At 54.4% G+C, this 53,107-nt stretch carries 70 protein-coding genes and 1 pseudogene (2 of these 71 running past the window's edge); 53 read left to right on the top strand and 18 right to left on the bottom strand.

Annotation, left to right across the window (positions count from 1 at the left end; all coding sequences use genetic code 11):
- The 22 genes from H7R76_RS18710 to H7R76_RS18610 form a co-directional block, all read left to right on the top strand.
- Positions 1–678, top strand: partial view of a DUF2184 domain-containing protein gene (locus H7R76_RS18710; protein WP_182966093.1) — the 3' portion only. Its footprint begins 264 nt before the window's first position; only the last 678 of its 942 coding nucleotides appear in the window; its start codon lies beyond the left edge, outside the window; it ends in the stop codon at positions 676–678.
- A 41-nt stretch (positions 679–719) separates the two neighbouring features.
- Entirely contained in the window at positions 720–1,109 is a 390-nt protein-coding gene (locus H7R76_RS18705) for an STY1053 family phage-associated protein (RefSeq protein ID WP_182966091.1), read from the top strand.
- Entirely contained in the window at positions 1,075–1,485 is a 411-nt protein-coding gene (locus H7R76_RS18700; RefSeq protein WP_182966089.1) for a DUF4054 domain-containing protein, read from the top strand. Before H7R76_RS18705 ends, H7R76_RS18700 begins: the two co-directional genes overlap by 35 nt.
- Positions 1,482–2,030 (top strand): hypothetical protein, encoded by a 549-nt coding sequence (locus H7R76_RS18695; protein ID WP_182966087.1) that lies wholly within the window; start codon positions 1,482–1,484, stop codon positions 2,028–2,030. The genes H7R76_RS18700 and H7R76_RS18695 overlap by 4 nt, the downstream gene beginning before the upstream one ends.
- Complete coding sequence (locus H7R76_RS18690; protein WP_182966085.1) at positions 2,017–2,403, top strand: head-tail adaptor; 387 nt, start codon at positions 2,017–2,019, stop codon at positions 2,401–2,403. The genes H7R76_RS18695 and H7R76_RS18690 overlap by 14 nt, the downstream gene beginning before the upstream one ends.
- Positions 2,396–2,947 (top strand): phage neck terminator protein, encoded by a 552-nt coding sequence (locus tag H7R76_RS18685; RefSeq protein WP_502711063.1) that lies wholly within the window; start codon positions 2,396–2,398, stop codon positions 2,945–2,947. The genes H7R76_RS18690 and H7R76_RS18685 overlap by 8 nt, the downstream gene beginning before the upstream one ends.
- 2 nt (positions 2,948–2,949) lie before the next feature.
- On the top strand, positions 2,950–4,104 hold the full coding sequence (locus tag H7R76_RS18680; RefSeq protein ID WP_182966081.1) for a DUF3383 family protein: 1,155 nt from the start codon (positions 2,950–2,952) through the stop codon (positions 4,102–4,104).
- Positions 4,105–4,113: 9 nt separating this feature from the next.
- Positions 4,114–4,554 (top strand): DUF3277 family protein, encoded by a 441-nt coding sequence (locus H7R76_RS18675; RefSeq protein WP_182966079.1) that lies wholly within the window; start codon positions 4,114–4,116, stop codon positions 4,552–4,554.
- A 3-nt stretch (positions 4,555–4,557) separates the two neighbouring features.
- Positions 4,558–5,013 (top strand): phage tail assembly chaperone, encoded by a 456-nt coding sequence (locus H7R76_RS18670; protein ID WP_182966077.1) that lies wholly within the window; start codon positions 4,558–4,560, stop codon positions 5,011–5,013.
- A gap of 23 nt (positions 5,014–5,036) precedes the next feature.
- On the top strand, positions 5,037–5,201 hold the full coding sequence (locus H7R76_RS24950; protein WP_502711074.1) for a DUF6889 family protein: 165 nt from the start codon (positions 5,037–5,039) through the stop codon (positions 5,199–5,201).
- Positions 5,191–7,155: a lytic transglycosylase catalytic gene (locus H7R76_RS18665; RefSeq protein WP_182966075.1), complete on the top strand. Its 1,965-nt coding sequence runs from the start codon at positions 5,191–5,193 to the stop codon at positions 7,153–7,155. Before H7R76_RS24950 ends, H7R76_RS18665 begins: the two co-directional genes overlap by 11 nt.
- Positions 7,155–7,739, top strand: a complete 585-nt coding sequence (locus H7R76_RS18660) for a phage baseplate protein (protein WP_182966072.1) — start codon at positions 7,155–7,157, stop codon at positions 7,737–7,739. The genes H7R76_RS18665 and H7R76_RS18660 overlap by 1 nt, the downstream gene beginning before the upstream one ends.
- 1 nt (position 7,740) lies before the next feature.
- Complete coding sequence (locus H7R76_RS18655) at positions 7,741–8,043, top strand: phage baseplate plug family protein (RefSeq protein WP_182966070.1); 303 nt, start codon at positions 7,741–7,743, stop codon at positions 8,041–8,043.
- A 2-nt stretch (positions 8,044–8,045) separates the two neighbouring features.
- Entirely contained in the window at positions 8,046–9,110 is a 1,065-nt protein-coding gene (locus H7R76_RS18650) for a hypothetical protein (RefSeq protein WP_182966068.1), read from the top strand.
- Complete coding sequence (locus tag H7R76_RS18645; RefSeq protein WP_182968035.1) at positions 9,110–9,451, top strand: STY1065/STY2022 family phage-derived protein; 342 nt, start codon at positions 9,110–9,112, stop codon at positions 9,449–9,451. The genes H7R76_RS18650 and H7R76_RS18645 overlap by 1 nt, the downstream gene beginning before the upstream one ends.
- Positions 9,448–9,786 (top strand): hypothetical protein, encoded by a 339-nt coding sequence (locus H7R76_RS18640; RefSeq protein WP_182966066.1) that lies wholly within the window; start codon positions 9,448–9,450, stop codon positions 9,784–9,786. The genes H7R76_RS18645 and H7R76_RS18640 overlap by 4 nt, the downstream gene beginning before the upstream one ends.
- Positions 9,787–9,848: 62 nt before the next feature.
- Entirely contained in the window at positions 9,849–10,601 is a 753-nt protein-coding gene (locus H7R76_RS18635) for a Gp138 family membrane-puncturing spike protein (protein ID WP_182966064.1), read from the top strand.
- Positions 10,601–10,954, top strand: a complete 354-nt coding sequence (locus tag H7R76_RS18630) for a contractile injection system sheath initiator (protein ID WP_182966063.1) — start codon at positions 10,601–10,603, stop codon at positions 10,952–10,954. The genes H7R76_RS18635 and H7R76_RS18630 overlap by 1 nt, the downstream gene beginning before the upstream one ends.
- A complete protein-coding gene (locus H7R76_RS18625) occupies positions 10,954–12,153 on the top strand; it encodes a baseplate J/gp47 family protein (protein WP_182966060.1) in 1,200 nt (399 codons plus the stop codon). The genes H7R76_RS18630 and H7R76_RS18625 overlap by 1 nt, the downstream gene beginning before the upstream one ends.
- Entirely contained in the window at positions 12,150–12,830 is a 681-nt protein-coding gene (locus H7R76_RS18620; RefSeq protein ID WP_182966058.1) for a baseplate wedge 1 family protein, read from the top strand. Before H7R76_RS18625 ends, H7R76_RS18620 begins: the two co-directional genes overlap by 4 nt.
- Positions 12,830–13,726 (top strand): phage tail protein, encoded by an 897-nt coding sequence (locus H7R76_RS18615; RefSeq protein ID WP_182966056.1) that lies wholly within the window; start codon positions 12,830–12,832, stop codon positions 13,724–13,726. The genes H7R76_RS18620 and H7R76_RS18615 overlap by 1 nt, the downstream gene beginning before the upstream one ends.
- On the top strand, positions 13,726–14,301 hold the full coding sequence (locus H7R76_RS18610) for a tail fiber assembly protein (RefSeq protein WP_063930081.1): 576 nt from the start codon (positions 13,726–13,728) through the stop codon (positions 14,299–14,301). Before H7R76_RS18615 ends, H7R76_RS18610 begins: the two co-directional genes overlap by 1 nt.
- 27 nt (positions 14,302–14,328) lie before the next feature.
- Here H7R76_RS18610 and H7R76_RS25285 read toward each other — a convergent pair whose 3' ends face one another.
- Positions 14,329–14,595 (bottom strand): gp53-like domain-containing protein, encoded by a 267-nt coding sequence (locus tag H7R76_RS25285; protein WP_502711073.1) that lies wholly within the window; start codon positions 14,593–14,595, stop codon positions 14,329–14,331.
- A gap of 92 nt (positions 14,596–14,687) precedes the next feature.
- On the opposite strand from H7R76_RS25285, the gene H7R76_RS18605 reads away from it, so the two are divergent.
- Together H7R76_RS18605 and H7R76_RS18600 are read left to right on the top strand one after the other, a co-directional pair.
- On the top strand, positions 14,688–15,233 hold the full coding sequence (locus H7R76_RS18605) for a recombinase family protein (protein ID WP_115074482.1): 546 nt from the start codon (positions 14,688–14,690) through the stop codon (positions 15,231–15,233).
- Positions 15,234–15,630: 397 nt separating this feature from the next.
- Positions 15,631–16,845, top strand: coding sequence for a tyrosine-type recombinase/integrase (locus H7R76_RS18600; RefSeq protein ID WP_174332565.1), 1,215 nt, complete (start codon positions 15,631–15,633; stop codon positions 16,843–16,845).
- A gap of 90 nt (positions 16,846–16,935) precedes the next feature.
- On the opposite strand, the gene H7R76_RS18595 is transcribed toward H7R76_RS18600, so the two are convergent.
- Entirely contained in the window at positions 16,936–17,967 is a 1,032-nt protein-coding gene (locus H7R76_RS18595) for an IS630-like element ISEc33 family transposase (RefSeq protein WP_003033020.1), read from the bottom strand.
- 176 nt (positions 17,968–18,143) lie between these two features.
- On the opposite strand from H7R76_RS18595, the gene H7R76_RS18590 reads away from it, so the two are divergent.
- The 16 genes and pseudogenes from H7R76_RS18590 to H7R76_RS18520 form a co-directional block, all read left to right on the top strand.
- A complete protein-coding gene (locus H7R76_RS18590) occupies positions 18,144–18,863 on the top strand; it encodes a hypothetical protein (protein ID WP_048994680.1) in 720 nt (239 codons plus the stop codon).
- Between the two features lie 215 nt (positions 18,864–19,078).
- Positions 19,079–19,276: a helix-turn-helix transcriptional regulator gene (locus H7R76_RS18585; RefSeq protein ID WP_048241341.1), complete on the top strand. Its 198-nt coding sequence runs from the start codon at positions 19,079–19,081 to the stop codon at positions 19,274–19,276.
- The gene (locus H7R76_RS18580; protein WP_182966054.1) at positions 19,276–19,461 is read left to right on the top strand and encodes a hypothetical protein; all 186 of its coding nucleotides are present in this window, start codon (positions 19,276–19,278) and stop codon (positions 19,459–19,461) included. Before H7R76_RS18585 ends, H7R76_RS18580 begins: the two co-directional genes overlap by 1 nt.
- Before the next feature lie 13 nt (positions 19,462–19,474).
- Entirely contained in the window at positions 19,475–20,062 is a 588-nt protein-coding gene (locus H7R76_RS18575) for a BRO-N domain-containing protein (protein WP_048232220.1), read from the top strand.
- Positions 20,023–20,736: a host cell division inhibitor Icd-like protein gene (locus tag H7R76_RS18570; protein ID WP_227673915.1), complete on the top strand. Its 714-nt coding sequence runs from the start codon at positions 20,023–20,025 to the stop codon at positions 20,734–20,736. The genes H7R76_RS18575 and H7R76_RS18570 overlap by 40 nt, the downstream gene beginning before the upstream one ends.
- Positions 20,729–20,908 (top strand): hypothetical protein, encoded by a 180-nt coding sequence (locus H7R76_RS18565; protein WP_001565828.1) that lies wholly within the window; start codon positions 20,729–20,731, stop codon positions 20,906–20,908. Before H7R76_RS18570 ends, H7R76_RS18565 begins: the two co-directional genes overlap by 8 nt.
- Positions 20,905–21,168, top strand: a complete 264-nt coding sequence (locus tag H7R76_RS18560; protein ID WP_182966052.1) for a nicotinic acetylcholine receptor subunit beta — start codon at positions 20,905–20,907, stop codon at positions 21,166–21,168. Before H7R76_RS18565 ends, H7R76_RS18560 begins: the two co-directional genes overlap by 4 nt.
- Positions 21,165–21,386: a hypothetical protein gene (locus tag H7R76_RS18555; protein WP_001651014.1), complete on the top strand. Its 222-nt coding sequence runs from the start codon at positions 21,165–21,167 to the stop codon at positions 21,384–21,386. The genes H7R76_RS18560 and H7R76_RS18555 overlap by 4 nt, the downstream gene beginning before the upstream one ends.
- Positions 21,383–22,009: a hypothetical protein gene (locus H7R76_RS18550; RefSeq protein ID WP_182966050.1), complete on the top strand. Its 627-nt coding sequence runs from the start codon at positions 21,383–21,385 to the stop codon at positions 22,007–22,009. Before H7R76_RS18555 ends, H7R76_RS18550 begins: the two co-directional genes overlap by 4 nt.
- A gap of 13 nt (positions 22,010–22,022) precedes the next feature.
- A complete protein-coding gene (locus H7R76_RS18545) occupies positions 22,023–24,467 on the top strand; it encodes a phage/plasmid primase, P4 family (protein WP_182966048.1) in 2,445 nt (814 codons plus the stop codon).
- 293 nt (positions 24,468–24,760) lie between these two features.
- Positions 24,761–24,970 (top strand): hypothetical protein, encoded by a 210-nt coding sequence (locus tag H7R76_RS18540; protein WP_048293909.1) that lies wholly within the window; start codon positions 24,761–24,763, stop codon positions 24,968–24,970.
- The gene (locus H7R76_RS18535; RefSeq protein ID WP_182919194.1) at positions 24,970–25,404 is read left to right on the top strand and encodes a single-stranded DNA-binding protein; all 435 of its coding nucleotides are present in this window, start codon (positions 24,970–24,972) and stop codon (positions 25,402–25,404) included. Before H7R76_RS18540 ends, H7R76_RS18535 begins: the two co-directional genes overlap by 1 nt.
- Positions 25,405–25,415: 11 nt before the next feature.
- A complete protein-coding gene (locus tag H7R76_RS18530; protein ID WP_182966046.1) occupies positions 25,416–25,697 on the top strand; it encodes a PerC family transcriptional regulator in 282 nt (93 codons plus the stop codon).
- Positions 25,698–26,102: 405 nt separating this feature from the next.
- On the top strand, positions 26,103–26,480 hold the full coding sequence (locus tag H7R76_RS18525) for a hypothetical protein (protein WP_072205851.1): 378 nt from the start codon (positions 26,103–26,105) through the stop codon (positions 26,478–26,480).
- Between the two features lie 385 nt (positions 26,481–26,865).
- Complete coding sequence (locus H7R76_RS24945; protein WP_227673914.1) at positions 26,866–27,051, top strand: hypothetical protein; 186 nt, start codon at positions 26,866–26,868, stop codon at positions 27,049–27,051.
- A 23-nt stretch (positions 27,052–27,074) separates the two neighbouring features.
- Positions 27,075–27,152 (top strand): annotated as a pseudogene (locus H7R76_RS18520) (plasmid pRiA4b ORF-3 family protein); the annotation flags it as partial.
- Here the strand turns inward: H7R76_RS18520 and H7R76_RS18515 are convergent.
- The 6 genes from H7R76_RS18515 to H7R76_RS18490 form a co-directional block, all read right to left on the bottom strand.
- Entirely contained in the window at positions 27,145–27,504 is a 360-nt protein-coding gene (locus H7R76_RS18515; RefSeq protein WP_182966044.1) for a hypothetical protein, read from the bottom strand. The pseudogene H7R76_RS18520 and the gene H7R76_RS18515 sit on opposite strands and share 8 nt — an antisense overlap.
- 606 nt (positions 27,505–28,110) lie before the next feature.
- Positions 28,111–28,452: a type IV toxin-antitoxin system toxin YkfI gene (ykfI, locus tag H7R76_RS18510; protein ID WP_003031349.1), complete on the bottom strand. Its 342-nt coding sequence runs from the start codon at positions 28,450–28,452 to the stop codon at positions 28,111–28,113.
- A gap of 20 nt (positions 28,453–28,472) precedes the next feature.
- On the bottom strand, positions 28,473–28,790 hold the full coding sequence (locus H7R76_RS18505) for a type IV toxin-antitoxin system YeeU family antitoxin (RefSeq protein ID WP_003031347.1): 318 nt from the start codon (positions 28,788–28,790) through the stop codon (positions 28,473–28,475).
- A gap of 17 nt (positions 28,791–28,807) precedes the next feature.
- Positions 28,808–29,029: a DUF987 domain-containing protein gene (locus H7R76_RS18500; RefSeq protein ID WP_003031346.1), complete on the bottom strand. Its 222-nt coding sequence runs from the start codon at positions 29,027–29,029 to the stop codon at positions 28,808–28,810.
- Positions 29,030–29,037: 8 nt separating this feature from the next.
- A complete protein-coding gene (locus H7R76_RS18495) occupies positions 29,038–29,514 on the bottom strand; it encodes a JAB domain-containing protein (protein ID WP_003031345.1) in 477 nt (158 codons plus the stop codon).
- 15 nt (positions 29,515–29,529) lie between these two features.
- A complete protein-coding gene (locus H7R76_RS18490) occupies positions 29,530–29,988 on the bottom strand; it encodes an antirestriction protein (RefSeq protein WP_159359444.1) in 459 nt (152 codons plus the stop codon).
- Positions 29,989–30,022: 34 nt separating this feature from the next.
- Between H7R76_RS18490 and H7R76_RS18485 the strand changes: the two genes are divergently transcribed.
- On the top strand, positions 30,023–31,003 hold the full coding sequence (locus tag H7R76_RS18485; protein WP_068815383.1) for an IS5-like element ISKpn26 family transposase: 981 nt from the start codon (positions 30,023–30,025) through the stop codon (positions 31,001–31,003).
- On the opposite strand, the gene H7R76_RS18480 is transcribed toward H7R76_RS18485, so the two are convergent.
- From H7R76_RS18480 to H7R76_RS18460, 5 genes are all read right to left on the bottom strand, one after another.
- On the bottom strand, positions 30,942–31,625 hold the full coding sequence (locus tag H7R76_RS18480) for a YagM family protein (RefSeq protein WP_227673913.1): 684 nt from the start codon (positions 31,623–31,625) through the stop codon (positions 30,942–30,944). The genes H7R76_RS18485 and H7R76_RS18480 overlap by 62 nt on opposite strands.
- A gap of 134 nt (positions 31,626–31,759) precedes the next feature.
- Positions 31,760–31,981 (bottom strand): helix-turn-helix domain-containing protein, encoded by a 222-nt coding sequence (locus H7R76_RS18475; RefSeq protein WP_003847740.1) that lies wholly within the window; start codon positions 31,979–31,981, stop codon positions 31,760–31,762.
- Complete coding sequence (locus H7R76_RS18470) at positions 31,978–32,427, bottom strand: hypothetical protein (protein WP_032296090.1); 450 nt, start codon at positions 32,425–32,427, stop codon at positions 31,978–31,980. Before H7R76_RS18470 ends, H7R76_RS18475 begins: the two co-directional genes overlap by 4 nt.
- 115 nt (positions 32,428–32,542) lie before the next feature.
- Positions 32,543–33,663, bottom strand: a protein-coding gene (locus H7R76_RS18465; RefSeq protein WP_096147877.1) for an IS3-like element ISSen4 family transposase whose coding sequence is annotated in 2 segments (ribosomal slippage) — positions 32,543–33,405 and positions 33,405–33,663 — 1,122 coding nt in all. Because the reading frame shifts where the segments join, the coding sequence is not laid out codon by codon here.
- Between the two features lie 49 nt (positions 33,664–33,712).
- Positions 33,713–35,905 (bottom strand): FAD-dependent oxidoreductase, encoded by a 2,193-nt coding sequence (locus H7R76_RS18460; RefSeq protein WP_182966042.1) that lies wholly within the window; start codon positions 35,903–35,905, stop codon positions 33,713–33,715.
- 62 nt (positions 35,906–35,967) lie between these two features.
- On the opposite strand from H7R76_RS18460, the gene H7R76_RS18455 reads away from it, so the two are divergent.
- On the top strand, positions 35,968–36,660 hold the full coding sequence (locus tag H7R76_RS18455) for an IclR family transcriptional regulator (RefSeq protein ID WP_182966040.1): 693 nt from the start codon (positions 35,968–35,970) through the stop codon (positions 36,658–36,660).
- Here the strand turns inward: H7R76_RS18455 and H7R76_RS18450 are convergent.
- The 3 genes from H7R76_RS18450 to H7R76_RS18440 form a co-directional block, all read right to left on the bottom strand.
- The gene (locus H7R76_RS18450; protein ID WP_182966038.1) at positions 36,632–37,963 is read right to left on the bottom strand and encodes an MFS transporter; all 1,332 of its coding nucleotides are present in this window, start codon (positions 37,961–37,963) and stop codon (positions 36,632–36,634) included. The genes H7R76_RS18455 and H7R76_RS18450 overlap by 29 nt on opposite strands.
- 307 nt (positions 37,964–38,270) lie before the next feature.
- The gene (locus H7R76_RS18445; RefSeq protein WP_182966035.1) at positions 38,271–39,161 is read right to left on the bottom strand and encodes a dihydrodipicolinate synthase family protein; all 891 of its coding nucleotides are present in this window, start codon (positions 39,159–39,161) and stop codon (positions 38,271–38,273) included.
- Between the two features lie 122 nt (positions 39,162–39,283).
- Positions 39,284–40,171 (bottom strand): MurR/RpiR family transcriptional regulator, encoded by an 888-nt coding sequence (locus H7R76_RS18440; protein ID WP_106928205.1) that lies wholly within the window; start codon positions 40,169–40,171, stop codon positions 39,284–39,286.
- A 321-nt stretch (positions 40,172–40,492) separates the two neighbouring features.
- Here H7R76_RS18440 and H7R76_RS18435 point away from each other — a divergent pair, with 321 nt between their 5' ends.
- The 4 genes from H7R76_RS18435 to nanQ are packed head-to-tail and all read left to right on the top strand — an operon-like array spanning position 40,493 to position 44,059.
- Complete coding sequence (locus tag H7R76_RS18435) at positions 40,493–41,983, top strand: MFS transporter (protein ID WP_182934657.1); 1,491 nt, start codon at positions 40,493–40,495, stop codon at positions 41,981–41,983.
- 50 nt (positions 41,984–42,033) lie between these two features.
- Positions 42,034–42,723 carry an N-acetylmannosamine-6-phosphate 2-epimerase gene (locus H7R76_RS18430; protein WP_106928155.1) on the top strand — a complete coding sequence of 230 codons (690 nt, stop codon included), beginning with the start codon at positions 42,034–42,036 and terminating at the stop codon, positions 42,721–42,723.
- Complete coding sequence (gene nanK / locus H7R76_RS18425) at positions 42,720–43,592, top strand: N-acetylmannosamine kinase (protein ID WP_182934658.1); 873 nt, start codon at positions 42,720–42,722, stop codon at positions 43,590–43,592. Before H7R76_RS18430 ends, nanK begins: the two co-directional genes overlap by 4 nt.
- Complete coding sequence (nanQ, locus tag H7R76_RS18420; RefSeq protein ID WP_106928151.1) at positions 43,592–44,059, top strand: N-acetylneuraminate anomerase; 468 nt, start codon at positions 43,592–43,594, stop codon at positions 44,057–44,059. The genes nanK and nanQ overlap by 1 nt, the downstream gene beginning before the upstream one ends.
- Before the next feature lie 13 nt (positions 44,060–44,072).
- On the opposite strand, the gene H7R76_RS18415 is transcribed toward nanQ, so the two are convergent.
- Together H7R76_RS18415 and hpaR are read right to left on the bottom strand one after the other, a co-directional pair.
- Positions 44,073–45,341: an MFS transporter gene (locus tag H7R76_RS18415; RefSeq protein WP_106928149.1), complete on the bottom strand. Its 1,269-nt coding sequence runs from the start codon at positions 45,339–45,341 to the stop codon at positions 44,073–44,075.
- Between the two features lie 309 nt (positions 45,342–45,650).
- Entirely contained in the window at positions 45,651–46,064 is a 414-nt protein-coding gene (hpaR, locus tag H7R76_RS18410) for a homoprotocatechuate degradation operon regulator HpaR (protein WP_106928147.1), read from the bottom strand.
- A 264-nt stretch (positions 46,065–46,328) separates the two neighbouring features.
- Between hpaR and hpaG the strand changes: the two genes are divergently transcribed.
- From hpaG to hpaX, 7 genes are all read left to right on the top strand, one after another.
- A complete protein-coding gene (gene hpaG / locus H7R76_RS18405; protein ID WP_182966033.1) occupies positions 46,329–47,606 on the top strand; it encodes a 4-hydroxyphenylacetate degradation bifunctional isomerase/decarboxylase in 1,278 nt (425 codons plus the stop codon).
- Positions 47,603–49,069 carry a 5-carboxymethyl-2-hydroxymuconate semialdehyde dehydrogenase gene (gene hpaE / locus H7R76_RS18400; RefSeq protein ID WP_182966030.1) on the top strand — a complete coding sequence of 489 codons (1,467 nt, stop codon included), beginning with the start codon at positions 47,603–47,605 and terminating at the stop codon, positions 49,067–49,069. Before hpaG ends, hpaE begins: the two co-directional genes overlap by 4 nt.
- Position 49,070: 1 nt before the next feature.
- Positions 49,071–49,922 carry a 3,4-dihydroxyphenylacetate 2,3-dioxygenase gene (gene hpaD / locus H7R76_RS18395; protein ID WP_182934661.1) on the top strand — a complete coding sequence of 284 codons (852 nt, stop codon included), beginning with the start codon at positions 49,071–49,073 and terminating at the stop codon, positions 49,920–49,922.
- Positions 49,923–49,931: 9 nt separating this feature from the next.
- Complete coding sequence (locus H7R76_RS18390) at positions 49,932–50,312, top strand: 5-carboxymethyl-2-hydroxymuconate Delta-isomerase (RefSeq protein WP_182966028.1); 381 nt, start codon at positions 49,932–49,934, stop codon at positions 50,310–50,312.
- Positions 50,313–50,378: 66 nt separating this feature from the next.
- Entirely contained in the window at positions 50,379–51,182 is an 804-nt protein-coding gene (gene hpaH, locus H7R76_RS18385) for a 2-oxo-hept-4-ene-1,7-dioate hydratase (protein WP_106928137.1), read from the top strand.
- Positions 51,183–51,196: 14 nt separating this feature from the next.
- Positions 51,197–51,988, top strand: coding sequence for a 4-hydroxy-2-oxoheptanedioate aldolase (gene hpaI, locus H7R76_RS18380; RefSeq protein ID WP_106928203.1), 792 nt, complete (start codon positions 51,197–51,199; stop codon positions 51,986–51,988).
- 111 nt (positions 51,989–52,099) lie between these two features.
- Positions 52,100–53,107: the 5' portion of a 4-hydroxyphenylacetate permease gene (hpaX, locus tag H7R76_RS18375; protein WP_182934662.1), read on the top strand. The gene runs 369 nt beyond the window's last position; 1,008 of the gene's 1,377 nt are visible here — the first part of the coding sequence; the start codon lies at positions 52,100–52,102; its stop codon lies off the right edge, out of view.

Raw genomic sequence — 53,107 nt, 5'->3', positions numbered from 1 at the left:
ATCGGCAAAGACGGCAATCCGCTGAACCTCTGGGGCATGGAACTGGGCTGGACCGTTGTAGAGCTGGCAGCAGCTCAGCAGGTAGGCCGCCCGATTGATACCCAGAAGTACGACGGGATGCAGCTCAAATGGCAGATGGACAATGACGAGCAGGTTTACATCGGCGATGATGCGCTCGGCCTGAAAGGTCTGGCAAACCTTGTGGGTGTGACGCTGAACAATGCGCCGAAGACCTGGGCGAACTCTACTAACGACGAGATCCTCGATAGCGTGAACAGCATTCTGTCGAATGCCTGGGCAGCATCCGGTTATTCCGTCGTGCCTTCTGATCTGCGCATTCCGCCAGAACAGTATTCACTGCTGGCGAGCCGTAAAGTTTCCGAAGCGGGTAACCAGTCGCTGCTGACCTATCTGGCTGTGAACACTATCGCTTTCCACCAGAACGGCGTTCCGCTGGAAATCAAAGCGGTTAAATGGCTGAAAGGGCGCGGGGTTGGCGGTAAAGACCGTATGGTCGCCTACACCAACGACAAGAAATACGTGCGCTATCCGCTGGTGCCGTTGCAGAGCGTTCCTATCCAGTATCGCGGTCTGTACCAGATTGCGACCTACTACGGCAAGCTCGGTGCGGTTGAGCCAGTGTACAAAGAAACCCTGTCCTACGTGGACGGTATCTGATAACCAGAACGGCCCCGAAAGGGGCCAAAAGGAAACTGAAAATGGCGAAAGAAAAGCTGGTTACCATCCATGTTCACACTCCGTTTACGCTGACGCTCGGCGATCAGTCAAAACAGGAATTTGGCCGGGGGCGGCATAACGTACCGGAAGAAGTCGCGTCGCACTGGTTCACCCAGGCGCATTCTGAGCTTTCCGAAAGCGTGATTAGCGACACCGATGATCTGCAACCCATTATCGACAGCCTGCAAGCGCAGATTGCCGACAAAGATAAGCAGATCGTCGATAAAGATCAGTTGATTGCCGATCTGAAAGAAGCGCTGCTCAAGTTGCAAGAGCAGAACGACAGCCTGCAAGCGCAGATTGCTGCCGCCCAGATTGGCGGTAATGGGGCGAAAGATGCCAAAGAATCAAAGTCTGCCAACAGTAAGTGATTTCCGCCGTGACTTCCCGCAGTTTTCTGACCCAGTCAAATACCCCGAAGCACAAATCCAGTTTCGTCTTAATCTGGCCGACATACAGCTGATTGGTGAAGGAACAACAGGAAAGCAGCTATTCCCGTATTTTGCTGAATTGTATGTGGCGCATTACATGTATCTATGGGCCGCTGATAGTCGGGCAATGCTCGTTGGTGGTCCTGGCGGCTCAACCAATGGCGTACAGTCCTCCAAATCGGTAGATAAGGTCAGCGTCAGTTATGACACGGGTTCGACACTTAACCCAGACGCTGGTTTTTGGAATAACAGCCGCTACGGTGCAGAACTGTATCAGCTGATCACGATGTTCGGTGCGGGCGGTCGCCAGCTATGAAAAGCGGCGTGAAAGTAACCGCTGATAATTCCCAGGCCATTCTTGACTCTCTGAGGGCGCTGACCAGTAAAGAAGTCCTCATCGGAATCCCGGCTGAGGATAGCGACCGCGAGGATGTGCCATTTGGCAATGCGGGGATCGGTTACCTGAACGAATACGGTTCCCCCGCGCAGAATATCCCGCCGCGTCCACATTTACGTCCTGGAGTTAAGTCAGCTGAGCCGCAGACCGTGCCTGAGTTAAAGGCGGCAGCGCAGGCTGCTCTTGATGGACGGGAGACGTCTGCTGTTCAGTCGCTGGAGCGCGCGGGGCAACTGGCAGTGAATGGAGTCCGTGCATTTATCAATGCTGCGGATTTTGTACCGTTGGCGGATTCCACTGTGCAAGCGCGGGCGCGTCGCGGACGTAAAGGCGCAAAAGCAGAGATGGACAGGCGGCAGGCCGGGGATCTCCCCGGTACTGAATTGGCAAAGCCACTAATCGATACCGGGCAGTATGTTCGGGCCATTACTTACGTTGTGAGGGATAAAAATGCCAAGTCTTGACGTAACCGACGTCCTGTTTGACCCCGATTTCTGCGACACCAATCTTTGGGTAACGCGCAGACAGCAGACGGTAGATGCCGACGGTGTGGGAAGTGATGTCGATGTTAAAACCCAGTTTTCGGGCGTAGTGACCGTTGACCGCTCTCTGGAGAACCGGCGTATGCAGTCTGGCCAGGTTATCAGCGGCGCGATACTGGTGGTAACGACAGAGCGTCTCAGCCAAGGGCAGACAGGGCGCGATGCTGACATCGTGACGTATCAGAATCGCGATTACCGTGTGACGTTTGCTGACCCGTACACCGCTTATGGTACTGGCTTTGTGCAGGCGCACTGTGAACTGCTGCCATTCGATGGAGGAAACCCCATTGAGTAATAACAGCAGTAACGAGGCCGGATGGCTCACCCCGGTGAGCGGTAGCCCAGCATACGACGAAGACCTCGACAGGCTGCTTAGCCGCTGGGTGCGAGCCGTATCAGGGTTACCTGATGGCGTCGTTCGTCCTCGCTGGCAAAAGGACCAACCACCATTGATGCCCGTCGATGTCAACTGGTGTGCCTTCGGCATAACTGAATGGCCAATTGACAACAACCCCGCATTCACCATGCAGACCGAAACCGGCTCTGAGTTATGGCGTCATGAAATCTTTATCGCGATGGCGTCTTTTTACGGACCGGCGGGGATGCGATACGCCTCTGTTTTCAGAGACGGAATTTGCGTTGAGCAAAACAACGCTGAACTGAACCGGCTTGGCCTTTCACTTGGTGATTACAGTGAGATCACTCCTTTTCCTGAGCTCATAAACAACCAGTGGGTTCGGCGCTATGACCTGCGCGTGCAGCTGCGGCGCAAGGTTGTTCGGGAATACAACATTAAATCCATCGTTGACGGCCACGTCACGATTTCTACCGGAGATTGACCATGGCGAAGAAAGGTTTGCCGTTAAATCGTGTTGCGAATACGACCGTAACACTGTCGGCCAAAGCTGCGCAGGGGCGTAACTTCGGATCGATGCTAGTACTGGGTAACTCGACAGTTATCCCAATCAGCGAGCGACTGCGCGCGTATTCTGATCCGGATGATATCGGTGATGACTTCGGCGTGGATAGTGAAGAGTACGCTGCGGCCACCATCTGGTTTTCGCAGTCGCCGCAGCCGACGCTGCTCTATGTCGGCCGATGGGTTGACTCCCTGACGTCTGCTGAATCAGGCACCCCCGAGACGCTGCTGGAAGCGGTTAACGCGCTGCTGGATTACAACTCCTGGTACGGTCTGCATCTGGCGGTGCCGGAGGCTGACTATCCACCCGATGCTGACATCCTGCCGGTGTGCGCTGCGATTGAATCTGCGACGGTATCGCGCATTCTGGCGCTGACTTCTGCTAATGCCACTGTCATGGATGCCTCGGTGTCTACCGATCTGGCTTCTAAGATGAAAGTCGCTAAGTACAGCCGTTCGTTTATCCAGTATTCCTCAACCAGCCGCTACGCGGCGCTGTCGGCGTTCGGCCGAGCGTTTACTGTCGACTTCAACGGCAGTAACACCACGATCACCCTGAAATTCAAGCAGGAGCCGGGTGTCACTTACGAGACCATCGGCACCTCTCAGGCCAATGCGCTGGAAGACAAGAACTGTAACGTTTACGTGTACTACGAAAACGACACCGCCATCCTCGAGCAGGGCGTAATGGCAAACGGTGATTTCTTCGACGAACGCCACGGGCTGGACTGGTTGCAGAACACTGTGCAGACGACGGATTACAACACGCTGTACACCAGCACCACCAAAATCCCACAGACCGATGCGGGGACTACGACTCGCATGGCGAACATCGAATTGGTGCTTGATCAGGCTGTCACCAACGGTCTGTTTGCACCGGGTAAGTGGACTGGCGGCCCGATTGGCCAGTTAAACACTGGTGATACGCTGACCAAAGGCTATTACATGTACGCACCGAGCGTAGATGACCAGCTGCAGGCCGACCGCGAAGCGCGCAAAGGCGTGCCGATTCAGGTGGCTGCTAAGCTGGCGGGCGCTGTGCACTATTCCTCTGTAGCAATCACCGTGGTCCGGTAAGGAGAGAAAATGGCTACATATTCTTTTATGGATGTCACGGCTACGTTAACGGGCCCAACTGGCGCAATTGAACTCGGGTATGGCTCTGCCAACTCAGGGGAAGGGATCGTGACCGCTATGGGCGGTCCAAAGAACACCATGACTGTCGGCTCTGACGGTGAGGTGATGCATAGCCTGCATGCGGATAAAAGCGGTACGGTTACCGTGAATCTTCTCAAAACGTCGCCGACCAACAAAAAGCTGTCTCTGATGTACAACGCGCAGAGCCAGTCATCTGCAACCTGGGGGAATAACGTGATCATTATCCGAAATAAGGTGAGTGGTGATTTCGTTACGGCTCGTAGTGTCGCGTTCCAGAAACAGCCTGATTTTTCGAACGCTAAGGATGGCAATACCGTTCCGTGGGTCTTTGACTGCGGCAAAATTGATGAACTGCTTGGGGAGTTTTAACAGATGGAATGTAAAATCAAAGGCGTGAATTACCAGGCTCCTAAGCTGGATGTCTTCGCTCAGTTGCGGGTATCGCGCAAATTGTTGCCGGTGCTCGCTAGCCTGATGGCTGACATGGGGAGTGTGCGCGAACTGCTCCCGGCGGATGGGACATTTGAAGGCGCGAACATGGAAGCGCTGTCTCCGGTGCTGGATAAGGTGCTGCCGCGTATCGCGCAGGAAATATCCAACCTCAGCGAAGAAGACACTAACGCGATCATTCACCCCTGTCTGTCGGTTGTTGTTCGCCAGAATGGCACCGGATGGACACCCATTATGCGTAGCGGCACCCTGATGTTCGATGATATCGACCTGATGATCATGCTGCAGCTGGTGGCGCGGGTGGTCGCCGACAGTCTGGGAAATTTTTTGCCAGAACTTCCTACCAGCGCGACGTCTCCGGGCCTGACTCAGGCCTGACGCTCAACAGCCTGCCTGACGGGCTGTCTTATCTTCTCGACCCGGTAGACGCCGGGTACATCCCTTACTCTGCGCTTAAAGACGGGTCTGTCGACCTGTGCGATATCGCGCTGATGAATGACCAGCTGGCGGTTAAATCTGATAACCAGCGCCGTATCGACAAATGGAGAGCCGACAATGAACGCTGAGACGATCAAGGAGTTTCTGGTTAGCCTCGGCTTCCAGGTTGATTCCTCCGGCGAGAAGAAATTTAACGCCGTTCTGGCGGGGGTTACCGCCAACGCGATAAAAACAGGGCTGGCCGTTGAAGCTGCGGCGCTCTCAGTTGTCGCGTACACCGCGAAGATTGCCAGCGGGCTTGATACGCTTTACTGGGCATCACAACGCACCGGCGCAACGGTGCAGGGTATCAAAGCCATCGGCTATGCAGTCAGTCAGGTGGGCGGCAGCGCTGACGCAGCGCGCGGTTCTCTGGAAAGTCTGGCGCGGTTTGTCCGCAATAATCCAGGTGCGGAAGGTTTTCTTAACCGTCTGGGCGTTCAGACGCGCGACGCCAGCGGCAATATGCGGGATATGTCGGCCATCTTTACTGGTGTCGGGCAAAAGCTCAGTAGCATGCCGTATTACCGCGCTAACCAGTATGCCTCGATGCTCGGTATTGATGAAAATACGCTGATGGCCATGCGCCGCGGTATTGGCGGATTTACCGGGCAGTACAGCGCCATGGCGAAAGCCATCGGCTTTAATGCTGACCAGGCGGCTGCCAGCTCTAATCGTTTCATGACGTCGTTACGTTCGTTCGGCGAAATGGCGAGTATGGCGCGTGACAAAATCGGCTCTAACCTCGCTGGTGGCCTGGCCGGTTCTCTTGATAAATTGCGTCGGCACATCCTGGATAATTTCCCGCGCATTGAGCAAACGCTGACGAAAGCCATTAAGGGAATTCTTTGGCTGGGCGATGTTATCGGTCGGTTGTTCTTCCGGATCATTGAGGGGGCATCCGACCTTATCGACTGGTGGGGGAATCTCGATAAATCGACCAAACAGCTGATTGGCCTGTTTGGCGCGCTGACGCTGGCACTGAAAATCCTCAACAGCACATTCTGGATGTCACCTATTGGACTGATAACGGCGCTGGCCGCCGCTATCGCGTTATTGTGGGAAGACTACAAAACATGGAAAGAGGGCGGTAATAGCCTGATTGATTGGGCAAAATGGGAACCGACGATAGAGCAGCTTAAAAAGGCGATGCTCTGGCTGCGGGATAAATTTCTGGATCTGAAAGATAGTGTGGGTGGCTGGAAATCGGTTCTGGAGATTTTCGCCGGGTATGTCACGGGTGCGTGGGTCGCGAAGGTTTTGGGGGCGTTCGGGAAAATTGCGGGACTGCCTGTCCCTCCGTGGCTTAAGTTGTGGGGGCTGTACGCGGGGTATCTTGTGAGCGATAGAGAGAATATCGCCGCGAGCGCTAATTCCTCCATGAACTATGCAAAACGCAATATTGGCGATGTTATGCGCTGGTTTGGTATCGACACCGACTATGGCCGTCCAGAAGGGACTGTGATGGGCGATAATATCCAGTCGGATATTCCGGGAGCAGAGCCAGATCAGCGGGCTCAGTCTGCAAAGCGCACATTGGCCGATCGTAACAATAACCCTGGCAATATTCGTCCTGTAGGTGGCGGTGGCTTCCGCATGTTCGAATCAGCTCTGCATGGCTGGTCAGCGATGAAAAATCAGTTGATGCGTTATTTCACTGGGAAAACAACCGGGCGCGCGCTGCAAACGGTCCGGGATATCGTGAGTACCTGGGCACCAGCAGGGGATAACAACGATCCGGACCTTTACGCTAAGCAGGTAGCCGGGTGGATGGGGGTAACGCCTGACGCGGTGCTTAACCTGACGAACCCGAACACCATGGCAACGCTGATGCAGTCGATGGCGCGCAAAGAGGGGTATTCCAACTGGAACAGCCCTCTGGCATACCAGGCAGCTGGTGGTAAGAGTGGGGCAAGTATTCAGCAGCAGAATACCTACAACATCTACGGTGGAAACACTCGCGAGATCGGCGATGAAGTCGAGCAGCGCCAGCACTCTTCAAACGCGCGCATCATGCGCACCAACCAGAGCGGGGTCGGCTAATGGATATTCTGTCGACGCTGTTTCACCAGCGATCGAGAAAAATCGGTCTGATAATTCCCGACGTTGTCGTTTCTGAGAAGCACAGCGACACGCTGGAGATTACAGAGCACCCGGTGGAGATAGGCGCAGCGGTGGCGGACCACGCCTATAAGCGGCCTTCTGAGGTGGTGATGGAGGTAGGTTTTGCTGGTGGGGGTTCGCTGCTTGATTTCGTTGATACCTCGTCTATCGGTCTGAGTCTTGGACTTAGTCCGCAGGAGACTTATCAGGAGCTGCTGGACCTGCAGATCAGACGTATACCGTTTGATGTTGTCACGGGGAAGCGACTCTACAGCAACATGCTAATCCGCGCGCTGGAGGTTACCACCGACAAAACCACGGAAAACGTGCTATCGGCGGTCCTGACGTTGCGTGAGGTTCTCATTACTCAGACCCAGCAGATTACCGTCGCGAATAAATCCGACATGAAGGATGGCGCCAGCACATCTGCGGTCGCGAATGCCGGTACAAAAACCACGAAGCCACCGAATGACTCATTGTTGAAAATGGGCGTGGATGGTTTTAGTTCGTTATTTGGGGGATAGCATGGTGGTATCTGAAATCCCGCTTACTGCGGATAACCAGCAGTTCAGTATTGTGTTAGCGGGTGCAACGTACCGAATGAGCATTATCTGGCGTGACCTGTACTGGATCCTCGACCTGCTCGATGAACAGAGTAACGCCATTATTACCGGCATCCCGCTGGTGACTGGCGCTGACCTGCTGGCGCAATACGCATACCTTGGGTTGGGCTTTAAGCTTGCTGTCTTCTGTGATGACGATACCCAGGCATACCCGACAAAAACCAATTTGGGCACCGGTAGCCATTTGCTGGTCTCCACGGAGTAACGATGTCTCAAAACTGGATGCGGCACTTCGAGCTGCAGCTCGTTGACGAAAACGGGAAGGGAATCGACCTCAGCGACTTTAAGGTCACTTTCACCATCGACTGGTTCAATATCAGCAGCGCTTCCCGTGTGGGAACGTTCAAAATATATAACCTGTCATCGGATACAGCCAACCGTATTACGGGGAAGGAATTCGCTAAGCTGCGTTTAATTGCTGGTTATGACGGTATTGCGCCGGAGGTATCGGCCAGCGAGGTTGGTGTGGCGCGCAACGTTGATGCGTCGATCGTTGGCCAGACAGATGGTCGAAACTATGGTCTGTTGTTTACTGGCGATCTGCGCTATGCGGTAACCGGCAAGGACAACCCGGTTGATTCCTACGTCCTGATTCAGGCATGCGATACAGATCTGGCGTTCTCTACGGCAATCACCGTTCAGACGCTGGCGGCCGGTTACACGGTCGCAGACGTTAACCGCGCGCTGATGAAAGATTTCGAGGCGAAAGGAGCGACTGAAGGGATCACCACTGCGATGCCGACAACGGTATACCCACGGGGGCGGGTGTTGTTTGGTTCAACGCGTAAGCTGATGGATAACGTGGCTGATCAGTGCGGTGCCACCTGGCAATTTGTTGATGGCCAGCGGCAGATGGTGGCGAAGAATGAGTATGTTCACGAGGCCATAGTGCTGAACAGCGCCACGGGGCTGATTGGCATGCCCCAGCAGACCATCGGCAACGGCGTTAACGTCCGTGCGCTGATTAACCCGAATATTCGGGTGAACGGTCTGATTCAGCTCGACCAGGCATCGGTATTCCGCACCGCGCTGTCGAACAACGATATCGCCATGGCTGGTGGACAGATCACCGACCAGAACACTGACGGCAATATCACGCTCAGCGGCACCACGGCGCAGCCAGCCAGTATTGCCACAGATGGTGTGTATATTGTGCGCGGCATTATGTACACTGGTGATACAAGGGGCCAGGCGTGGTACATGGATATGATGTGTGAAGCACGTGGTGCCATCGATATTAAAACTCAGGCAGCGTTTAACCGGGGTGGATGATGGGTAAATACGCATTACTTGCTGGATTATTGGTTTCATTACCGTCTTTTGCCGCATTCCAGTGTGGCGGCTATAAGATGACACTATCCGATGCGGAAGGGCTTGTACGGATTAACGGTGAATTAGTGACCAGCCAAAAAGTTAAATATATTGGGGCTCAGGGTGACGAGGCGAACGCCGTATGGAATATGGGTCTGATGCCTGCCCGCGACGGCAATAATTACGGCTTCGAGTTTGTGAAACGCAACGGAAAATCATTCCTGAACGTCCAACTGCTCCAGAACAGCATGGATGCGCCGAAAATTATCGGTTCATTCCCGTGTAAGAAGGTAACTGGATGAAACTGATTGCTGCGCTGTCGCTAATTATTAGCTCTCAGGTTTTTGCGGGAAATATCGGCGATTTCTTTAATCAGCACCCTGATTTAGCTAATAATTTCATTATTAAACGAGAAATCACAAACAGGGCAATATCAAACGCTGCCATGGATGCGGTTTCGGCTGGTCGTGATGTGAATTATGGTGACGAACTGATGAACGAACACGGCGACAGCTACGGTGAAATTGCATTGCGTCAAATTGCATCGGACTGTGGTTTGTCGTTTTCGGATAATGGGCAATCACTTTCCGGTTTAAAGAAAGATGAGTGCCAAATAGTTATATCTGAAAACAGATAGGAATATCACAATTAAAAACAGACCCGCCAAATGGCGGGTTTTTTATTGCCTGGAGTTTACCAATGGTCTTTTCAGAACAGACCCGCAGCGGCGATCAGGCTGAGACATTCAAGTCTGAGGGTAAGGTGCTGGCGCAGAATCTGCGCGTTGCGATGCCTGGCATTATTCAGTCATTTGACGCCGAAGCAGTTACCGCCGTCGTGCAGCCGGCTATCCGCTGCGTTGAAACGGATAACGACGGTAACCGTACGACCAGAGACTATCCGCTGCTGGTGGATGTCCCCGTGGTATTCCCAACTGCTGGCGGCGTGACACTGACTCTTCCGGTTAACCCTGGTGATGAGTGCGAGCTGAAATTCCAGGACCGCTGCATAGATTTCTTCTGGCAAAGCGGTGGTGTTCAGGAACCCGTTGATGACCGCATGCATGATCTCTCGGATGCAACCTGCTCAGTCGGTCAAATATCACAGCCAAATAGGATAAAGAATGTCAGCACCACGTCGGCACAACTGCGGACGATTGACGGCAGCACGTACATCGACCTCAACCCCTCGACAAAGAAAATTAAAATCGTCGCGCCTGGCGGCCTTGATGTACAAACGCCTCAGGCAGACTTCAGCGCCGCCGTGACAATTCACGGATTGCTGACATGGATGGGCGGCATGGTAGGTAGCATCGCCAGCGGCACAGCGGCGAAAATTACAGGTGCGATCGAATTCTTTGGCACGCTCAAATCTAACGGAAAAGACATCGGCGACACGCACACCCACGGCGGTGTTCAGCACGGTACTGATAACACTGATGAGGTGAATTGATGCGATACCGACGCGAAGATGCCGACGGTGATTACACGTTCGGCAGCGGTGATGATACCTGGTTGATTAACTCTCCGGATGCCGTCGCGCAGGCGATTAAAACTCGCTTTAACCTCTGGTATGGGCAGTGGTTCCTCGATACCACCACCGGTACTCCGTGGATCCAGTCTGTACTCGGCAAGCAGAAGCCTGAAACCTACAATCTGGCGATCCGCCAGCACATCCTGCAGACGCAGGGCGTGAAAAGCATCACCGACTTTAACACCGTAGTTAACACCACAACCCGGCGGGTATCGTTCACCGCCACCGTCGATACCATTTACGGAACAACGACAGTCACATCGGAGGCGTGATGGCCTTAAATCTCGACACACTGGGCTTATCGGCAAAGGTAACCGCTCAGGGCATCAGCGCGCCTGATTACCAGACAATCCTAGATACACTGACCAGCTATTTCAGGCAGATTTACGGTAGTGATGCCTACCTCGAACCAGACAGCAAAGACGGGCAAATGGTCGCGCTGGTGGCTCTTGCCGTACATGACGCTAACAATACTGCTATCGAGATCTACAACTCGTTTTCACCAACGACAGCGAAGGCAGCAGCACTTAGCAGCAATGTGAAAATTAACGGAATCACGCAAAAAGTAGCGACAAACTCTACCGCTGATCTTCTGTTAACCGGTACGGCAGGCACGACTATCATGAATGGCTCCGCACGGGATAAAAACGGCATTATCTGGAATTTTCCCTCGAGTGTAACGATCGGCGTTGACGGTACTGTGTTGGTGACAGCCACATGTGCGAATAGCGGTTCGGTTGCGGCGCTGGCCGGGACTATTACCACTATCAACACCCCGACCCGTGGTTGGGTGTCGGTAACCAATCCAGCTGCGGCTACTGTCGGTTCACCAGCCGAAACCGACGCAGAGCTGCGCATTCGGCAGGGGCAAAGCGTCGCGCTACCATCGATCACACCGTTTGAAGGTGTCGACGGTGCTATCGCTAATGTTGCTGGCGTGACACGTCACAAACTATATGAGAACGACACGGGGGCAACCGACAGCAACGGGCTGCCGCCACACTCAATTTCCGCCATTGTTGATGGGGGAGATGTTACTGAAATAGCCCAGACCATCAGGGGGAATAAAGGGCAGGGAACAGCAACCTACGGGACAACTTCTGTCACGGTTCCGGATACTTACGGTAATCCTCACGTCATTCGTTTTTCACGCTCTACCGATGTGCCAATTTTCGTAGCCATTACACTGAAAGTTTTTACCGGGTATACCTCGCAAATCGGCGAGCAGATTAAACAGGCTGTTGCCGATTATATAAATGGCCTGACAATTGGCGACGACGTTCTGCTGAGCCGTATTTATTCCCCGGCAAACCTTGGCGTTGTGAGCGGTGGTAATGCCCGCTATTACGATATTACCGACCTGATGATCGGTGAGTCGTCTGGCAGCGTATCGGCATCAAACATTGATATTGCCTATGATGCTTCGGCGTCCTGTAGCACCGCGAATATCACTATCACGGTGACTTCATGAGCAAATACACCGAACTTATCACTAACTACCACGCTACCAAGCCACTCTTTTTTGACCATATAGATCTGAGCACCCGCCCGCTCATTGACGTGTCCAGCACTATGTCAGGACTTGTAACAGCCTTTGATATAGATACGGCGGTCGGCGTGCAGCTAGATATCCTCGGTCTGTGGATTGGTCGTAGTCGCATAGTCAGCGAGCCAATTAGCGGTGTTTATTTTAGTTGGGACACTGACGGGCTTGGATATGACCAGGGCGTATGGCAGGGACCGTATGATCCGGATTCGGGCTATACGTCACTGAGCAATGACACCTACCGCATCATTCTGAAAGCGAAAATTGCGATTAACAATTGGGACGGTCGGAACGACTCGCTGCCACCCATTCTGGACGCTGCAACTGCTGGTTCTGGCCTGAAGATGCAGATTGTCGACAACCAGGACATGACGATATCGGTCTGGGTATTCCCTGAGACTGATATTTCAGATGTGTCGCTCGAACTGATCGCCGCTATTAAACAGGGCTATCTCACCGTTAAAGCTGCTGGCGTATGGGCTGGTGATGTTGAAACTCCAGCGGTAGAAACACCGTCAGAAGGTTCTAAATTCTTTGGGTTTGATATGGATAACGAATACATCGGCGGGTTCGATGTTGGAGCATGGGGGACTTTACTCTAATGGCAACAAATAACTTTAAACCGTTCGCGACAGCAGCAAATGCTAACGTGACGGCCCAGGCTGACTGGGAATCGCTTCCGGCTTTGCTCTCTGGTTTCACGGCTGGCAAAGCGTCAAGCGCGCAGATAAATAAAGCACTTCGACAGGCCAGCTTTATTGCGGCAGCGCTGGCGCAGTACACTTCCGATAATACTGGTGACGATGTACTGGATGATGGCGATCAGGCTGCGTTCATCGCCAAAATGGCAGCTGCATTCGGGAAGGACTTCCAGCCTCTCGACGGCACGCTAACGGCGCTTGCTGCGTTAACCGGTGCCGCTGATAAGCTGCCGTACTTCAACGGCGACGACACCGCAGCGTTAACTGTGCTTACCGCTTTCGCCCGCGAAATTCTGGCGCAAACTGACGCAGCTGGCGTCCTCTCAAAGCTTCGTTTGGGAGCGGGAGCACCTGCGATAGGAATTCCGTTCTTCTGGCCGTCTGCGGCGATGCCCAATACGGTGATGGATGAATGGTCAGGTATGGTATTTCTGAAATGGAACGGCGCGACGTTTTCTGCAAAGGAATACCCCAAATTAGCCCTCGTTATTCCCGGCCTGAGACTGAACGATGTACGGGGGGAATTTATCAGGGTATGGGATGACGGGCGCGGCGTGGATATTGGGCGAGCGCTGCTGAGTGCGCAGGAAAGCAGTAAGCTTCACGAGCATCTGGGGCAGAATGGCTCAGCGCCGAACTACGGATATATGACTGTAGCAAGTCCAGACTCTGTGGCATGGGACAATGGCTGGTCAGTCGGAAAGATACCCAACTTCTCATCCGGTTCAGCCGGTTCTAACCTGATGGGCATGCGCCCACGAAACGTCGCATTTAATTTCCTTGTGAGGGCTAAATAATGGCAGTTATCTTTGATAAGAACGGCCTGGCGACGCAGGCGGGTGATATTCGCTGCTTTTATTACGATGCAGTGACCGGGGAATATAACGGCTGGTCTGACGAACATATTTACGTCGGCGTGAGTATGCCTGGTAATTCCACAAGCGTTAATCCGGGTGACGAGCAGGCGGGATTTGTCGCCGTATTCAACGGTACGGTATGGGAGCAGCAGCCGGACCATCGCGGCGAAACCGTCTGGTCAACGGCTGACGGCACCGCCTCGATAGTTGGCTATATCGGGGAGATAAAAGCGGGGTTCACAGGGGTTGCGCCATCGACACCGTATGATGTGTGGAACGGCGATAAATGGGTGACGGATGCAGCCGCGCAACACGCGGCAGACGTGGCAGCAGCGGAACAGCAGAAAGCGGCGCTGCGTACGCAGGCCGATAATGAGATAGCCTGGCGACAGGATGCGGTAGACGCCGGAATAGCGACGGCAGAAGAAGCCGCTGCGCTGGCTGAATGGAAAAAATACCGGGTGCTGCTGATGCGCGTAGATACTGCCAATCCCGTCTGGCCTCCGCTGCCCTGACAAAAAGCCGCTTTACGCGGCTTTCCCTTACATCCCAAGCGCAAGATACGTATAGCTGTCAATGTAGGCCGCCACTCCACTCCCATTCCATCCATAAAGACTAAAGCCAGTTTTGGTGTAATTAACAGATGTTACATACCGATTATCAGCTGTGATTTTATGCGGCAGTACGATGAACGGAGTAACGTTAAACGGCTTTTTAAACCGTACAGTAGCGTTAGTTGCCTGAACAGAACCGCTCCCCCATTGCAGCAGTAATCCCCCTGGTAATTCAAAGTATCCGCTAGCCTCCAGTAGCCGTTCTCCGAACCCAACCTTTTTTATAACACCTGATAACCAGGCGACATTTCGCCGTTTCTCCTGTTTTCACAACAGGAGAAATACCCATGATTTACGGATATGCCCGAGTATCAACAAACCACCAGGACACCGAATTGCAACGTCTGGCTCTAGAATCCGCTGACTGCGAGATAATTTTTGAGGAACACGCCAGCGGGCGTAAAGCTAATCGCCCGGTGTTGAAACAGCTGATCGGTATCATGAAGGCCGGTGATGAATTGGTGGTCTGGAAGCTGGACAGGATTGGTCGAAATGTCCTGCATGCGTTGTTGATGTTCCAGCAGCTACAGGAAAACGGTGTGAATTTCCGTAGCATTACTGATGGTGTGGATCTGCGAACTGCCAGCGGCCGCTACAATTTCCGCAATATCCTTTCGGCGGCACAGTACGAATCCGACCTGAACAGTGAGCGTACGCTAGCCGGGTTAGCCGTTGCGCGGTCGAAGGGAAGGGTAGGCGGCCGCCGACCAAAATTTACTAATGAGCAGTGGCAGGAGATGGGATCGCGGATCGCCGCTGGTGAATCACGACAGCAGATCGCCAAGACGTGTGGCGTGGGTGTTTCGACGCTGTACAAAAAATTCCCTGCGTGAGGCTAATGCCGTGTTTCCACAGTGCGTGCCGCCGAAATACGTGCTGTGGATGCTTTATATGGTGTGCCATTTTTGTGTCACACGTGGTAAATCGTCATTCAATTTCTTACATCATGTGCCATTAAGTTGAGTAATGTGAATACGGTAATGTACATGTAAAACAGTTAGTTAAATGTGATTCTACTAATTCGTAATGCGAAGGTCGTAGGTTCGACTCCTATTATCGGCACCATTCAAACATCTTCTAACGTCTACTAAAGTTCACTCAAACCCCTTATACTCTGCATTGTGTCGCTCCTGATAGTATTTTTACGTCTACTGACATACCCCAAAATCTACATGCTTCTGGGGGTACATTCGGGGGTATGTGCTGTTCGGTCTTGTGGAGATACCCCCAATGAAGCTCAACGCCCGCCAGGTTGATACCGCTAAACCAAAAGATAAACCCTATAAACTTGCTGATGGTGGTGGGCTTTATCTTCTGGTTAACCCAAATGGTGCACGATACTGGCGGCTTAAGTATCGTGTAGCAGGCAAAGAAAAGCTGCTGGCTCTGGGGGTATATCCAGACGTTACCCTCGCAGATGCGCGGGCTAAACGTGATGAGGCAAAAAGGGGGATCGCCGGGGGCATTGACCCTAGCGAAGCAAAGCGGGAAGAAAAGATAGCCCGAGAGTTAAATGTCAGGAATACATTTCAGGAAATAGCCTGCGAATGGCATTCCAGCAAGCTCTATAAATGGTCTGAGGGGTACGCCTCGGACATTATGGAAGCATTCAATAAGGATGTTTTTCCGTACATTGGTAAAAAACCGATCTCGGAAATCAAACCGCTAGAATTGCTTAATGTGCTTCGCCGAATGGAGGGGAGAGGGGCAACGGAGAAGGCTAAGAAGGTTAGGCAGCGCTGCGGTGAAGTCTTCCGCTATGCCATTGTTACCGGCCGGGCAGAATACAACCCAGCGCCAGATCTCACCAGTGCTATGCAGGGGCATGAATCCAAGCACTATCCTTTCCTGAATACGTCTGAGCTACCGACGTTCTTTGAGGCTCTTTCTGGGTATTCCGGCAGTATGCTGGTGGTATTGGCAGCACGTTTGCTAATCATTACCGGTTTAAGAACTGGCGAACTGCGTGGGGCTACATGGCAGGAAATCGATGCTGATGCTGCGGTGTGGGAAATCCCAGCAGAGCGAATGAAGATGCGCCGCCCACACATCGTGCCATTGTCATTACAGGCCCAAGCCATAATCATGCGTATCCGGGAAATGACAGGCCGCTATCCCTATATATTCCCTGGGCGTAATGATCCGCGTAAAACCATGAGTGAAGCCAGCATTAACCAGGTTTTTAAACGCATCGGGTATGCCGGGAGAGTGACAGGCCACGGTTTCCGCCACACCATGAGTACCATTCTCCACGAACAGGGCTATAACACCGCATGGATTGAAACGCAGCTCGCCCACGTCGATAAAAACTCTATTCGAGGCACATACAATCACGCTCAATATCTCGATGGCCGCCGGGAAATGCTTCAATGGTATGCCGACTATATGGATGCGCTGGAACACCGTGAAAACGTGGTTCACGGGCGTTTTGGTAAATCCTCATGACTGGACGAATAGACAGTTATTCTATACCGGGGTAGACTTCTGTAGACGAACAAAGAATAGGCTATGTCTAAATAGCTGCGCCTAATACCGCTACACTTTTGCCTGACCATGTTTTCCTCCGGGGAATGGGCTGGCGGTTTCCATAAAATGGCGGACCTTTTTCAGTAACTGCCACATTGAGCGGCACTGATGATTACGGGTTATCGTGTCATGAAGTGCCTGCCATAGCCGTTCCACATGATTCACCCACGGCGAGTAAACCGGCTGGTAAATTACCCTGAACTTGGGATTTGCTTTCAACCAGCGCTGTGTTTCGCGGCTTTTATGGATAATGTAGTTATCAACGATCAGCGTGATTGTTTTCGCCCGCCGGTAAGTGGCTTTCAGGTGCTTCAGCAGAGCGATAAACAGCGCTGAACTTTTGCTGTTGCCGCCCACGTAGCTGACTTTACCCGTGCCACTGTGCAGTGCGCCGGCCAGATAGTATTTTTCGTTCTGCCCCGGCGTCACTACCCGTTTCTGCTGTCCGCGCAACTGCCAGTCCGCACCGATTTTAGGATTAAGGTGAATATCCACTTCATCTTCATAAAATACCGGATGCTCTGCGTTGCATTCATCCAGCGCTTTGTGGATTACCGCCATCTTTTCATCTTTATGTGGGTCACGGATGCGCAGAGTTGGCGCGGCCCTGCGCCATACAAGCCCCGCAGATGGCAACCAGCGGCGAACGGTTCCTGCATGTAACTGGCAACCGGTTATCTCATTGATTTTTATTGCCAGTAATTCGGTGCTCCAGCGTGAACGTTGATAACCAAAATCGCCGGGAGAATGCTTTATCAGCTCACGTAACAGGGTGCAGATATGTTCAAAAGGCCAGCGTCGGGAGCGCCCTGCGGGTAAGGATTTCAGGCCTTCAATACCTGAGTGCGTAAACCAGTTAATCCAGCGACCAACGGATGAACGGGCACAACAGAGAGTTCTGGCAACATCGCTGACCCGTTCACCCCGATGAAGCATCAGCATGGCCGTGAGTCTGCGGGCATGATTTTTATCGCGCGTTTTATGAATAGCTTTCTGCATCAGGCGTCGTTCGCCACGGGGTATTGGTGCTATGATCGGCATCGCTCAGTCCGGTTGGTGGTTTTGGTTGGTTTGGCGAATGATCAGATCGCGCAATCCGGGCTGAGTTCCCTTTCAGTGATCTACTATTCCGCGCAGCTATTTAGGCTGATCACCGAAAACCCGTATACCTCTGCGGGGAGGCATAGCCGCCAAAATTAGAGGGCGCGAGGTAGCATATGCCTGTTGTTGAAAACCTTCCTGATCTATCTCATTGGAAAACAGTACAGGAGTTTAGTATTACCCAGGCTGCGTTATTGCTTGCGGGAATTGACCCCTATGATTATGCAAATGGTCTTGAGGGAGTTAGAAGTACTCGTCATGAACGCTGGAAAATGGCTTGGGGAATATCCGAAGGGATCATAAGCGCTATCCGTCGTGGGGTGTTAACTCCAGTTCAATGTCTTTCGGTTAGATGGATCGGTGATGAATGGAATGGCTGTGAAGAATTTTATGAAATTAAGCCAACTGATCGTAAAAATGACATATCAAAAGATAAAACAATAATTACTCGTGATTCACTATTTATGTGGGTTGAAAATGAGCGCGTTGATTTTGTACGTAAGCCATCCCCAGATAAAATAATTTCTTTCGGTTGTGAAACTATCTCCGATCAAAATGTTATTGATGTTGTTCCGGAGAAAAATGATGGTGGCATTCTATTACTTCCCAAATATGAACATCAAAGTGAAGGTTTGGAATTCGTTCAGGATGCTATAAAGGAACTTTGGTCAACTTATGATGAAGACGACCCCCAGACAGCTCCAACAAAAAAAGAAGTAATTGATTACTTGACGGAACGGGGGGCAGGTAAAAATATGGCGGAGGCGGTGAACCTTGTTTTACGCCCATCCTGTCTGCAAGGTATAGGAAGAAGGATAAAAAAATCAAAAGGATAGTGTGTGCCTACCATTCATGAGTAATGGTGGGTGCTCTACATGATTTTTCGTGGCATTAGTCATCATAAGTGTGTTTTACCTACCCATTATTAGTACCCCCCAATATTTTTGATTCATCGGCAAGGGTGGGTACACAACAAAATCATGCCTACCTATATTACTATGGTTTTTAGTGTAACTATCTCGTAAACCGCAATGGACGTTACGAGGTAAATATGTCTCAGTCATTAATTAGATTTGCCGAGGTACAAAAGCGTACTGGCTATAGTAAGGCGTGGTTATACCGTCTTATGAGCGAGAAACGTTTTCCCGCAGCAATTAAAATTGGTTCCCGCTCTATCGCTTTTATTGAAAGTGAAATTGACGAGTGGATTAATCAGCGTATCGCTGAGTCGCGTGGCGAGGTGGCGTAATGGAAAAGAAAAACCGCCCCGTACAGCAGGCGGCTAACTCAGATATTCGCACGTCTGATATTACGCCACCAGCGCCCACCACACAAGTGAACCATAACGCCGACGCTGGTGGCTATCAGGGACTTTCTCAGCCTGAAATTGCCGACATTCTCAATCTATACCCGGACAGCTTCACCGCCGCATAACGGAGCCGAAAATATGACTATCGAAAAAAGCCGATTCAGTTCGGAGGCCGCCCCACAATCCAACGCCTGCCAGAAGGATATTCTTGCCGTTACTGAAAGCGATATTTCCGTTATCCGGTTTGAGGGTAAGAAAGTCCGCATTGTGAATTGTGACGGTAATCCGTGGTTTATTGCCAAAGACGTTTGCGAGGCGCTGGAGCTATCTAATCACAGCATGGCAATTGCCGCGCTTGATGACGATGAAAAGGGGGTAAGTTTAACTTATACCCCCGGAGGTAATCAGAACATGCGGACAGTTTCAGAGTCTGGCTTCTACAAACTGATCGCCCGCAGCCGCAAGGCCACCACTGCCGGAACGTTCGCACATCGTTTCACTAACTGGGTATTCCGCGAGGTTATCCCGTCTATTCGTAAAACTGGCTCCTATGGTGTGCCGTTCGCCTTCCTGAACGACCACAGCAAACGCAAAGCAGCTTACGACAAGAAGGCCAGCAAGCGCGGTAAAGACCTGCAAGCCTGTAAAGGTGAGAAGTCCCGCCTGATCGCCGAAGAAGCGGAGCTATGGCGCAAATATCAGCCTCAATTGCCGGAGGTTCACTAATGCCCGCCGTCCAGAAAAGAGCCTTTCCCCTGGCTGGCCTGATGTGTACCTTGCGCGGGATCGCGCACGCGCATGAGGGTAAAGCTGGCATAACAGTGCCAGCTAATGCCAGCTCCTCATTTTCTCGTCGTGGTGACGAGGAGAGTTTCGAGACCAGTACGCGCGTGCGCGAAGGTGAGTTTCTGGAGTCCATAAAAAAGGGCTTGCCGACTATCGCCAACCCGGTTTATGGTTATAGCGCACCAGCAAAATCTGGTGCCGGGATTGGCGTCCTGCAATTATCCACAGCGCACAACCGCGCTAAATGCGGTTTTTTTGTGTGCGTCGCACGGCTACATCCTTCAATGGTGGGCTGGGCGAGGGCATCGAAAGATGCGCCGGTATCTGTGGAAGCCGGTACGCCAACCTCGTTCAGTTCACCACCAGTGATTGGCGTCTTTGGTGGTGATTTCAAACATCATTCCACAGAGGCTGCCGCTATGCTGGCTACTATCCCTACCCAAAATCCGCAATTCATCTGGTTAATCGCAGCCGTTCGCCGCGATATGCCGACAATTACCGCCAAAATTCACCATATCGCCGCAGAGACTGAGCAGGAAGCCCGCCGTTCACTGGCGCGGGATCACGTTTGCTTTTTCGCCGGACGTATTCGCACAGGGGGCGCACATGCTTAATTACTTCCGTGTTGCAGGATGCGCCACCGCCCGGAGCGGCGAATTAGTCGAGTTCGTTTATATCGTTGACGCCCGCAGCGCGATCAGCGCCAAAGCTGAGGCGCTAAATCAGGCCAGAAATGAACGCCTTTCCCACATCCAGATTACCCGCGTTCGTGAGGTGGCAGCATGAACATTAACGCTTTATACCGCCATCCGTCCGAGCTTGAAGCCGAAGCGATGTTATCCCGCGAGCAGGATTACCCGGATGATTTTACGCTTGCAGACCGTACAGCAGAGCGGATGACCCGCGCCCGCGATGGACTGGCTCACGTTATGACCGATTTAGTCACTCAACTCGACGATGAACAGGCCGCTATCGTGTATTGCTGGTTGAGTAAAGTCCTGACGATTGTCGATATAGCCAGAATTGATGCGGAGGCCAGCGCATGAGCCAGTTACAACTGATTGATGCTGCCTGCCAGATTGAACAGGCACAGGCTGTTTTATCCATGTGGCTGGAGAGCACTACCAATAAAACAGATCCCGATTTACCGCGCCTGATTGGTTCCATTCTGACGCTGTTACACGGTGTACCCGAAGCAATGAGCGAGGCTGAAAGCAAGCTGGCTGACCATGTAATGCGTGAATATCGGGAGGGCAAAGCATGAGCAACGTACTGACCATTAAACCGGGAAATCCCGACCTGTTCCACGCAGAAGCCACACCGCACGGCGTAAACATCATGACCCGCAATGATGCCGGGATGTATGAGCATGTTGCTCTTATCAACTACGAAAAAGTCGTAGTACGTCTGGATGCGGGTGAGTATGACAATAAGCCTGATGAAGGATTTGCCTTGCATTTTGCAGTGGCTGACGGCGGGGCGCGTGGCTGGTTCGACTTTACCGCGCAGCATAACGTCACTATGTGGCGCTGGCTGATTGCGGCCTGTTTCGTTGCTGAAATGAAGCGCGAGAACGGCACAACCTCCGTTACTGAGTCTGACGGCACATCATCGCAGGTAGCGATTTACTCCAATGGCAAAGCGGCACTTCCGGTTTATCCGTTCGCGGAACGTCTTGCGATGGCGAGCAACATCGAGGGCGCAATGATTGAGCGATACGGCGTCGAACAGGGTACGGAAAAAGCCATTGTGTTTTATCAGGCCATGCTGGATACGGAGCGCGGCGAGCTGACCCCGTTCGGACGTGAAACGCTGGCAGAGCTACACGATCACTTCATTGCCGATCTGAATGAAAACGGCTGGCCTGAAATGCCGCTGGCGCACTGAGGGAGGTACACGAATGCGTAATATCGACCTTATCCGCGAAGTGACCACCGCCGCCGCTGGCAACTGGCCTTATGTGCTGGCTGGCCTGTCTATCGACGTGCCTGATTCATCACGCCGCCATGCCCCCTGCCCTGCATGTGGCGGCACGGATCGCTTCCGGTTCGACGACAACGGGCGCGGCAGCTTTATCTGCAACCAGTGCGGCGCTGGCGACGGCTTAGACCTGATTAAGAAAGTGAACAACTGCGACACCACGGAGGCGGCACAGCTTGCCGCTGATGTGCTGGGTATTGATTACCGGGAGACAGAAACCGACCCGACGGCAGCGAGCCAGAGAAGGGAGCAACTGGAAGCTGACCGCCAGCGGCATGAGCAGGAGCGCCAGAAAAAGGCCGCAGAGGACGCAGAGCAGCGCCGGGCTACGTTTTCCCGTCTGTATGCCGGAATGCGCCAGAGAGCCATACAGGGCGAAGCTGAGTACCTGCAATCAAAAGGGCTGACCGGGTTTAAATACCCGCTTATGCCTGATGGTTCGTTATTGCTGGAGCTGGTGGACGAATCCGGCGCAGTGGCAGCAGCGCAGACTATTACACCGCATGGAGAAAAGCGACTTCTGACGGGTTCGGCAAAGCGCGGGGCATATCACGCCGTAAACGCGCCAGAATCGCCGCAGAGCGTTTTAATTGCCGAGGGGCTGGCGACGGCCCTTTCAGTTCACCTGATGCGCCCGGACGCGCTGGCAGTGGCAGCAATTGACGCTGGCAACCTGCTACCCGTTGCCGAAGTGATGCGCCGTAAACACCCGAAGGCGCAAATTATTATCGCCGCAGACAACGACCACCACCAAAACGGAGAAGCCAATACAGGCAGGGAGGCCGCAGAGAAAGCCGCCTTATCCGTGGCTGGCTGGGTATCAATGCCACCGACAGACTACAAAGCCGACTGGAACGACTATCACCAGCAGCACGGGCTGGAAACCGCTACAGCAGCATTTAACGATTCAATGTACCAACCGCAGGGGGAAGATGTGAAACCGCAGCTACAGGCCATTGAGGGCGGTAAAAAACGCCGGAGCGCAGAGGCCGGGGATATTTCACAGATGGCCGCGAGCCAGAAGGCGCGGCTACTGTCTGCCCGGTGGGAGCGTCTGGCAGTAAACACCGACAGTCAGGCGGTTTATCGGTACGCTTGCGGGGTTTGGGAGAGGCTGCCAGAGGCAGAGCTTGAACGGGAGATGGTGGCAATATTCGACGAACACGAGGCGCATTACACGGAGAAAGGCGTTAAGTCGGTTGTAGCCACCATGAAGCTACAGATCCCGCCCACCGGAGAGCAGCCAGCGGATTGTATCGGATTCAGTAACGGAATTTATGACCTGAAAGCGCAGGAGTTCAGACCGCACGCGCCTGATAACTGGCTGATGAATCACAACGGCATTGAATACACGCCAGCGGAGCGCGGGGAGACCCTTGCAACCCATGCGCCGAATTTCACCCGCTGGATTAATCACGCCACCGGAGGGAATGGCGACAGAGCCGCGCGGATTAAGGCGGCGTTGTTTATGGTTCTGGCTCGCCGTCATGACTGGCAGCTATTTATAGAAGTAACCGGGGAAGGCGGCAGCGGGAAATCTGTATTTAGCAGCATAGCCGTATCACTGGCAGGTGAGCACAACACAGCCAGCGCCAGCATGGGAACGCTAGACACAGCCAGAGGGCGGGCGCAGCTTGTGGGAAAAAGCCTGATTATCATGCCAGACCAGACCCGCTATGTTGGCGAAGGCGCAGGGATAAAGGCCATTACAGGCGGCGACCCGGTAGAGATTGATGGTAAGTATGAAAAGCAGTTCACCGCCGTGCTGAATGCCGTTGTTCTCGCAACCAACAACGAACCAATGACCTTTACCGAGCGCAGCGGGGGCATTGCCCGCCGCCGTGTGATATTCCCGTTCGATAATCCGGTATCAGAAGCGGAGAAAGACCCCGACCTGACAGCGAAGATCCGCCGTGAAATGCCGGTAATTATTCGTCACTTGCTGGCAATGTTTGCCGACCAGAACAAAGCTAAAACGCTTTTAATCGAGCAGCGCGATTCCGCAGAGGCGTTGGGCGTTAAGCGCGGGACAGATCCGGTTATAGACATGTGCGCGGCCTTGTATTTTATGAACGAGCCGAGGGGCCTGATGATGGGCGGCGGAACGTGGGCGGGCCAGCCAGAGCCGAGGGTGTATCTCTATCATCTGTATCTGGCATTCATGGAATATCACGGGCTGGGTAAGCCGCTTTCCGTCAACAAGTTCTCACGCGCCATTAAATCAGCCGCCAGAGAATACCGGGCCAGCTACCTGACACGCAGCATTAACGGCAGAGCGCAGACGAACGTCGGGATCAATGAGCTGGCGGAGGAGTTTATACCGCGAGCATATGGCAGCAGCACCGCCGAAGGGGGCGAGGAATAGTTTACCCCTGATTTATCCCTACCTATCCCTACAAAGTCATTTAAGGCCAGTAATGACGGGGTTTGTAGACTGGTAGGGATATATATATTTATCCCTACTTATCCCTACATATGCCTACTAAACAAGAAGCCACACATAACCGTTTTTTGGTATTTGGTAGGGATAAGTAGGGTTAAGTAGGGTAAGAAAAACAATTCCCTACTAGCCTGAAAGCCGCGCCATATCTGGGTTTTCCCGATTAGTAGGGTTTGGTAGGGATATTACACCCCAAAAAAGATTTACAGGGGGGGGGTATGATTCAGCTAAAGGGCGAAAAAATGAACGAACATCATAAAAAGCAGATAGAAGTTATTAGAGAGATTGAAGCGCTGGGGTTCACCGCGCAGGAGGCGGCGGCCTTGTTACTGGCTGGCGAATTATCCCGGCTAAATGACAGCATGGACTACCTGAAACGAGCCGCCGGGAATATTGACAACACGTTATCAAGAATGGAGGGCGCTTAATGACAGCACAACTATCAGCATACGGGCGGCTGGTGGCAGATCCCCAGACCCGCACCACAACGAACGGTAACAACATGGCGATGGCGCGGCTGGCGGTGTCGCTCCCCTGTAATGCGGCAGAGGCGGGAGAGTCAACCTTCTGGCTGGGCGTTATTGCTTTTGGGAAGCAGGCCGATGCGCTGGCAAAGCACCAGAAAGGCGACCTTGTGAGCGTGGCAGGCAATATGCAACTCAACCAGTGGACAGGGCAGGACGGCGGTACACAGCAGGGGTATCAGGTAGTAGCCGACAGTGTGATCAGCGCCAGAACGGTACGCCCCGGCGGGAAGGCAGGACAGCAGGGACAGGCAACGGACGCGCTGAGACGTGCGCAGCAGCCATCCCGTGATGAATACGACCAGCGCCCACCATTCGACGATGAAACGCCATTCTGAGGGAGATAAGCATGGTCAACGATAGTAAAGCAGAGGCTCTGGAAGCAAAGGGGCTGTATCGCAGGGCTGCGACGCGCTGGCAGGAAGTCATGATGCTTTGTGCTGAGGACGATGATCGGGAATGGATAAAGCGCCGCCGTGAAACGTGTCTGGATAACGTGAAGCGCCCGCCCGTGAAGGCTGAGAACTTTTGCGACCTGCATAACGCTGTCACCGAAACTCAGCACCGCATGGGGATAGCGCAACCGAACGGTAACGCCTTCCGGTTAAATGGCGGCAAGAGGCAACGGTAGACCACCAGCGGGGCGATGGTTTGCAGTCAGGTACGCACCCAAACGGCGGAAAATTTAGGACTGGTTAGGACGGATTTAAAACCCTAGCAGCGCCAGACCCGCGCCAGTAGTGGGCTGGAAGCCAAATCCTGATTCAGGACGTCCTAAATATCTGGCTCGTTCCACTGGTACGCAGTCAGGTACGCAGCAAAACCGCGCATTCAACGTGCGTACTACCTGACGAATGCTAACTGCGAATTAGCAGTAATTTCTAAGCGCGAATTGCTCATTCGAAAAATAGCGGAGATGCCTGTTATTGCTGGCTTGGGCGCTATCCGTTCGCAATAGATGGCGGAAGTTAGATATACAGTTTTATTAAGGTATTGTTAGGGTTTGTTAAGGTTTTTGCGCACAGTGAGCCGTTAAATGAAAAAAAATAGCCAACAATCAAGATCGGGATGGGGTGGCAAGCGGAAAGGCGCAGGCGCACCATTGGGCAATACTAATGCCGTCAAGCATGGCGAACGCAGTCGGCGGGCATTCTTCCCATTTGAGGGGGGCGAGGCGCTTTCTCCGCTGGTGCGAAATCGTGCAAGAAACCTCATGCTGGCTGAGAGATACGGGCTATTACTGGCGAATAATCCGACGCCGGGAACAGAAGAATGGCGCGAGATGACATTGATTAACGGATTCATGGGGCTACATGCCGACAGAATCGCACGGCTTGAGCTGAGTTTAGCGAGATCCGTTTCAATGCAAGCAAGGCGGGATCTGCGAAGGGTTAAAAAAAGCGGCGCATGTTAGCAATCCGTATAGTCACCGATGTTGAAATACTGGACTGTTCAGGACAGAACCAAAGCCCATATGAGGCGAGACCCGCGCCAGTAGTGGACAGAATCACGGGCGTGATTGAGCGTAAGACGGGGAAAGCAGCCAGAGGCATTGGCCTGACTCTGTAAAAGCAAAACGCCCGCACGGGCGTCAGGGAACGGGATAGACTTCTGCGACAATTTGCATTCGCCGCCAATATAGCAAGCCGTCCACATCAAGCAATAAACTATCACCGGGAGGGGGAGGCCAAATCTCTGCAACCCTGAGCCTTAAGGACTGCCCGCCTCATCGAATGTTTATACCCGCGAAAAATAAAATTTAATCCGGGCGTGTTTCATCCTTCCAAAGGGTATGGCGTATGACACCACGCGAAATAGCTTTATTGACCGCTGCCAAACTGGAGCACGAAGGCCACCAGCTAACCCCGGCAGATCAACGGGAGATAGAACGCTCAGTTAATGCCGATATAGCCCGGCGTGACAAATTCCGCGAAATGATGCGATCACCTGCCTACCAGTGGAAGAAGCCAGCGCCGCGCAGGTAGATACGGGATTATTCCGCATGTAACATTTCCTGATGCTGGATATTGAACGCCGGGTTTACGACCTGAACAACATTAACGACAGATTGCAGGCTCTTAACTGACCCGCATGTATTCGCCTGATATTGCGTTATCAGCGCCGCCACTATCTCGCACAACGGCACACTGTCCCGGTAAACCGTAGCGCACGACCGTAGCGCTAGTCTCACCGCCGCTTTTTACCTGCCGCGATTCATACACTGTCACACGTTCCAGTAGCCCCCCGGCAACCATGCTTTCAAGAGTTCGCCGGGTGGATTCGAGCGGGTGGCGCTTATCGAACGACACCATGCCATGAAGAAGGTAGGCCACACCCGACACATCGAACGGCGGCGTACCAATTTCACCTGTCACCCATTCGAGGTTATCCGGTTCAAAATAGCTGAGTATCTCTTTTTTGCGGCTGGTCATTCTCATGGCTGGCTGATTCCTTATTGTGGGATAGCACTATCATACAATAAGCGGGTTGAAGGGAGAGCGTTACTGCCTGATGTGCTGTATGAATAATAACCAAATTTCAGGGGCGGAAAAAGATATGGGGGTACTTTTGGGGGTATCTATAAAAACTGAACAATAAAAAATCCAACAAAAACAATGGTCATAACCTTTGTGTACTGTTCCTATTATCGCACCATTAAAATCAAATTCTTACGTAAGATCTTATCATTCTCCCACCAAAAAATTATTTTCATGTAACAGCTGGTGTAAGTAAATTCTATCAACGAAGATCAATCTTATCTACTGACCAAAAAGGCCTGATAGGGCTTCGCTCACTATACATCCGTGGCTGCAGGTTTAGTTGTCCATGTCTACACCACTCCTAAATTTAATGTGTTGGCAATGTGTTCAATAAAGCTCGAACAAATTAGCTCATTATGATCGGTTAATACTTCAACTTCTGGTTGCATGATTGTTTGTCCGTAAAAAGATAACGCGCCCGCCGGGTAGTAGCAGGCGCATTACGCAATAGGTAAACAAGGGAGGAAGTTCAGAAATGTAAATCGGGAAGGTTGTACGCAATGTTCATCGTACTACGTTGTTACGGCTTTGCCGCAACAAGCCAGTTGCCTGCCGCGCTCGCAGAATGTCTACAGCCCGGAGATAAGGAGATTGTTCCTGCCAGCTAAATCCCTTCCTGTCTATACGAACCAGCTCGTATTTTTCTACCAGAAAATTCACGGCATCGGCTAGGGTGATACCGGCATCGATGTGTTCCTTAATCACAGCCTCATTGCAGAATGGCGTGTCGTTTATTGTCAGACCATAGTGCTGTTCCAGCAGACGTGTCAGTAACATTTGCCAGACAGCCACGGGTGACAGGCAGGGCTTCACCGCCCGCTGAGTTGTTGCAGGTAAAGTTTTCATGTTTGCTCTCGTGAAGGTAATTAACGCTGAGTGGGGTAAATGGCGATGTATACGTAGCCGCAACTGCCAAGGGTGTCGGCTTCGCAGGTTAAATCGTTGTGGTACAGGGTAACGCAGTGGGCATGGTGGGTGCTGAGTTCACCAGTGGTCAGCATCGATTCCATCTGGCGGATAAAGTGCGGGAATGTTTCATCCAGCTTCCGGTATTCGATGTCACTGAACTTGCCGGTCATGCTGGCCCGGTCAGCCAGATAATGCAGTCGGTTGCCTTCCTGCACCAGACGGGCTCCCAGACGTGGCGTGATATCACGCTGCAGACCCCATGTGATTTTGCTCATTGATAACCTCTTTATTGTCAGTTCAGGGTGATGCTCATCAGGCAGGCATAAGGCCCCTCGCGGTCCTGGCGGCGTTCGGCGTATACCGCCAGGACTCCTGTGATATCCGGAACGTCCCTGCCGGTGTAATGGCAGACGCTACCGTGCCACTGGTATTTGCCGGTGCAGAAACGAAAGATTCGGGACTCAGGATGCTGGCGGTATATCGTCATTGCCCGGCGTTTACTGATAATTTTCATGTAATACCTCACAGCAGACCGTGTTCTGCGAACGAATAGATTTGCCTGCCGCCGACAATCAGATGGTCAGGGACACGGATATCCACCAGTTGAAGTACCTGAACCAGTCGCTGCGTGAGGGCTTTGTCAGCCTGGCTGGGCGTCGTCTCGCCGGAAGGATGGTTATGCGCCAGTATTACCGCTGCCGCGTTGAAGTACAGAGCGCGCTTGACCACCTCGCGGGGATGTACCTCGGTACTGCTAATAGAACCGGCAAACAGGGTTTCGTGGGCAATCAACTGGTTCTGCTGGTTCAGATACAGCACCCGGAACTCTTCCCGTTCAAGCGCGGCCATATGCAGCCGCAACCACTCCCGGACGGCATGAGTGGAGGTGAAGGCTACCCCAGGCTCATGCAGGTGCCGCTCCAGAGCCCTGAGCGCCCGCTGAATGAGACGCCGGTCCTGTGGCGTTATCTCGCCGGGTAAAAAGGAAAGCTGTTTCATTCGTTGCTCCTCCGGTCAGTCAATGATACGCAAAATGGCGTGGGCTTCAGAATGCTGCAGGGCATAGTCCCGCAGGCGGTAATAGTGCGCGGTCATTGCGTCACACTCTGTACGGCAGGCGTGATGGCTGTATTCAATCAGGCAGACAGCAATGCCTGCGGCTTCAGCACTCATGTCCGCGCCATTGCCGTTCATACCGTTGAACAGATGCCATTTATCGTCAACGTCAGCATCAGGGGCCATAAACGCGCCGCCATTGCTGAGCGTGTAAAAGGACCAGATACCACTGTTGTACTCGTCACAGAAGCGGTCCATCCAGGCGAAAATGCGGGGTTCCAGCGTTATCCATTGTGGGATAGAGCCAAAGTACTGCGGCCAGAAGCAGATACGCTGTTCGTCGGGTATCTGCGTTACGGTCAGTTCAAATTCGGATTCGTTAGGGAAGGTGCGAACAAGTTCCTGATATGAGATCATCATATTCATCCGGAGCGCATCCCAGAGGGACATCATGAGCCATCAACTCACCTTCGCCGATAGTGAATTCAGCACTAAGCGCCGTCAGACCCGAAAAGAGATTTTCCTCTCCCGCATGGAGCATATTCTGCCATGGCAGAATATGACCGCTGTCATCGAGCCGTTTTATCCCAAGGCGGGCAATGGCCGACGGCCCTATCCGCTGGAGACCATGCTGCGTATTCACTGCATGCAGCATTGGTACAACCTGAGCGACGGTGCCATGGAAGATGCCCTGTACGAAATCGCCTCCATGCGCCTGTTTGCCCGATTATCCCTGGATAGCGCCCTGCCGGATCGCACCACCATCATGAATTTCCGCCACCTGCTCGAGCAGCATCAACTGGCCCGTCAATTGTTCAAGACCATCAATCGCTGGCTGGCCGAAGCAGGCGTCATGATGACCCAAGGCACTTTGGTGGATGCCACCATCATTGAGGCACCCAGCTCTACCAAGAACAAAGAGCAGCAACGCGATCCGGAGATGCATCAGACCAAGAAAGGCAATCAGTGGCACTTTGGCATGAAGGCCCACATTGGTGTCGATGCCAAGAGTGGCCTGACCCACAGCCTAGTCACCACCGCGGCCAACGAGCATGACCTCAATCAGCTGGGTAATCTGCTTCATGGAGAGGAGCAATTTGTCTCAGCCGATGCCGGCTACCAAGGAGCGCCACAGCGCGAGGAGCTGGCCGAGGTGGATGTGGACTGGCTGATCGCCGAGCGTCCCGGCAGGGTAAAAACCTTGAAGCAGCATCCGCGCAAGAACAAAACGGCCATCAACATCGAATACATGAAAGCCAGCATCCGTGCCAAGGTGGAGCACCCGTTTCGCATCATCAAGCGGCAGTTCGGCTTCGTGAAAGCCAGATACAAGGGGCTGCTGAAAAACGATAACCAACTGGCGATGTTATTCACCCTGGCCAACCTGTTTCGGGTGGACCAAATGATACGTCAGTGGGAGAGATCTCAGTAAAAACCGGAAATAACGCCAGAAATGGTGGAAAAAATAGCCTAAATAGGCTGATTCGATTGTTTGCGGGAAAAAAATCGGCCCAGATCCGCGAAATTTTAATCAGCGAGTCAGCTTGGGAAGAAATGACCTGCTTATTCGCACCTTCCTTAGATAACCCTCCTGCAATGAGATGTTTGTGGTTCACGCGCCGATCTGTGTAAATAAAAATTGCTTTTTTTACATTGAAACTTTTTATAATGTATGAGAGCTTTTCATGAATTAATTTTTTTTCGCTCTTACCCATCTTATCATGAGGTATTTTGTGCGCATAAAAATCTTGATCGACAACCTCGTTCCGGTGTCGAATGTGAGTGTTCCAGACGGAATAAAAAAACTCTTCGTAAGTTAATTTTGGCTCACCCCGTGCGATTGAGGGGGCCTTCTCTTCAAAAATACAGCCTAATGTTGACTCCAAAGTTTGAGCTATATGATATTGCGATGTTATTTTATTCAATGCTGGGGCTGTGGCGTTTAACAAAAATGATATCACCTCTGACCTAGAATATCCTTTTGCATTGCTATAGTCGTCAATTGCATCAATAGTTGATTTTTTGTTTGCGCTGAAAGTGATGCGTTTTTTCATATGTATCCTTGACTTTCGTTAATGTAAAATGTGATAAACGGTGTGATTTAGTATCTTTTATCGACGGATTGTTTCTGTTAATTAACCCAGCTATTCTTTAGAATAGCTGGGGAGTTATGATTTTGATGCTGCTGTTAATTACAATATACTGAGAAGGTTAATAGGAACCTATCAATGTCTTTGCGTAACCAATAATGTCGGCTGTTAATTTTCTTTGGGCGTGGTAAACCATTAGGCAGCTTGTCTTGGCAAAGCCATTTTCGAATTGTTTGGGCTTTAAGGTTTAATAGATGTGCTAACTCACTTGTGGAAACAAGTTCAGATAGAGATGTTCTGGATTGCTCATATATGCTCATGCTACCACCTCAATGATTGAGATGCAGGCATATACAAAAAGTAATGAAATTAGAAGGGAAAGAAAGGACCAAAAAGAAAACAAAAAAGCCAAGCTTGAATAAGCTTCAGGGTCAGGATCACTACCTTCGCTTGAGCCGGATGAGGTACTTTTAGTTGATTTAGACGCATTACCTTGCGAGTTTTCGGCCTGATTTTTGTGCGAGATGATACGTGCAAAAAAAACGCCCAAAGTTTTATGTCGATTGTTTTTATTGTATAAAGAGTTTTTTTCACTGAGGTGTCCAAGAGCAGCTCGAATCCTGATGTTCACCTGTCTTTCCTGAAATATGGACTCAGCACAGGTTTGTCGCTGCTTACTAGAACGAACAACTTTGATCTTACCCACGACCCGTACTATTCGAGCCTTTGAGCTGGTTTGCGCAGAACTCATCAAAGAATTAGACATAATGCTTTATCTCCTGATTTAAAAGTGGACGATGGAATTTAAACCTTAAAATACACTTATGTCAACGATGGATGTTGTTCTGTAATTGACCTGCCCCCACGATTAGATACAACACTCAGTTAGTAACGTCGGAATCTTCATTCTCAGAATGACCCTTTCTCCAGCCCGCTGCAAATTCAGACGGTGTCTGATAATTCAGCGTGGAGTGCGGGCGGCATTCGTTATAATCCTGCCGCCAGTCATTAATAATTTTCCTGGCATGAACGATATCGCTGAACCAGTGCTCATTCAAACATTCATCGCGAAATCGTCCGTTAAAGCTCTCAATAAATCCGTTCTGCGTTGGCTTGCCCGGCTGGATTAAGCGCAACTCAACACCATGCTCAAAGGCCCATTGATCCAGTGCACGGCAAGTGAACTCCGGCCCCTGGTCAGTTCTTATCGTCGCCGGATAGCCTCGAAACAGTGCAATGCTGTCCAGAATACGCGTGACCTGAACGCCTGAAATCCCAAAGGCAACAGTGACCGTCAGGCATTCCTTTGTGAAATCATCGACGCAGGTAAGACACTTGATCCTGCGACCGGTGGAAAGTGCGTCCATGACGAAATCCATCGACCAGGTCAGATTGGGCGCCGCCGGACGGAGCAGCGGCAGACGTTCTGTTGCCAGCCCTTTACGACGTCTTCTGCGTTTTACGCCCAGGCCACTGAGGTGATAAAGCCGGTACACGCGCTTATGATTAACATGAAGCCCTTCACGGCGCAGCAACTGCCAAATACGACGGTAGCCAAAACGCCTGCGCTCCAGTGCCAGCTCAGTGATGCGCCCTGATAAATGCGCATCAGCAGCCGGACGGTGAGCCTCATAGCGGCAGGTCGACAGGGATAAACCTGTAAGCCTGCAGGCACGACGTTGCGACAGACCGGTCGCATCACACATCAACATCACGGCTTCCCGCTTCTGGTCTGTCGTCAGTACTTTCGCCCAAGAGCCACCTGAAGCGCCTCTTTATCCAGCATGGCTTCGGCAAGCAGCTTCTTGAGTCTGGCGTTCTCTTCCTCAAGCGACTTCAGGCGCTTAACTTCAGGCACCTCCATACCGCCATACTTCTTACGCCAGATGTAAAACGTGGCATCGGAAATGGCATGCTTGCGGCAGAGTTCACGGGCGGGTACCCCAGCTTCGGCTTCGCGGAGAATACTGATGATCTGTTCGTCGGAAAAACGCTTCTTCATGGGGATGTCCTCATGTGGCTTATGAAGACATTACTAACATCGGGGTGTACTAATCAACGGGGAGCAGGTCATCCAGCGTGTGCTGGCACAGCGAATGGTGGTTGTCCTTCACCTCGGCAATCAGCGTATCGTCAGCCCACAGGCGGTAGTGGGTGGTGCAGTGTGGCGTGACCGCTTCCGCGTGGCCCATCTGCACGGTTTCCATCGCGTTATCAAAGTCGTTATCCAGCATCAGCGTCAGCGATTGTAGGGGTTGTGGCGCATCCCACGTCCAGGTCAGACGCGGCGCAGCGTCGTCCAGTGCGGGAGCCCAGCCGTTAATCTGCTGTTCGGGGCGCAGGCGACCGTTGAGCAGGCTCTGTACGTCATAGCAGCGCAGCGGCGCGGCAAACTGAATTGCGGGCATAATCTGATGCGGACGGCGACGCGGTACCCAGAAATCAAACGCGTCGACGCCAAAATCGCCGTCCACCACCTGACGTGGATGTTTCGCCACGCGGGCGTTCTGGCTGTTGAACACCGTCATAATACCCGGCAGCGCCACATCGCTCAGCGCGATTTCGACGTGGCTATTGGGCGTGAAGGCGATAAAGACATAGCGATCGACATCGCTACGCCAGCCAAATTCCACGCTGTAGTCACCGGCTTCCTGCACCGTTAACGTCTGCTCGTCGAGCAGCGTATCGGCGCAGTAATTGGCGACTTTGTCGCTGGCAAGCAGGCTGATGCTGACCGGCTGCGCGCTGGCGGCGCGCAGGGTAAAGCGCATTGCCGGTAAGGATTCACCCTCTTTCACCGGCAGCAGCAGCGCCATGCGCTCATCCAGCGCCATCCAGCGACCGCTGGCGGGCAGGGCCGTCAGCGCCAGTTCGCTGCTGGCGCTCACCCGCGCGCCGCGCGCCGGATCATGCAGCTGCTGGCGTGGAATGTAGCAGCCGGTTTGCTGCAGGTGCTGCTGTAATTTGCCGATGTTCGCGCTTTCTGCCAGCTGCGGCGCACTCAACTGATGCTGATGGCACAGGGCGGCCGCACGGCCCACCACTTCGCCGAGCAGGCCGCAGGTGCACATCACGCGGGCGCTGCCGAAGGCAACGTGAGAAGCGGAAATCAGTCGTCCGGTGAGGAACAGGTTGTCCAGCGAGCGGCTGTAGAGGCTGCGGTACGGAATGGTGTAGGTGCCTTTGCTGTGGAACTGACGGCAGCCGTCGTGCTGGCTGTAAACGCCGTCCGCCGGATGCAGGTCGATGGACCAGCCGCCGTAGCCCACCGCATCGTAGTGGTCACGCTGCTCAATAATGTCCTGCTGGCACAGCAGATGATCGCCAATAAAGCGGCGGCTTTCGCGCTTGCCGGGAATCGAGCCAACCCATTCGATGGTCAGGTTTTCAGCTTCCGGGAATTCGCCGGAGTTCTTAATGTAGTCCCAGACGCCCCAGACGATTTTCCACAGCTCCCATTTGATCTGCTCGCTGTCATGCACGGTGTCGAGACGGCCGCCCCATTCCAGCCACCACAGATCGCAGCCGTTCAGCGTGGAGGTGAGTCGCTTGTAGCGCGGGATGGCTTCAATATCCTGCAACGCGAAAGAGGGCGGTACAAATTTTACCGGCTCGCTGCTTTTGCGGGTGTAGAAATAGATTGAGTGGCCGAGCTTGTGACCGAAGTTATCGCCGGGAGCCATTTTTTCGCCCAGCTCTTCGGCGTCTTCTGCACCAACGCGGTACTCAGCGCCCGCCAGATGCCCGAGCACGCCGTCGCCGGTGGCATCGCAGAACTGCGCAGCCTGAATATGGTAGAAGGTTTCGTTAACCGCGTTAAAGCCGGTGGCTTCGGTGATGCGCAGGCCTTCGCGTTCCACCGCGTAAATGGCGGTGTTGAGCAACAGGGTGAGGTTCTTTTCGCGCTGCGCCAGATCCAGCAGCAGCAGGTCGAACATCATCGGGTTGCCTTCTTTATTGCGCCACAGGTTCTCTTCGAGGATCTCACCCATGATGCCGCCTTCGCGCGACCAGCGATTGTTGTTACCCATGTGCGAGGTGGCACCGTTGGCCCATAAGCGTACTTCGCTGGAGGCGTTGCCGCCTAAGACGGGACGGTCCTGCACCAGCACGACCTGTAAACCGTCGCGGGCGGCGGCCAGCGCGGCGCACAGTCCCGCCAGCCCGCCGCCGGCGACCAGCAGATCGGTACGCAGGGTCTGATGCGGAAAATCACGTTGATGGGTTTGCTGGAAAATTTGCATAAATTGTAATTCCTGCCTTTCTGGCGATAAAATAATAGTCTTTAAAAAAACGGGATCCCGCTATGTCGTCTCAACCTAATCAAAGCCTTATCGACGGCATTCGCTGCCTGCAATATCTGGTTTCCAGCGATCGGGCTATCGGTTGTCGCGAACTGGCGCGGCTGATGGGGATCAACCCCACCCGCGTGAACCGTCTGCTGATGACCATGGCGGCCATTGGCCTGACCACCCAGGACGCGCAGCGCCGCTACCTGCCGGGCCCCGGCATTCACGCGCTGGCCGCCCAGGCGATCCGTGGTTCAACGTTGTTCTCAAAGGCCCTCCCGCTGCTGGAAACCTACGCCCCGAAAGATATCGTGGTGGCGATGGGCGTCCTGTGGGAGGACCAGGTTATCTATATTTTCCACTCACGCCCGGGGAGCCATATCAGCCAGGCGCTGGCGGGTTTTCACATGATGCCGGCCTGTCAGTCGGTCATCGGGATTGCGCTGCTCGCCGCCGAAGAGGACGAGGTACTGGCTCAGCGCCTCAGCGCCGAAGAGATGACGCGCATCGCGCCGTTTCTTCAACAGCAGCGCCAGCTGGGCCATGTGGTCTGGCCACACGAGGACGGCGAACTCTCCCTCGCGCAGCCGATTCAGTTCGGCTCACATAAGGCGGCGCTGGCCTTTGCCGGCATGTATCACGCCACCCCGGAGCAGACCGCCGCGCGGCTGGCCGAGCTCATTACGCTTTGCGACCGGTTGACGGCATAGTTTTGTCGCCGTCGAGGTCAATCTTGCCGACCACGAACAGATAAGAGCCGATCCCCAGACAGGCCAGTACGGCGATGAAGCCGAGCGCTGGCGCGAAGTTGTGGCCGTCGATCAGCGCGCCGATGGCGATTGGCACGACGATGGAAGAGAGCGCGCCGGTAAAGTTGAACACCCCGCCCGCCAGACCAATCAGATGACGCGGTGCCAGTGCGGTCACAAATACCCAGGTAATCGTTGCCAGGCCGTTGCCGAAGAAGGCGATGGACATAAACAGGATGATAAGCGTCGGGTCATCGGTGTAGTTGGCGCCAAGGATAAACAGCGTCAGCGCCATGCCGAGGATCACCGGCGCTTTACGCGCAAAGCTGGTGGAGACGCCGCGACGAATCAGGCGGTCCGATACAAACCCGGCCAGCAATACGCCGACGAAAGCGGCAAGGTAAGGGACAGAGGCGACGTAGCCGGACTTAATAAAATCCATATGGCGGTACTGCACCAGATAGGTCGGGAACCAGGTCAGGAAGAACCAGAAGGTGGCTGAAATCGTGAACTGACCGAAGTAGATGCCAATCAGCTTGCGGCTTTTGAACATCAGCCCCAGATCCTGCCAGCTGAACGGGCGTTTAGCGGCATTCTCGCGGCTCTCCATCACCGCGCCGCCTTTACGCAGATGATCCAGCTCGGCTTTCGATACGGTTTTGTGATCCAGCGGATCGCGATATACGCAGTACCACAGCACGCCCCAAATCATCCCCACCACGCCGGTAATCAAGAACAGCCCGCGCCAGCCGAACAGATCCTGAACGTGGAAAAGTACCGGCGTCATCAGCGCCATGCCGACAAACTGCGCGGACGAGTAGATACCGATTGCCGTTGCGCGCTCCTGCTCCGGGAACCAGCTTGAGATCACGCGGTTGTTTGACGGCATCACCGGTGCTTCAAAGGCCCCCACGCCTAAACGCAGGCCAACCAGCGAGCCAAAGCTGTTGGCGATGGCATGCAGCGCGGTAATCAACGACCAGATAAACAGCCCCACGCCGTACACCAGACGCGAACCGAGTCGGTCAATCAGAAAGCCGCCGGGGATCTGTAAAGCGGCATAGATCCAGCCAAATGCAGAGAAAATCAGCCCCATTTGCAGCGGGGTAAACTGCAGCTCGCCGGACATTTGGGTTGCCGCAACGGACAGGTTTGTTCTATCCATGTAATTGATAATTATATTAATAAACACCAGGCCTAGTACAAAGAAGCGTACTCGTCTGGTCGAGCGGGCGGCAGATCCTGTTATCGGTTGTTCTGACATAGAGGTGTTCTCATGGTTTGAGGGTGTTAAAGGTACGAGACGTCATATCATTGCTGTTAGTGTTTCTTTTATAGAAACAGTTGGCGTGATGCAAAGTGGGATGTGGAGAAGTGTGATCTGCCTTGGATTTGTACAGGAATAAAACCGGTTTCAGGATTTGGGGGAGGGATGTGGGGTGGAGTGTATCCCCCTCACCCCGCAGGGGAGAGGGGACTGAATGTGCGGGTGGAGACTGTGGTACTCAAATGTCCCCTCTCCCTTTCAGGAAGAGGGCCGGGGCGAGGGTGTGCGTGCCGCCCTCTCACATTCAGATAAACTCAGCCGCGCGGAATTTCGCCAGTGCGTCCTGTTTCTGCTCCGCCGTCATAGGGCGCAGCGGACGACGCGGGTCGCCAACATCAATGCCGTGCAGCTGCATAGCCAGCTTGCCGGCCGCCACGCCGCCGTACTGCACCAGGACACGAATAATGGCGATCACTTTGTCCATGCAGGCCGCGACGTCCTGGTGGTTGCCCTGATTAAAGCTGTCGATCAGGCGGTGATACAGCGGCGCGGCGTAGTTGTAGGTGCTGCCAACCGCGCCGATCGCGCCGCAGGCCAGCCCGGCCGGTAAAAACTCATCCACGCCGAAGGGAATATCAAACTGGCCGTTGTTGACGCGCAGGCAGCGCTGAAATTCATACATGTCGCTGGAGTTAAACTTCATACCGGACAGGTTCGGGATTTTATCTGCCGCCGCGATCAGGAACTGCTCCATATCCAGGTTCAGACCCGACATCCCCGAGTGATAGTAGTAGAAGCCTTTTGACGGCGCAGCGGCGGCGTTGAGCCGGCAGTACTCGACTAAATCGTCGACGCTGGACGGTTTGAAGAAACATGGGCCAATGACTGAAGTCGCGAAAATATCTAACGTCTCGGCGTGGCGGCTCAGCTCAAGGGAGTCGGTGATGCTCAGCGCCCCGGTATGCAACGTAATGCTTAGCTTACCGTGGCTGGCTGCCACCCAACGTTCGGCAATTTGTTTACGCTCCGCAACGGAACAATGAATGCCCTCACCGGTGGTGCCAAGCACGTACACGCCCTTTACGCCCTGGCCAATAAGATGCTCGGCAATCTGGTCGATGACCGGATAGTTCACTTCACCGTGGGCGTCGAAAGGGGTATGCGGTGCGGCGATAAGACCTGTTAGCTTTTCCATGTAAACCTCAATTGGTGTTTTTCTTCTTAACTAAAAGTTAAATGAAGCATAACTCCAATTTGCGATGAAATGATACCCACGACGAAAAGCGAGAGTATCAGAGTGTGATCGATAGCACTAAATCAAGCCTGACGGGGAACCGTTAACGCATCCATGGTGCGCAGTTTGTTGGCTTTAGCCTGTTCCGGATCTTTCTGCACCAGCAGGGTGTAGATCAGATCCAGCACAAACAGCTGTGCGGTCTTTGTCCCTATCGAGTCGCCCTGCAATCGCCCCTGTCGATTACCATTAATCAGAGTAAAATCAGCCACTTTACTTAACGGTGAGCCGAGATTGTGGGTGAGAGCAACGGTGGTGGCGCCCGCTTCTTTCGCCAGATGCAGCGCGTGGGTGGTTTCCGGTGAATGGCCGGAATGGCTGATGCCGACCGCCACATCGCCTGGCTTAAGCAGGGAGGCCTGCATATACATAAAGTGATTATTGGTCAGGGCGTCTACCCGCAGACCAATGCGCATCAGCTTGTGCTTCATTTCTTCAGCGGTGATGCCCGAGGCACCCACGCCGAAGATATAGGCGCTGTTACAGGCGTACAGTGCGTCGACGACCTGTTCAACCTGGTGCATGTCCAGCAGGTTGAGCGTCTCAGAGAGCACGTTGGCGATGACGCCCTGTAGCTTCAGGCCAATCGTATGGGCATCGTCATTTTCCACCACTTCAGCGTCCAGCAGCGTGCTGCTGTCGTCGCTATCGACCATCGCCAGCTCAATGGCGAGCTCCATTTTGAAATTCTGAAAACCCTTGTAGCCCAGCTGGCGACAAAAGCGAATGACCGAGGCTTCTCCGGCGTTAATTTCCTGCGAAAGATCGGCGATAGAAAGCTGCGTCACTCGGTGTGGGGAGGTCATGATGTAGTGGGCAATGCGCTGCCCGACGCGGGTCAGACTGCTCTGCATGGCTCCCAGAGTATCAAGTATTTTTCCGGCCTTAACCGGTGAATTCGGACTCTCCATTGCTTCCTGCTCTTCGCGCTGACGGTGGATGTTCATGATGGGGCAGCGTCTGCGGTCAGGCAAGAAAATCGGCGTAAAAACCGCGTAATTGCCGCCATTTTGCGCGTGCGGCTGGCCGTGTGGGCTAATGCTGTGACTCAGATCCCTTTTTTAAACTTCCTGACGCTTACCTCTATGACGTTGTTCACAGATTTCATGCAGGCTTCTTGTGGTGCTTTGCTTCTTGTAAATAAATTAAATGGAGTTTTACTTCATTTGGGGGCGAGACGCCCTCTCCTTAGGCACATAGGTAGTGGAATTTGCTCATCACAGGAGAGCAACATGAGTGGAATTACAAAGGCCATTCCATGGTACAAACACCTTAATAAATCCCAGTGGCGGGCTTTTTCAGCCGCATGGCTTGGCTATTTGCTTGATGGTTTTGACTTTGTCTTAATTGCCCTGGTGTTAACCGAGGTTCAAAGTGAGTTTCAGCTCACTACCGTCCAGGCGGCGAGTATTATTTCCGCCGCCTTTATTTCTCGCTGGTTCGGCGGCCTGCTGTTAGGGGCGATGGGCGATCGCTATGGCCGACGCCTGGCGATGGTGACCAGCATCATTCTCTTCTCGGTGGGGACGCTGGCCTGCGGGTTGGCGCCGGGCTACACCTCCATGTTTATCGCCCGTATGGTGATCGGCATGGGGATGGCGGGCGAGTACGGCTCCAGTGCGACCTACGTGATTGAAAGCTGGCCAAAACAGCTGCGCAATAAGGCCAGCGGTTTCCTGATCTCCGGCTTCTCAGTAGGGGCGGTTGTCGCCGCGCAGGTCTACAGCCTGATTGTCCCCGTGTGGGGCTGGCGTGCGCTGTTTTTCATCGGCATTCTGCCCATCATTTTCGCCCTGTGGTTGCGTAAAAATATTCCTGAAACGCAGGACTGGAAGGAGCGCAAGGCCAATAAGACTCCGGTGCGTACCATGGTCGATATTCTGTATCGCGGCAGGCTGCGGGCGCTGAATGTGCTGATGACCTGCCTGGCCGCTGCGGCGCTGTGGTTCTGCTTTGCCGGAAACCTGCATAACCCGGCCATTATCCTGCTGCTGGCGCTGCTGTGTGCGGCGATCTTTATCAGCTTTATGGTGCAAAGCAGCGGCAAGCGTTGGCCAACGGGCGTCATGCTGATGGTGGTCGTGCTGTTCGCCTTCCTCTATTCGTGGCCTATTCAGGCGCTGCTGCCAACCTATCTGAAAAGCGAACTTGGCTACAACCCGGCGACCGTTGCGCAGGTGCTGTTCTTCAGCGGCTTCGGCGCGGCGGTGGGCTGCATCGTCGGCGGTTTCCTCGGCGACTGGCTGGGGACACGTAAAGCCTATGTGTGCAGCCTGCTGGCGTCTCAGTTACTGATTATTCCCGTATTTGCCATCGGCGGCTCCAGCATCTGGGGGCTGGGGATCCTGCTGTTCTTCCAGCAGATGCTGGGGCAGGGGATTGCCGGGATTCTGCCGAAGCTTATCGGCGGGTATTTCGATACAGACCAGCGAGCGGCAGGTCTGGGCTTTACCTACAACGTGGGGGCGCTGGGCGGCGCGGCGGCACCGGTCATCGGTGCACTGGTTGCGCAGCATCTGAGCCTGGGCAGTGCGCTGGGTTCGCTCTCCTTCGGCCTGACGTTTGTCGTGATTCTGCTCATCGGCCTGGATATGCCCTCCCGCGTACAGCGCTGGATCCGTCCGGAAGCGCTGCGCACCCATGATGCTATCGACGGCAAGCCGTTCAGCGGCGCGTTGACGCGGCATGCAGAGAAATCGGTTCCGGCGTGCGGTAAGCATTAATTAAAGGCGCCCGGACGCGCCGGGCGCACAATGAAGTTAAGGATGTACTTATGTCGTTGTTAGAAAATCTGGATGCAAACATTCAACAGCACGGTGGACTGATCGTCTCCTGCCAGCCGGTGCCCGGTAGCCCGTTAGATAAACCGGAAATCGTTGCCGCCATGGCGCTGGCGGCGGTGCAGGCGGGAGCCGTGGCGGTGCGCATTGAAGGGATCAATAACCTACAGGCCACGCGGCCGCTCATCGACGTCCCCATTATTGGCATTATCAAGCGCGATCTTGCCGATTCCGCGGTGCGTATCACGCCCTACCTTGAGGATGTCGATGCGCTAGCGCAGGCCGGTGCCGACATTATCGCTTTCGATGGCACCGAGCGCCCGCGCCCGGTGGCGGTAGCGGAGCTGATTGCCCGCATTCATCACCATCAGCGTCTGGCCATGGCGGACTGTTCGTCGATCCAGGACGCCGCGGCCTGCCATGAACTGGGCGCGGATATTCTGGGAACGACGCTATCGGGCTATACCACCGACGAGGTGCCGCAGGCGCCGGATCTGGCGCTGGTGGCGGCACTGAGCCACAAAGGCTTCCGGGTGATAGCCGAAGGGCGATACAACTCGCCAGCGCAGGCCGCTCAGGCGATGCAGCACGGTGCCTGGGCTGTCACCGTAGGGTCGGCCATTACCCGCCTTGAGCATATCTGCCAGTGGTATCGCGAGGCGATAACCGGAGAGCGCGTATGACGACGCTGGCGATTGATATCGGCGGCACCAAACTTGCTGCAGGGCTGATTAATGCTCAACGGCAGGTGCTTGCACGCCGAGAACTGCCGACGCCCGCTAGCCAGACGCCTACCGCGCTGCGCGAGGCGCTGCATGCGCTGATTATGCCGCTTATCGGTCGTGCGCAGCGCGTGGCGGTGGCTTCTACGGGCATTATTCGCAGCGGACTGTTAACGGCGCTTAACCCGGATAATCTGGGGGGGCTGGCGCAGTTTCCGCTGGTGGATACCCTCACCGCGCTAACCGGGCTACCGTGTCTGGCGGTGAACGATGCGCAGGCGGCGGCGTGGGCCGAGTATCGCGCGCTGCCGGTTACCGTTCGCGATATGGCGTTTATCACGGTGTCAACCGGCGTCGGCGGCGGCATTATCGGCAACGGTAAGCTGATAACCGGCCATCAGGGGCTCGCCGGGCATATTGGGCATACGCTGGCGGACCCGCACGGGCCGCTGTGTGGTTGTGGCCGACGCGGTTGCGTTGAGGCGATAGCTTCCGGTCGTGGCATTGCCGCTCAGGCCGAGGATGACCTGCTTGGCCTGGATGCGCGGGCGATTTATGCGCAGCATCTGAGCGGGCACCCGCAGGCAACGCGCCTGATTACGGGCTCGGCACGAACCCTGGCCCGTCTGATTGCTGACCTGAAAGCCAGCTATGACTGCCAATGTGTGGTGCTGGGTGGCAGCGTCGGCCTGGCGGAGGGTTACTTATCCCTGGTGACCGGCTTTCTGGCGCAGGAACCGTCCCCCTTTCACACGGCCGTGGTGGCCGCACATCACCGGCATGACGCGGGCCTGCTTGGCGCCGCGCTGTTGGCAGAAGAGGAAGCATAATGATTATTGGTGATAGCCGTTACCCGGATTGCGCCGGGCTACCCTCCGCTCTACACACGGCTCTGACGCTGGCTTTACAGGCGCAGCCACAGCAGCGTGAGCCGGGCCGTTACCCTTTGCAGGGAGACGATATTTATATGAACGTTATGCAGTTTATGACCCAGCCAGCGGCGGAGAAACGGGCCGAGCTGCACGCGGAATTTATCGATATACAAATCCTGCTGGTGGGGGAGGAGCGCATTGATTTTGGCGTGGCCGACAGCGCAAGGGAATGTGATGTGTGGCATACGGACGAGGATTATCAGCTGTGCGACGCCATTGATAACCCGCAGTCGGTAACGTTACGTGCCGGTATGTTCGCCGTGTTTCTCCCCGGCGAGCCGCATAAGCCGGGGATACTCACTGACCACCGCCGCGAGCTGAAAAAAGCGGTCGTGAAGGTCAAAAAAAGTTTGCTGATGCCGTAACCGCGGGCCCGGCTTAGCAGGCCGGGCTTACTTCTTGCTGCGGCTGCGGCGATTTCAGCAGCGCCCACAGAATGACGGCGCCAATGACGTCAAAGGCCGCCAGCACCGCAAACAGCGGGCTAAAGCCCAGAGTATCGGCCAGCGCGCCGACGACCAGCGCGAACAGCGTGCTCGCGGTCCAGGCGGCCATCCCGGTGAAGCCGTTGGCCGTCGCCACTTCGTTGGCGTCGAACAGATCGGCTGAAAGGGTGATCAGCGCGCCGGAAAGCGACTGGTGGGCAAAACCGCCGACGCACAGTAGCGCAATCGCAACGAACGGGCTACTGAACAGTCCGACCATTCCCGGCAGAATCATCAGCGCCGCCCCCATAGTCACCACCAGCTTACGCGACACCACAATATTGACCCCGAAGGCGCGCTGGAAAATCCCCGGTAAGTAGCCACCAATGACGCAGCCCATGTCGGCGAACAGCATGGGGATCCACGCGAACATGGCGATATCCTTCAGATCAAAACCGTAGGTGTGCACCATAAACAACGGGATCCATGCGTTGAAGGTCCCCCATGCCGGCTCGGCAAGAAAGCGGGGAAGCGCAATACCCCAGAATTTGCGCTGGCGTAGCAGCTGGCCGATATGCACTTTATCTACCGTTTTTTTCTCCGGCTGACCGGCGGTGATGTAGTTGTACTCTTCTTTGCTCAGGCTTTTACATTGGCCCGGGCGGTTATACACCAGATACCACCCCAGCGCCCAAATCACGCTGGCAATACCGACGATGATAAAGGCCAGACGCCAGCTGTGAATATAAATAGCCCATGCGACCATCGGCGGCGCAATGATCGCCCCCATTGAGGAGCCGACGTTGAAATAGCCGACGGCGACGGAACGTTCGCCGTCCGGAAACCATTCGGTGACGGATTTCAGCCCGGCGGGGATCATCGCGCTTTCGGCAAAACCGCCCAGACCACGACACAGGGCCAGACCCTGCCAGCTGCTGGTGAAAGCCGCGCCGATGCAGAAAATACCCCACATCGCGCCGAACAGGGTGTAGCCCACTTTGGTGCCAAGTGTATCAAGGACATAGCCAGCAACCGGTTGAGCAATGGTGTAGCAGGCGGAAAAGGTCGCCACAATCCATGAGTACTGTTGGGTGGTGATGTGCAGATTGTCCTGCAACGTGGGCGCGGCGGCCGAAATCGTGTTGCGGGTTAAGTAGCATAAAATGGTGCCAAGGGTGACAAGAGCCACCATAAACCAGCGCGTATGACCAGTAGTGCGCATAAAACTTTCCTCTAATTCTTAGAATGGAAGTGGCCTGCGTAACAGGCGCAACGGCGGTCATACAGAGAGAAGATCAATCGTGCTGCCGGGTGGTGCTGCGGCGGCAAACTGCGGTCCTTTTATGAAATAGAGTGAATCCGTGTCACATTTTTTTCGAATACTAAACCCATGTTTCATAATTTTTTGTGATCTAATTCAAAATTATTAAGATGGTGTACCACTTAAGTGTCATGAAGGTGAGCGCACGGACATGCGCCCTCGAGGCGGGAATGTCTGCCTGAATGGCTGTAAAAACAGGCAGAGAATAGGTTATTTATCGAGCGCGATAAAATCGTGCAGCAGCGCCGTCAACTGTTTCATTTTCTCGGGGGTAAACGTCTGCTCAATTTGCAGGTAGGCCTCTTCCACCTTTGCCTGCGCGCGTTCATACAGCGCATACCCTTCTTTGGTTAACGAGACGTATAGCTTGCGCTGATCGTTAACCGGCTTCAAGCGCAGAACCAGACCATCACGCTCCATGCGGGTCAAAATACCGGTCAGGCTCGGGCGTAAAATGCAGGTCGCAGCGGCCAGATCGTGAAAATCCATCGAGGGGTTATCGACCAGCACGCGGACAATTCGCCACTGCTGCTCCGTCAGGCCGTGCTGCTTCACAATCGGGCGGAAGTAACCCATTGCGACCTCACGCGCCTGCATCAGGGCGATGGTTAAAGAATCGTGCATTATGCCTCCTCGCACACCTCATCATTAATATATGAACAATAAAGCAATGTTGCTTTTATCAGCAGCGCATTTTCTCTGAAAGCCGAGATTAGATCAATGGTGTTTTTGTAATACACTGTTATATAAGGTTTATATTTTTATTTTGTAAAATTATTGTTAATGTCATCACAAAAAAATCACTTGTGTTTGCTAAATGAACAGAGGAGGCATAAAACAGGTCATTAACATATTAATGAAATAAGCACTGTCGCTAAGGAGCTGTAAATGAAAGGTACCGTTTTCGCCGTGGCGCTCAACCACCGTAGCCAGCTGGATGCCTGGCGCGAAGCCTTTGAGCAGGCCCCCTATAACGCACCGCCGAAAACGGCAGTCTGGTTTATTAAGCCGCACAATACCGTCACCTGTAGCGGTGAGCCGATTCCTTTTCCGGCCGGCGAGACGGTGTTAAGCGGCGCGACGGTGGCGCTGGTGGTGGGTAAAGTCGCCAGTAAAGTGTCAGTTGACGACGCGGCGCAGTTCATCGCGGGTTATGCGCTGGCCAACGAAGTCAGTCTGCCAGAGGAGAGCTTCTATCGCCCGGCAATTAAGGCCAAATGCCGCGACGGCTTCTGCCCGCTGGGCGAGGTGGTGAATGTCGACAGCGTTGATAACCTGACCATCGTGACCGAAATTAACGGCCGGCACGCCGACCAGTGGCACACCGCCGATCTCCAGCGCAGCGCCGCCGAACTGCTGAGCGCCCTGAGCGAATTTGCCACGCTCAACCCTGGCGATGCCATTCTGTTGGGAACTACGCACCACCGCGTGGCGCTGCGTCCGGGCGACCGCGCACGCGTGCTGGCGGAGGGCTTCCCACCGCTGGAAAACCCGGTGGTTGAAGATGCGGTGGCCAGGCCGGTAACGCGCCCCCACGAGCACGGCACGCTGTTCGCGCTGGGGCTGAACTACGCCGACCACGCCAGCGAGCTGGACTTTAAGCCGCCGGAAGAGCCGCTGGTATTTATCAAAGCGCCTAACACCGTGACCGGTGATAACCAAACCTCAGTACGTCCAAACAACGTGGAATATATGCACTACGAGTCGGAGCTGGTGGTGGTGATCGGCAAAACGGCGCGCAAGGTAGCCGAGGCCGATGCGATGGACTACGTCGCCGGCTACACCGTGTGTAACGACTATGCTGTGCGCGACTATCTGGAAAACTACTATCGCCCGAACCTGCGGGTGAAAAGCCGCGACGGTCTGACGCCCATTTCGCCCAATGTGGTGCCGAAAGCGGCCATTCCTGATCCGCATAACTTAACGCTGCGCACTTACGTTAACGGTGAACTGCGTCAGCAGGGCACCACGGCGGATCTGATCTTCAGCGTGCCGTTCCTGGTCTCTTATCTCAGCGAATTTATGACCCTGCAGCCGGGCGACATGATCGCCACCGGCACGCCGAAAGGGCTGTCCGACGTGGTGCCAGGCGACGAAGTGGTGGTGGAAGTTGAGGGTGTGGGTCGACTGGTAAACCGAATTGTCAGCGAGGAATCTGCAAAATGAAAAAGATTAACCATTGGATTAACGGCAAGAATGTTGCCAGCAAGGAGACTTTCCAGACCACCAATCCGGCTACCGGTGAGGTACTGGCTGAGGTCGCTTCCGGCGGCGAGTCGGAGATCAATCAGGCGGTGGCGGCAGCAAAAGAGGCGTTTCCGAAATGGGCTAACCTGCCGATGAAAGAGCGCGCGCGTCTGATGCGTCGCCTGGGAGATCTGATCGACCAGAACGTACCGGAAATTGCGGCGATGGAAACCGCCGATACCGGTCTGCCGATTCACCAGACCAAAAACGTGCTGATCCCGCGCGCGTCGCACAACTTTGAGTTCTTTGCCGAAGTGTGCCAGCAGATGAACGGTAAAACCTACCCGGTCGACGACAAGATGCTCAACTACACGCTGGTACAACCGGTGGGCGTGTGCGCGCTGGTGTCGCCGTGGAATGTGCCGTTTATGACCGCCACCTGGAAGGTGGCACCGTGCCTGGCGCTGGGCAATACCGCGGTGCTGAAAATGTCTGAGCTGTCGCCGCTCACGGCTGACCGTCTGGGCGAGCTGGCGCTGGAGGCGGGTATTCCGCCGGGCGTGCTGAACGTGGTGCAGGGCTACGGGGCAACCGCAGGCGATGCGCTGGTGCGCCATCACGATGTGCGTGCGGTGTCGTTTACCGGCGGCACCGCCACCGGGCGCAACATCATGAAAAACGCCGGGCTGAAGAAATACTCGATGGAGCTGGGCGGTAAATCGCCGGTGCTGATTTTTGAAGATGCCGATATTGAACGGGCGCTGGACGCCGCGCTGTTCACTATCTTTTCGATCAACGGCGAACGCTGCACCGCGGGGTCACGCATCTTTATCCAGCAGAGCATCTACCCCGAATTCGTTAAACGCTTTGCCGAGCGCGCCAACCGTCTGCGCGTCGGCGACCCGACCGACCCGAATACTCAGGTCGGCGCGCTGATTAGCAAGGCACACTGGGAAAAAGTCTCCGGCTATATCCGCCTCGGCATCGAAGAGGGCGCGACCCTGCTGGCCGGTGGCCCGGAAAAACCGACCGACCTGCCTGCGCATCTTAAGCACGGCAACTTCCTGCGCCCAACGGTGCTGGCGGACGTCGATAACCGCATGCGGGTGGCGCAGGAAGAGATCTTCGGCCCGGTAGCCTGCCTGCTGCCGTTCAAAGACGAAGCGGAAGGGCTGCGTCTGGCCAACGACATAGAGTACGGCCTGGCCTCGTATATCTGGACCCAGGATGTCAGCAAAGTACTGCGTCTGGCGCGCGGCATTGAGGCGGGAATGGTGTTCGTTAACACCCAGAACGTGCGCGATCTGCGCCAGCCGTTCGGCGGCGTGAAGGCTTCTGGCACCGGGCGTGAAGGCGGTGAGTACAGCTTTGAAGTGTTCGCCGAGATGAAAAACGTCTGCATCTCGATGGGCGACCACCCGATTCCGAAATGGGGAGTGTGATATGGGCAAGTTAGCGTTAGCAGCAAAAATTACCCACGTACCGTCTATGTATCTCTCAGAAATTCCGGGGAAAAATTTTGGCTGCCGCCAGGCGGCGATTGACGGGCACAAAGAGATTGGCAAGCGCTGTCGTGAAATGGGCGTCGATACGATTATCGTGTTTGATACCCATTGGCTGGTGAACAGTGCCTACCACATTAACTGCGCGGATCATTTTAAGGGTGTTTATACCAGCAACGAGCTGCCGCACTTTATCCGTGACATGACCTACGACTATGACGGCAACCCTGAGCTGGGCCGCCTGATCGCCGACGAAGCCGTTGCGCTGGGCGTGCGTGCCAAAGCGCACAACATTCCCAGCCTGAAGCTGGAGTACGGCACGCTGGTGCCGATGCGTTACATGAACGCGGACAAGCACTTCAAGGTGGTGTCGATCTCCGCGTTTTGTACCGTGCACGATTTTGCCGACAGCCGCCGTTTGGGTGAGGCCATTTTAAAGGCCATCGACAAATACGAGGGCACCGTGGCGGTATTTGCCAGCGGTTCACTGTCGCACCGCTTTATCGACGACCAGCGCGCGGAAGAGGGGATGAACAGCTACACCCGCGAGTTCGACCATCAGATGGACGAGCGCGTGGTCAAGCTGTGGCGCGAGGGCAACTTCAAAGCGTTTTGCACCATGCTGCCGGAGTATGCCGACTACTGCTACGGCGAAGGCAACATGCACGACACCGTGATGCTGCTGGGAATGCTGGGCTGGGATCAATATGACGGTAAGGTGGAGTTTATTACCGATCTGTTTGCCAGTTCCGGTACCGGCCAGGTCAACGCCGTCTTCCCGCTGCCAGCCTGAGGAGTAACCATGCCGCACTTTATTGCTGAATGCACCGACAACATCCGCGAACAGGCCGACTTACCGGGTCTGTTTAGCAAGGTTAACGAGGCGCTGGCCGCGACCGGGATTTTCCCGCTCGGCGGCATCCGCAGCCGCGCGATGTGGCTGGATACCTGGCAGATGGCTGACGGCAAGCAGGATTACGCGTTTGTGCATATGACGCTGAAAATCGGCGCCGGCCGCAGTCTCGAGAGCCGCCAGGAAGTGGGGGAGATGCTGTTCGGGCTGATTAAAACCCACTTCGCCGCGTTGATGGACAGCCGCTATCTGGCGCTGTCGTTTGAGATAGACGAACTGCACCCAACGCTCAATTACAAACAGAACAACGTGCACGCGTTGTTTAAATAAAACATTGGCACGGTCAGTCCCCTCGCCCCTTTGGGAGAGGGAGAAAACACAGCCACAGGAATCACTATGCTCGATAAACACACTCATACCCTGATTGCCCAGCGCCTCAATCAGGCCGAAAAACAGCGTGAGCAGATCCGTGCCGTCTCGCTGGATTACCCGGACATCACCCTTGAAGATGCCTATGCCGTCCAGCGCGAATGGGTCGCGATGAAGATTGCCGAAGGCAGGACGCTAAAAGGCCACAAAATCGGCCTGACATCAAAAGCGATGCAGGCCAGCTCGCAGATTAGCGAACCGGACTACGGCGCGCTGCTTGACGACATGTTCTTCCACGACGGCAGCGATATTCCGACCGACCGTTTTATCGTGCCGCGCATTGAAGTGGAACTGGCGTTCGTGCTGGCCAAACCGCTGCGCGGACCAAACTGCACGCTGTTTGATGTGTATAACGCCACCGACTACGTGATCCCGGCGCTGGAGCTGATTGACGCGCGCTGCCACAACGTCGATCCGGAAACCCAGCGCCCGCGTAAGGTGTTCGACACCATCTCCGATAACGCGGCTAACGCCGGGGTGATCCTCGGCGGCCGCCCGATTAAGCCAGATGAACTGGACCTGCGCTGGATCTCCGCGCTGCTGTATCGCAACGGTGTGATAGAAGAAACCGGCGTGGCGGCGGGCGTACTGAACCACCCGGCCAACGGCGTGGCGTGGCTGGCAAATAAGCTGGCGCCGTACGACGTCCAGCTGGAAGCGGGGCAAATCATTCTGGGCGGATCGTTCACCCGCCCGGTGCCGGCGCGTAAGGGCGACACCTTCCACGTCGACTACGGCAACATGGGTGCGATCACCTGCCGGTTTGTATAAGGACAGAGACGATGATGAAAAACAGTTTTAAAGAGGCGCTGAAGGCTGGCCGCCCGCAGATCGGCCTGTGGCTGGGTTTGTCGAGCAGCTATAGCGCTGAACTGCTGGCGGGGGCCGGTTTTGACTGGCTGCTGATTGACGGCGAACATGCGCCGAACAATGTGCAGACGGTGCTGACGCAGCTGCAGGCGATTGCACCCTATCCCAGTCAGCCGGTGGTGCGCCCGTCGTGGAACGATGCGGTGCAGATAAAACAACTGCTGGATGTGGGTACGCAAAATCTGCTGGTGCCGATGGTGCAAAACGCTGAAGAAGCGCGCGCCGCCGTAGCCGCAACGCGTTACCCGCCGCAGGGGATTCGCGGCGTTGGCAGCGCGCTGGCGCGGGCGTCGCGTTGGAACCGTATTCCGGACTATCTCCGGCAGGCCAATGACGCCATGTGCGTGCTGGTGCAAATCGAAACCCGCGAGGCGATGAGCAATCTGGCGCAAATCCTCGACGTTGACGGCGTGGACGGCGTGTTTATCGGCCCGGCGGATCTCAGCGCCGATATGGGCTTTGCCGGAAACCCGCAGCATCCGCAAGTGCAGGAAGCTATCGAGAAAGCCATTGTGCAGATCCGCGCGGCGGGCAAAGCGCCGGGCATTCTGATGGCCAATGAAACGCTGGCGAAACGCTATCTGGAGCTGGGCGCGCTGTTTGTCGCCGTCGGCGTCGATACGACCCTGCTGGCGCGCGGCGCGGAGGCGCTAGCGGCGCGCTTTGGGGCGGAGAAAACCTCGCTGGGTTCGTCCGGCGTGTATTAACCCCTGCCGGAGGGCGCTGCGCCTATCCGGCCTACCCGTAGGCCCGGCAAGCAAAGCGCCCCGGGCAAAACCGGCTTTACCCTACGCAAATTCCCATCAGAGGAAAGGATAATGAGCGATACATCACCTGCCATCCCGCAACAAGATAATCCTGCCGAACAGCACAAGCAGCTGACGGCGGGGCAGCAGACGGTGATCAACAAGCTGTTTCGTCGTCTGGTGCTGTTTCTTTTCGTGCTGTTTATTTTCTCATTTTTAGACCGGATTAATATTGGTTTTGCCGGGCTGACGATGGGGGCGGATCTCGGCCTGAACGCGACCATGTTCGGCCTTGCCACCACGCTGTTTTACGCGACCTATGTGATTTTCGGCATTCCCAGCAACATTATGCTGAGCATTGTCGGGGCCAGGCGCTGGATTGCCACCATCATGGTGCTTTGGGGACTGGCGTCGACCGCCACCCTGTTTGCCGTCGGGCCAAAAAGCCTCTACGTGCTGCGTATGCTGGTCGGGATTACCGAAGCCGGATTTCTGCCGGGCATTCTGCTCTACCTGACCTACTGGTTCCCGGCCTTTTTCCGCGCGCGCGCCAACGCGTTGTTTATGATTGCGATGCCGGTGACAACGGCGCTGGGGTCGATTGTCTCCGGCTATATTCTGTCGATGGACGGCCTGCTGAATTTACACGGCTGGCAGTGGCTGTTCCTGCTGGAGGGATTCCCGTCCGTGCTGCTGGGCATTATGGTCTGGTACTGGCTGGACGACTCCCCGGCGAAGGCCAAATGGCTGACCGACGAGGATAAAAAATGCCTCCAGCAAATGATGGATAACGACCATCTGACGCTGGTGCAGCCGGAGGGGGCCATTAGCCACCATGCCATGCAGCAGCGTAGCCTGTGGCGCGAGGTGTTTACGCCGATTGTGTTGATGTATACCCTGGCTTATTTCTGCCTGACCAATACCCTGAGCGCGATCAGCATCTGGACGCCGCAGATCCTGAAAAGCTTTAACGAGGGCAGCAGCAATATCACCATCGGCCTGCTGGCCGCGGTGCCGCAAATTTGTACTATTCTCGGCATGATCTACTGGAGCCGTCATTCCGACAAGCATCAGGAGCGC

The organism is Klebsiella sp. WP8-S18-ESBL-06, assembly GCF_014169755.1.
Classification (GTDB): domain Bacteria; phylum Pseudomonadota; class Gammaproteobacteria; order Enterobacterales; family Enterobacteriaceae; genus Kluyvera; species Kluyvera ascorbata_B.
This window is presented reverse-complemented; position numbering and strand designations above follow the sequence as displayed.

What these genes read in the sequence shown, in the direction of transcription:
- H7R76_RS18705 (WP_182966091.1), top strand. Translation starts at nt 720, where the DNA reads ATGGCGAAAGAAAAGCTGGTTACCATCCATGTTCACACTCCGTTTACG.
- H7R76_RS18700 (WP_182966089.1), top strand. Translation starts at nt 1,075, where the DNA reads ATGCCAAAGAATCAAAGTCTGCCAACAGTAAGTGATTTCCGCCGTGAC.
- H7R76_RS18695 (WP_182966087.1), top strand. Translation starts at nt 1,482, where the DNA reads ATGAAAAGCGGCGTGAAAGTAACCGCTGATAATTCCCAGGCCATTCTT.
- H7R76_RS18690 (WP_182966085.1), top strand. Translation starts at nt 2,017, where the DNA reads ATGCCAAGTCTTGACGTAACCGACGTCCTGTTTGACCCCGATTTCTGC.
- H7R76_RS18680 (WP_182966081.1), top strand. Translation starts at nt 2,950, where the DNA reads ATGGCGAAGAAAGGTTTGCCGTTAAATCGTGTTGCGAATACGACCGTA.
- H7R76_RS18675 (WP_182966079.1), top strand. Translation starts at nt 4,114, where the DNA reads ATGGCTACATATTCTTTTATGGATGTCACGGCTACGTTAACGGGCCCA.
- H7R76_RS18670 (WP_182966077.1), top strand. Translation starts at nt 4,558, where the DNA reads ATGGAATGTAAAATCAAAGGCGTGAATTACCAGGCTCCTAAGCTGGAT.
- H7R76_RS18665 (WP_182966075.1), top strand. Translation starts at nt 5,191, where the DNA reads ATGAACGCTGAGACGATCAAGGAGTTTCTGGTTAGCCTCGGCTTCCAG.
- H7R76_RS18660 (WP_182966072.1), top strand. Translation starts at nt 7,155, where the DNA reads ATGGATATTCTGTCGACGCTGTTTCACCAGCGATCGAGAAAAATCGGT.
- H7R76_RS18655 (WP_182966070.1), top strand. Translation starts at nt 7,741, where the DNA reads ATGGTGGTATCTGAAATCCCGCTTACTGCGGATAACCAGCAGTTCAGT.
- H7R76_RS18650 (WP_182966068.1), top strand. Translation starts at nt 8,046, where the DNA reads ATGTCTCAAAACTGGATGCGGCACTTCGAGCTGCAGCTCGTTGACGAA.
- H7R76_RS18645 (WP_182968035.1), top strand. Translation starts at nt 9,110, where the DNA reads ATGGGTAAATACGCATTACTTGCTGGATTATTGGTTTCATTACCGTCT.
- H7R76_RS18640 (WP_182966066.1), top strand. Translation starts at nt 9,448, where the DNA reads ATGAAACTGATTGCTGCGCTGTCGCTAATTATTAGCTCTCAGGTTTTT.
- H7R76_RS18635 (WP_182966064.1), top strand. Translation starts at nt 9,849, where the DNA reads ATGGTCTTTTCAGAACAGACCCGCAGCGGCGATCAGGCTGAGACATTC.
- H7R76_RS18630 (WP_182966063.1), top strand. Translation starts at nt 10,601, where the DNA reads ATGCGATACCGACGCGAAGATGCCGACGGTGATTACACGTTCGGCAGC.
- H7R76_RS18625 (WP_182966060.1), top strand. Translation starts at nt 10,954, where the DNA reads ATGGCCTTAAATCTCGACACACTGGGCTTATCGGCAAAGGTAACCGCT.
- H7R76_RS18620 (WP_182966058.1), top strand. Translation starts at nt 12,150, where the DNA reads ATGAGCAAATACACCGAACTTATCACTAACTACCACGCTACCAAGCCA.
- H7R76_RS18615 (WP_182966056.1), top strand. Translation starts at nt 12,830, where the DNA reads ATGGCAACAAATAACTTTAAACCGTTCGCGACAGCAGCAAATGCTAAC.
- H7R76_RS18610 (WP_063930081.1), top strand. Translation starts at nt 13,726, where the DNA reads ATGGCAGTTATCTTTGATAAGAACGGCCTGGCGACGCAGGCGGGTGAT.
- H7R76_RS18605 (WP_115074482.1), top strand. Translation starts at nt 14,688, where the DNA reads ATGATTTACGGATATGCCCGAGTATCAACAAACCACCAGGACACCGAA.
- H7R76_RS18600 (WP_174332565.1), top strand. Translation starts at nt 15,631, where the DNA reads ATGAAGCTCAACGCCCGCCAGGTTGATACCGCTAAACCAAAAGATAAA.
- H7R76_RS18595 (WP_003033020.1), bottom strand. Translation starts at nt 17,967, where the DNA reads ATGCCGATCATAGCACCAATACCCCGTGGCGAACGACGCCTGATGCAG.
- H7R76_RS18590 (WP_048994680.1), top strand. Translation starts at nt 18,144, where the DNA reads ATGCCTGTTGTTGAAAACCTTCCTGATCTATCTCATTGGAAAACAGTA.
- H7R76_RS18585 (WP_048241341.1), top strand. Translation starts at nt 19,079, where the DNA reads ATGTCTCAGTCATTAATTAGATTTGCCGAGGTACAAAAGCGTACTGGC.
- H7R76_RS18580 (WP_182966054.1), top strand. Translation starts at nt 19,276, where the DNA reads ATGGAAAAGAAAAACCGCCCCGTACAGCAGGCGGCTAACTCAGATATT.
- H7R76_RS18575 (WP_048232220.1), top strand. Translation starts at nt 19,475, where the DNA reads ATGACTATCGAAAAAAGCCGATTCAGTTCGGAGGCCGCCCCACAATCC.
- H7R76_RS18570 (WP_227673915.1), top strand. Translation starts at nt 20,023, where the DNA reads ATGGCGCAAATATCAGCCTCAATTGCCGGAGGTTCACTAATGCCCGCC.
- H7R76_RS18565 (WP_001565828.1), top strand. Translation starts at nt 20,729, where the DNA reads ATGCTTAATTACTTCCGTGTTGCAGGATGCGCCACCGCCCGGAGCGGC.
- H7R76_RS18560 (WP_182966052.1), top strand. Translation starts at nt 20,905, where the DNA reads ATGAACATTAACGCTTTATACCGCCATCCGTCCGAGCTTGAAGCCGAA.
- H7R76_RS18555 (WP_001651014.1), top strand. Translation starts at nt 21,165, where the DNA reads ATGAGCCAGTTACAACTGATTGATGCTGCCTGCCAGATTGAACAGGCA.
- H7R76_RS18550 (WP_182966050.1), top strand. Translation starts at nt 21,383, where the DNA reads ATGAGCAACGTACTGACCATTAAACCGGGAAATCCCGACCTGTTCCAC.
- H7R76_RS18545 (WP_182966048.1), top strand. Translation starts at nt 22,023, where the DNA reads ATGCGTAATATCGACCTTATCCGCGAAGTGACCACCGCCGCCGCTGGC.
- H7R76_RS18540 (WP_048293909.1), top strand. Translation starts at nt 24,761, where the DNA reads ATGATTCAGCTAAAGGGCGAAAAAATGAACGAACATCATAAAAAGCAG.
- H7R76_RS18535 (WP_182919194.1), top strand. Translation starts at nt 24,970, where the DNA reads ATGACAGCACAACTATCAGCATACGGGCGGCTGGTGGCAGATCCCCAG.
- H7R76_RS18530 (WP_182966046.1), top strand. Translation starts at nt 25,416, where the DNA reads ATGGTCAACGATAGTAAAGCAGAGGCTCTGGAAGCAAAGGGGCTGTAT.
- H7R76_RS18525 (WP_072205851.1), top strand. Translation starts at nt 26,103, where the DNA reads ATGAAAAAAAATAGCCAACAATCAAGATCGGGATGGGGTGGCAAGCGG.
- H7R76_RS24945 (WP_227673914.1), top strand. Translation starts at nt 26,866, where the DNA reads ATGACACCACGCGAAATAGCTTTATTGACCGCTGCCAAACTGGAGCAC.
- H7R76_RS18515 (WP_182966044.1), bottom strand. Translation starts at nt 27,504, where the DNA reads ATGAGAATGACCAGCCGCAAAAAAGAGATACTCAGCTATTTTGAACCG.
- ykfI (WP_003031349.1), bottom strand. Translation starts at nt 28,452, where the DNA reads ATGAAAACTTTACCTGCAACAACTCAGCGGGCGGTGAAGCCCTGCCTG.
- H7R76_RS18505 (WP_003031347.1), bottom strand. Translation starts at nt 28,790, where the DNA reads ATGAGCAAAATCACATGGGGTCTGCAGCGTGATATCACGCCACGTCTG.
- H7R76_RS18500 (WP_003031346.1), bottom strand. Translation starts at nt 29,029, where the DNA reads ATGAAAATTATCAGTAAACGCCGGGCAATGACGATATACCGCCAGCAT.
- H7R76_RS18495 (WP_003031345.1), bottom strand. Translation starts at nt 29,514, where the DNA reads ATGAAACAGCTTTCCTTTTTACCCGGCGAGATAACGCCACAGGACCGG.
- H7R76_RS18490 (WP_159359444.1), bottom strand. Translation starts at nt 29,988, where the DNA reads ATGATCTCATATCAGGAACTTGTTCGCACCTTCCCTAACGAATCCGAA.
- H7R76_RS18485 (WP_068815383.1), top strand. Translation starts at nt 30,023, where the DNA reads ATGAGCCATCAACTCACCTTCGCCGATAGTGAATTCAGCACTAAGCGC.
- H7R76_RS18480 (WP_227673913.1), bottom strand. Translation starts at nt 31,625, where the DNA reads ATGAAAAAACGCATCACTTTCAGCGCAAACAAAAAATCAACTATTGAT.
- H7R76_RS18475 (WP_003847740.1), bottom strand. Translation starts at nt 31,981, where the DNA reads ATGAGCATATATGAGCAATCCAGAACATCTCTATCTGAACTTGTTTCC.
- H7R76_RS18470 (WP_032296090.1), bottom strand. Translation starts at nt 32,427, where the DNA reads ATGTCTAATTCTTTGATGAGTTCTGCGCAAACCAGCTCAAAGGCTCGA.
- H7R76_RS18460 (WP_182966042.1), bottom strand. Translation starts at nt 35,905, where the DNA reads ATGCAAATTTTCCAGCAAACCCATCAACGTGATTTTCCGCATCAGACC.
- H7R76_RS18455 (WP_182966040.1), top strand. Translation starts at nt 35,968, where the DNA reads ATGTCGTCTCAACCTAATCAAAGCCTTATCGACGGCATTCGCTGCCTG.
- H7R76_RS18450 (WP_182966038.1), bottom strand. Translation starts at nt 37,963, where the DNA reads ATGTCAGAACAACCGATAACAGGATCTGCCGCCCGCTCGACCAGACGA.
- H7R76_RS18445 (WP_182966035.1), bottom strand. Translation starts at nt 39,161, where the DNA reads ATGGAAAAGCTAACAGGTCTTATCGCCGCACCGCATACCCCTTTCGAC.
- H7R76_RS18440 (WP_106928205.1), bottom strand. Translation starts at nt 40,171, where the DNA reads ATGGAGAGTCCGAATTCACCGGTTAAGGCCGGAAAAATACTTGATACT.
- H7R76_RS18435 (WP_182934657.1), top strand. Translation starts at nt 40,493, where the DNA reads ATGAGTGGAATTACAAAGGCCATTCCATGGTACAAACACCTTAATAAA.
- H7R76_RS18430 (WP_106928155.1), top strand. Translation starts at nt 42,034, where the DNA reads ATGTCGTTGTTAGAAAATCTGGATGCAAACATTCAACAGCACGGTGGA.
- nanK (WP_182934658.1), top strand. Translation starts at nt 42,720, where the DNA reads ATGACGACGCTGGCGATTGATATCGGCGGCACCAAACTTGCTGCAGGG.
- nanQ (WP_106928151.1), top strand. Translation starts at nt 43,592, where the DNA reads ATGATTATTGGTGATAGCCGTTACCCGGATTGCGCCGGGCTACCCTCC.
- H7R76_RS18415 (WP_106928149.1), bottom strand. Translation starts at nt 45,341, where the DNA reads ATGCGCACTACTGGTCATACGCGCTGGTTTATGGTGGCTCTTGTCACC.
- hpaR (WP_106928147.1), bottom strand. Translation starts at nt 46,064, where the DNA reads ATGCACGATTCTTTAACCATCGCCCTGATGCAGGCGCGTGAGGTCGCA.
- hpaG (WP_182966033.1), top strand. Translation starts at nt 46,329, where the DNA reads ATGAAAGGTACCGTTTTCGCCGTGGCGCTCAACCACCGTAGCCAGCTG.
- hpaE (WP_182966030.1), top strand. Translation starts at nt 47,603, where the DNA reads ATGAAAAAGATTAACCATTGGATTAACGGCAAGAATGTTGCCAGCAAG.
- hpaD (WP_182934661.1), top strand. Translation starts at nt 49,071, where the DNA reads ATGGGCAAGTTAGCGTTAGCAGCAAAAATTACCCACGTACCGTCTATG.
- H7R76_RS18390 (WP_182966028.1), top strand. Translation starts at nt 49,932, where the DNA reads ATGCCGCACTTTATTGCTGAATGCACCGACAACATCCGCGAACAGGCC.
- hpaH (WP_106928137.1), top strand. Translation starts at nt 50,379, where the DNA reads ATGCTCGATAAACACACTCATACCCTGATTGCCCAGCGCCTCAATCAG.
- hpaI (WP_106928203.1), top strand. Translation starts at nt 51,197, where the DNA reads ATGAAAAACAGTTTTAAAGAGGCGCTGAAGGCTGGCCGCCCGCAGATC.